We start from the raw sequence: 51,182 nt of genomic DNA, 5'->3' as shown, positions 1-51,182 counted from the left end.
AAGGGCAACCAGGACCAGCTCCAGCGAGCCGTCATCGACCGCGTCCTTGACCTGACCGAGCAAGAGTGTGGACACCAGGTGCAAGAACGCGCCCATGGGCGCATCCACCGCTGGCGCACCTGGGCGGGGCCGGTACAGGATCTGGATTTGGATCTGCCTCACGCTGTGGCGGTGGCGTGCGTGCGTCGCGACGTGCTGGACCTGGCCGGGCAGGCGTACAGCAAACAGATCGCTTTGATGGTCAGCAGCCGTCCCATGGACGCCGCCGCTTTCCACCGCCGTACCCGCTCCCACTGGCACGTGGAGAACCTGGAACATCACGTGCGGGACGTGTGCTGGGCCGAGGACGCCCACCAGGCCTGGATCGGGGCCGGGCCGCAGACCTTCGCCACGCTGAAGAATCTAGCGATGAGTCTGCTGCGCTTGCACGGGCACCGTCAGATCACGCGGACCACGCAGTGGATCAGCCGGGATCGCTCTCGGGCGCTGCCGTTCATCCTCACCTGAAATCACTCAGAGTGACCAGTGCCCTGACTTTGAAATCGCCCTGCCCGCCGCAGGGCGGGTGCGGGGCGGGCCGGTGGCGCAAGACCGCACATGCGGAAGGAAACGGGACACCGTCGTCAGGACACCCAACCCAGGTTGTGGTGACACCGTCACGGACCTTTCGTACAGAAACGCACGGAATGCTGATGTTCGCTTAAGACATCAGCAACGGTGGACGGAATAAGCGGGGAACACAACGACCAGACAGAACGGACAAGTTCGCTCCCGGCCGTAGTTGAAAGCGGTCGCCAAGAGGCTCCTATACGATGTTCCACTCGTCCTGGTGGACCCTCGGGAAAAGCGCACGGCCAAAGCCGCCACACCTGGTCGACGGCTGGTCGAGGTGGACACGGCCGATTGCGCGACCCTCTCTGCATCGCACCGACCTAGGCCATCCAGGTTCCGGCGAAGTCAGGTCCGCAGGAAACCGATCGGGCGGGTCCCGTCACGGATCAAGGCACGGTTAGCCATGGAGGTCTTGTCGAACACGCTTTCTCTGAGCAGGCAGATCTCGGTGTTGAGCAGGGCGGCGACCAGGTGCCGCGGCCTGCCCTGCGGTTGTGTGGGCACCGCGAACGCGGTTCTGCCGTCGAGGGAGGTGTGCCACCATCCGTGGGCGACGGCGACGGCGACGGCGACCGCGCCCCTGGGCGGCCCGTGCCACCAGCACACGGTCGAGCAGGCCGGTGTCCCAGAGGGCGAACACTGGGCGAAACGTCACTCCATCAAAACCGGTACCTCCAGGGCGCGCTTGTCCCGCTCAGAGCGAATATCGATGTAGGAGCGCTTTGATCCGGTCAGCGTGCTGTTGCAGTATCGAGGGGGCCAGCTCTCGCATTTTGCCGTCGAATCGCACGGAAGGGCCAGCGACCGTTAGGGCCACAGGTCGTCCCGGCCCCTTCACGACCGGCACGCTGCAGGCCCAGACTCCCGCGTCGATCTCGCCCTCGCTCGTCGCATGTCCCAGTCGGCGCACGTCCGTGAGGTCCACATCGAATCCCGTGACCGCGTGATCCCGACTCAAGTCCTGTAGCGAGGCGAGCACCATCTTCCCCGACGCCCCGACCCCCAGAGGCGCGGTGTGCCCGCGCTGGAACGTGAAGCGCATCGGTCGATCCGTCTCCTTGACTTCGACACAGACCACGCCCTCACCGAAGTGCTGCATGAGCATCACGGTCTCGTCGAAGGCGTCCGCCGCTTCGGCGAGGACCGGCTTGGCTATCTCTGCCAATGTGTTCGACAGTTGCGCGGCACGGGCGAGCGACATCACCTTCGCCGTCGGATGGTAGGTGCCGCCCGTGCCTTCCTCGATCAGCTGCATCTCCTTCAGCAATGCGACATGGCGGTAGGTCGTCGGGATCGGAGCGTCCACGAGCTCAGCCAGCTCGGCAACCGTCGCTGCGGTTCTTCGCTCCGAGAACGAGAAGAGGATCTGCAGAACCTTGCGGGCGCTGCCGGATCCGGGCGTCTTCTTCTCCACCGCAGCGTGCTTGGACGACTGGCTCGCCATCTTGACCCCTCCGCACTAGGTGCTATCGTGGTTTCTCGCAGAACGACATCATACTATCACATAGTGATAATCAGGCCAACTGGATGAAGTGAGGCGCGATGAAAATCGATTCCTTCTGCCATATTCTCCCGCCGAGGTACGCTGAGCGTTTCTTTGCGATCAATGACAGCGAGCCACTGAAAAATCTCCAGCAACGCACGCGCAACATTCCTTCGCTGTTCGACCTCGATCTCCGCTTCCGACAGATGGACGAGTTCGGTGAGTATCGGCAGATCATCAACGTCGCCGCACCTCCGCTCGAGGATATGGGGGGCGCGGCCTTCAACGCGGAGATGGCACGGTTGGGCAATGAGGCGTTGGCCGAACTGGTCGCCGACCACCCCGACCGGTTCATCGGCTTCTGCGCGGCAGTCTCACTCGATGACCCGCAGCGTGCTATCGAGGAAGCTGAATACGCTTTCACGCAGCTCGATGCGGTGGGCGTGCAGGTGTACTCACATGTCAATGGAAAGCCGCTCGACTTGCCCGAGTTCGATGCATTCTGGGCTAAAGTCGCAGAGTACGACAAGATTGTCCAAGTGCACCCCAACCGGACATCGGCTTGGCCGGACTACCCCACTGAGGCTCGTTCGAAGTACGAGATCTGGTGGGCTCTCGGCTGGGAGTACGACCTCTCCGTGTTCTGTGCACGCATCGTCTTCTCCGGCGTCCTCGAGCGCTGGCCGAACCTGAAGTTCCTCATCCACCACGGCGGCGCCATGATCCCCCACTTCGCGGGACGCGTTGGTGAGGGCTGGGACCAGCTGGGTGCGCGCACACCTGAGGCCCAGAAGGAGGACGTCACGGCACCGTATCCACTCACGAAGCGTCCGCTTGACTACTTCAAGATGTTCTACATAGACACCGCGACGTTCGGTGCCGCGGACCCATTGTTCACGTCGATCAGGTTCTTCGGCGTGGACCGCACTCTGTTCGCCTCCGACAGTCCCTACGATCCCGAGAAGGGCCCGGGCTTCATCCGCTCGACGATCAGTGCGCTGGAGAGCTTCGAGACGCTCACCGACGACGACAAGACCGCGATCTATCAGGGCAATCCAGTCAAGCTCTTCGGACTGACCCAGGAGGCCGAAGTCCAATGATTCACGCCCAAAAACTCTCGGCGACCCAGGTGGTGATCGCGGGAGCGGGACCGGTCGGGCTCACCCTCGCGATCGCGCTGGGTCGGCAGGGAATCGGCGTGAGACTCTTCGACAAACGCCCCGGTTTCGGCAAGCTCCCGAAGATGGAGCGCTGCAATGCCCGCACGATGGAGAACTTCCGCCGTCTAGGCATCGAGGACGAGATTCGCAACGCAGGTCTCGACAACGACATGCCGATGGACGTCTTCATCTGCCTTGAGGACTTGAACCGGCCGCCCCTGGTCAGGCACGAGTACGACTCAGTGAACCAGCTCCGGGCCCAATACCAGTCCACTCGCGACGGGAGCACCGCCGCCGTCCCGTACCAGCTCATTTCCCAGTACACGCTCGAGCCCTTGTTGAGGGATTTCGCCCATCAGCATTCTAACGTGAGTATCGAGTTCGATCGTGAACTCGTCGACTTCTCTCAGTACGAGGGCGGTGTCACCGTCACGCTCGAAGATGCCCGGGGTGCTCGATACGAGATTTCAGCCGACTACCTTGTCGGCTGCGACGGCGGCTCCAGTACGGTGCGTGATCTGCTCGGATTCACGCTCGAAGGCGAGTCCTTGCTGGCGATGAAGCAGGCCTTGTTCTATTCTGAGGATCTGCTTGACCGAATCCCGATGGGGAAGGGCCGACATTACCATATCGCTGACGATAAGAACTCTTTTCTTATCGTGCAAGACGACAAGCGGCACTTCTCGCTGCACGCTACGGTCGCTACCGACCAGGAGATGATTCCGCTATTCGAGAAGATTATCGGGTTCCCCGTCGACTACGAGACGCTCTACATCGGCGGGTGGCAACAGCGCCTTATGCTCGCCGACCGGTTCCGCGATCGCCGTGTGTTCATCGCTGGCGACGCGGCGCACCTCGTCATCCCAACCGGCGGGCTCGGCATGAACACGGGTGCGGGTGACGCCATCGACTTGTCGTGGAAGCTCGCCGCAGTGCTCCAGGGCTGGGGCGGGCTCGGACTACTCGACTCCTACGAGGCGGAACGGCGCCCCACGGGACGCCGAAACATCTCAGCGTCTCGCCGTGCCGCACAGGGTCGCCGTGCCTGGAGGAACATGTGGCGCCCAGAAATCGCCGACACTACAGCGCGGGGCGCCGCGGCTCGTGCCGCTCTCATCGAGGTCGCCGAGCGAAAGCAACGCTGGAGCAACGATCTCTACGGGATCGAGCTCGGCTACCGTTACCAGACCTCGCCGGTGCTCGCCTACGACGTGCAGCCCGAGTCAGAGGACCAGGAACTCGACTTCGAATACAAGCCCTCGACTGAGGTTGGCTGTCGGCTGCCGAACATCTGGCTCGCGTCCGACCACTCGATCCAAGACGAGATCGGTTGGGAGTACGCACTCATCGACACCACACGCGCCGGGGTCTCCAGTGCTCCCCTCTCCGAGGAGTTCCTGCGAATCGGCGCGCCGTTCCGCGCGCTGCGCCCAGATACCGACCAAGCAGCCAAAGTGTACGGCGAATGCCTGCTTCTCGTACGGCCCGATCTGCACATCGTGTGGCGGGGAGAAACTCTGCCTGAAGACGTCGACCTGCTGGCGCAACTCGTCACCGGCCGTGCGGCGCAATTCCACGCCCGCTAACCCGGAGCTGTCATTCCCGTCATCGGGATCGACTGTGCGAGAGCGAGCTAAGCGGAGACTGGCTTCCGCTCCACCAGTACTTGGGAACACCGGATCTTCGAAGTTCATGGGTGTGGGCCTCCCGTCTACTCCGGCACGTGGTTGCACAGCGTGACCGAAGGCTTTGGTTGGCCCGGTTCCGGAAACCGAAGGCGTTGCGGGCCTCGAGCTTGATCAGGCGGTTGTTGCCTTCGGAGGCGGCGTTGGTGATACCGGTGGCCAGACAGGCCTCGATCGGCCTCGGACGTTCCCTTAACAGCCAACACAACCGTTATGCGCTGGCAGAGCACACTCGGCAAGCACACGAGAGCAATCGTCCGAAAACCTCACCCCCGGGGTCAGCGCCCCGCCCTTCTGGGACAGCCACAGGAACGGCAGGTGCGCGTCCGGGTGCTGGGCGCGCTGGCGCAGGTGGCGGTCCAGGGCCTTGGCGGTGGCGTGCGTGAACTTCACGTGGCGGCTCTTGTCGCCCTTGCCTGTGACTAAGGCCCGCCGCTTGTCCAGGGAAACGTCGCTGAGCTTGAGACCGGCCAGCTCGGCCAGGCGTATGCCGGTATCCCGCAGGAGCTGGATGATGGCGCTGTCGCGCAACCTGCAGGCGTCACCCCGCTTGGCCGCGCACCGGTCCTGCCTGTTCGGGGCATCTTCAGGATGCGGTCGACCTCGCCCTCCTCGAACACCGGAACCGGCTCGGCCACCACCTTGGGCGGCTTGACCTTGCGCATCGGGTCGGTGATCTCTTCCTCGTCGGCCAGCCACTTGAAGAACTGCTGCAGGCAGCGGTACTGGTTGTTCACGTAGCTGGACGAGTACTCGCGGCGGTGCAGGCGCACCAGCCACGCGCGGACGTGTATTCGGCTGACCAGCTCCCAGTCCCGGACGGGCTCGAAGGTGACCATGTCAGCGCTGCTGTCAGCCGAGGTGTCGTAGCGCCGGTCGGTGTCCGTGGGCTGACCGTCGGCAAACAGGTGCTCGGCGGCGAACCAGGCGACGGACTCGCGGTACATCGCGACCGTGCGCTCGCTCTTCTTCTCCGAGCTCAGGTGCGCAGGCGTTGGACTTGATGTGGAGGTTCAGGGGTCCAGCGGCCATGTTGCGCGGCCCCCGACGAACACGCTGGGTACCCATAGGAGATAGCTCTCCAGGCGACGAAGCTACGTGGCAGCGATCTCGCCATGGGAGTGATACCAGGTCAGGCAAGAGAAGAGCCGACGAGGGGACTTGAACCCCTAACCTATCGCTTACAAGGCGATTGCTCTGCCAATTGAGCTACGTCGGCCGACAGACCGGGGCTGGGCCCCGGTGCGTCCAACCAGATGGTACCGGTTCTGGCGCCGGGTGGCCTACTCGGCCCGGGCGCCGCGGCGGCGAGCGACCTCGTATAGGGACACACCCGCGGCGACGGAGGCGTTCAGGGACTCCGCTCCACCGATCGGGATGCTGGCGACGACGTCGCAAGCCTCGCGGACCAGGCGGGACAGGCCCTTGCCCTCGGAACCCACCACGAGCACCAGCGGGCCGCTGGCCAGCTCGAGGTCGGGCAGCTGGGTGTCGCCGTCCGCGTCCAGACCGGCGACGAACAGCCCCGCCTTCTTGTAGGACTCCAGGGCGCGGGTCAGGTTGGTGGCCTGGGCGACGGGCAGCTTGGCCAGGGTTCCGGCGGAGGTCTTCCACGAGGCCATGGTCACGCTGGCGGCGCGGCGCTCGGGGATGAGCAGGCCGTGCGCGCCGAAGGCCGCGGCCGAACGCGCGATGGCACCCAGGTTGTGCGGGTCGGTGACCCCGTCCAGGGCCACGATCAGCGGCGGGGTGTCGGACTCCAGCGCCTGGTCCAGCAGTCCCTCGGCCGCCCAGTACTGGTACGGGCGGACCTGCAGCACGATGCCCTGGTGGGTGGCGCCGGGCAGCCCGTTGCTCTCACAGCGGCGGTCCAGGTCGGTGCGGTTCACCTCGACCACGTCCACGCCCTGGTGGCCGGCCAGCTTGGCGGCCTCGTTGACGCGGTCGTCGGGGTCGAGGCTGTTGGCCAGGAAGAGGCGGGTGGCGGGCATACCCGCCCGGAGCGCCTCGATGACCGGGTTGCGGCCGATCAGCAGGTCGGAGTTGTCCGGGCGGTCGGGCGAGCGGTCCTTGCGGGGGCTGTCCGAACCACCGGCCGGGCCAGCGGCCTGGGCGCGCTTATTGGCCTTGTGCTTCTGCTTGCCGTCGTACCAGTGCCGCTGCTCCGCGGGCAGGGTGCCGCTCTTGGGCTCGAGGGAACGCCGGTTCTTGCCGCCGCTGCCCTTGGTCGGGCCCTTCTTGTTCTTCTTCGCCGGCATGGTCGCCGCCTCCAGATACGTGTTGCGAGCATGCCGGAAGAACACTTCCGGCCGATGGGGTAGCCGCAACGCCGAGGGGCGGCGGCAACATCCCAGCCTAAGGCCGACGCGCTACCACACGCGTCGGCGCCGGGGCCGGGCCCGGTGTGTTCCCCGGACCCGGCCCCGAACCGAATACTCAGCCCTTGCGCAGGTCCCAGCGGGGGCCCTGCGGCGTGTCCTCCACGATCACGCCGGCCTCGGCCAGCTGGTCGCGGATGGCGTCGGCCGCTGCGTAGTCCTTGCGGCCGCGGGCGGCCTGGCGCTGCTCGAGGGCGACCGCCACCAGGGCGTCCACGACCTCGCTCAGGCCCTGGTCACCGCCGGACTCCCACTGCTCGCCCAACGGGTCCAGGCCGAGCACACCGAGCATGGTGCGCAGTTCCGCAGCGAGCTCCAGGGCCCGCTCCTTGGAACCGGAGGCCAGTGCGGTGTTGCCCTCGCGCACATGGCCGTGGACCACGGCGAGCCCCTGGGACACCCCGAGGTCGTCGTTGAGGGCCTCGGCGAACCCGTCGGGGACGTCGGCGGCCGGGTTGACGGTACCCAGCACCTCCGTCGCACGCGTGAGGAATCCCTCGATGCGCTGGTAGGCGGCGGCCGCTTCCTGGAGCGCGGCCTCGGAGTAGTCGATCGTGGACCGGTAGTGGGCCTGGCCGAGGTAGTAGCGCAGTTCCACCGGGCGGACCTTCTGGACCATCTGCGGGATGAGCAGCGAGTTGCCGATGGACTTGCTCATCTTCTCGCCGCCGACGGCCAGCATGCCGTTGTGCAGCCAGTACTGGGCGAAGCCGTCGCCGGCGGCACGCGACTGCGCCTGCTCGTTCTCGTGGTGCGGGAAGATCAGGTCGAGCCCGCCACCGTGGATGTCGAAGCTCGGCCCCATGTACTTGGTGGCCATGGCGGAGCACTCCAGGTGCCACCCGGGACGGCCCCGCCCCCACGGGGTGTCCCAGCTGGGCTCGCCCGCCTTGGTGCCCTTCCAGAGGGCGAAGTCGCGGGGGTCGCGCTTGTCCCGGTCGGGGTCGGAGTCGGCGGACTCCACCACCTGGTCCAAGCGCTGGTTGGAGAGCTCCCCGTAGGCGGGGTAGGAGCGCACGTCGAAGTAGACGTCGCCCGAACCGTCGTCGGCCGCGTAGGCATGACCGGCGTCGATGAGGCGCCGCATGAGCTCGATCATCTCCGGCACGTGGCCGGTGGCGCGCGGCTCCACCGTGGGCGGCAGGCAGCCCAGGGTGTCGTAGGCCCACGTGAAGGCGCGCTGGTTGCGCTCGCTCACCTGCCACCAAGGCACATCCTCGTCACAGGCGACGTTGATGATCTTGTCGTCGATGTCGGTGACATTGCGGCAGAAGGTGACCTCGTAGCCGAGGTGGGTCAGCCAGCGGCGCAGGATGTCGAAGTTGACCCCGGACCTGATGTGGCCGATGTGGGGTGGTGCCTGCACGGTGGCACCACACAGGTACAGGGAGGCACACCCCTCGCGTAGCGGAGTGAACTCTCGGACCTGTCGGGCACTGGTGTCATAGAAGCGCAGACTCACGTTGTCAAGCCTATCCGCTTTCCCCTCGCGCACGCGTCACAAACTACGAAGCACCGTGGTCCACTGGACCGGCCTCTGTGCGCTCTGGACTGCACTGAGGCCGCATATGGGATGGGCCGTATTGGATCGTGCGGATGTGAGATGACCAGGAATTTCGGAACGGCATCGGTTGGGGACGGCTCGTCACCCTCCGCTAATTCGACCAGAACATGACATATCCCCCGCAAGGCGACGCCTGGAAGCAACCGGAATCGGCCGGATTCTCGTGTTAGCGGCACCGGCTCGGCTACGCTGCGATGACGATGGCCCCTTTCAACAACGCCCCCGAAACAGGGACACGGGACGCTCGGACCACGGGTCGCGGCGCGGGAGCCGGTGCTCTCGTCGGTGGCGCCCTGTTCGTCAGCGTCATCGCCCTGTGCGCCCTTGTCATCGCCTACAACGGCATCTACGAATTCGCCGCCGTCGTGCACGACGACGGCAGTTTCCTCGCGCACGTCTTCCCGGTGACCTTCGCCCTGCTGGTCCTCATGGCCTTCTGGGTGAGCTACGTACTCCGGGCCGCGCCACCCAAGGAACGCCTGTGGGTGGACGTCGTCCTCATACCCCTCCTCATCCTCGCCGCGGCCGTGCCCATGGTGCTGAACAGCCTGGAGCTCATCGACCGCCTCGCCGAAACCAACGAGAGGCTCATCCAGGTCGTGGTGGCGGTCGCACCGCTGGCCGCCCTCCTGGTCGCGTTCCTGCTGTGGATCACGGTGCGCGCACACATACGCAAGCGCAACGCCGCCGCGCACCCGCGCCCCCGGCCCTCCGACGACCGCACCACGGTCCTGCGCAACCGCCCCGAGAGCCTGGCGGACGAGGCCCCCGCGGAGGAGGACACGGAGCCCGAGGAGCTCAAGACCCGCCTGATGCGGCTGGGCTCCGACCATACCGACCGTGACGACCGCCCGGAGGCGGAGCGGGAAGACGATGAGCCCGAGGAGGACACCCTCACCGAAGCACCACCGCTGCCCGCCCGCACGTCCACACTGCGCCGCGACCGCGCGGAGCAAGAGGCCAGGGACCGCGCCGAGCAGGAGTCCAGGGACCGGGCGGAACGGGCAGAAGCCGAGGCGAAGCTCGCGGAAGAGGAAGAGGAAGAGGAGACCCGCGGCGAGCCGCCGGTCGACCCCGAGGCCCCGACCGTGCCGGTGCCCGCAGCGGCGAGCACTGACACCGCCGCGAGCACTGACACCGGCACCGACAAGGACGAGGCCGCAGAGGAAGGGAAGGAAAGGGAGGGGAGCGAGGACCTCGACGAGCCGTCCGTACCCACACTCCCCCTTCCCAGGCGAGCCCGCTCCGGGGACAACCCGATCAAGCGCGCCGCCGCCGAAGTACCGGTGGTCCCCGCCGCCGTTCCGGACCCCGAGCCCGAGACCGAGCTTGAGACCGAGACCGAGCTTGAGACCGAGCGGATCGTCGTGATCCCCGAGCACCTGGCCGACGAGGGGTTCGAACACGACGGCCCGGTCGGCGACCCCAGCTCGGACGAGGCCGAGGCCCCGTTGCCACCCGTGGCGGCCGAGCCCGGACCGGATCCCAGCACCGTCGTGGCGGCCGAGCCGGAGCCCAGCACCGATCTCGAGTCCAGCGCTGTCACCGATCCCGACTCGCTTCCCGACGTCGAGGAGCTCCCGACGCTGGAGTCGGCGGACTCCGCACCCGAGCCCGAGGCCACGGAACCCGAATCGGAGCCGGTCGGGGCAGCCGAGTCCGAGACCGAGAGCACGGCGGAAGCCGCTGAGCCCGCGGTCACGGAACCCGCTCCGGATGCTGCCGACACCGCGCCCCTGTGGGAGCCCCCTGCCGACGACGGCGGGGCCTCACCCCTGGACGACTACGTGCCGCCGGTGTGGACCCCGCCCGACGAGGACGGCACCCCGGCCGAGCGCACCGAGTCCGATGAGCGCGCTGAGTCGGGCGGGTTCGCGGTGGCCGACGAGGCCGCGGAGTCCGACGAGTCGACGGAAAGCGCGGGAACGGTGCGGGGGCACCTCAGGAGCGCCTCCGAACCCACTCCCGCCCTCGACCACGACACCGGTCCCGAGGTGCGCGCCGCTTTCCGTCTAGGCTCGGTTCCCCCGGGTGCCGCGCGCCCCGAACCGGAGTCGGACCCGCTCCCCGAAGCCGAGGAGCTGCCCTCACAGGACACCGGCGCCGCGGCGGAGACCGCGGAAACCACGGAGACCGCTGAGACCGCTGAGAGCAAGAAGGCCCCCGAGCCGGAGGCTGCGGCCCCTGAACCGGAGGCCGAGCCCGTACCCGGGCCGAAGGCGCCGACCAAGCCCAAAGAGCCCATGAAGAAGCGTCCGATGATCCTCAAGCCCAAGCGGCCGCCCCTGCCGGACTTCGCCTCGGGCCCGCCCTCCCGCCGGGTCCGCAGTGAGCCGCTGCCGCCCGAGGAGCGCTGACCGCACTGCTCGGGGTTTCGGCCGAGGCCTGTGACACACGGTCCCGGACCGGATCCAGCCCACCCGCGGACCGACGGACCACCGGCAGTCAACGCGAGCGGCCCCGCACCAGATGAGGTGCGGGGCCGCTCGCGCGTGCTTCGTGCTCAGTCTTCGGGATCAGTCCCGGGGCGCGCAGAGCGCCGTGGCCACGGCCGCGATGCCCTCACCCCGGCCGGTGAGACCGAGGCCGTCGGTGGTGGTCGCCGAAACGCTTACCGGGGCCCCTAGGACCTCGGAGAGCGCCTTCTCCGCCTCGCCACGCCTCGGGGCGAACTTCGGTCGGTTGCTGATGATCTGGACGGACACATTGCCGATCTCGAAACCGGCCGCGTGCACGCGCGCGGCCGTCTCGATGAGGAGTGCGGCGCCCGAAGCGCCCTTCCACCGTGGATCGGAGGTGCCGAAGTTGGATCCGAGGTCGCCGAGCCCGCAGGCGGACAGCAGCGCGTCGCACGCGGCGTGAGCCGCGACGTCACCATCGGAATGGCCACTGACACCGTCTTCTCCCGGCCATTCCAAGCCGGCGAGAAAAAGTGTTCGTCCAGGAGAAAACGGGTGGACGTCGGTTCCGACGCCCACCCGAGGAATTTTCGTCATGAATTACGTGATTCCGCGACTATCAGTTCGTCAGAACCTCGTCGAGGAGGGCCTCGGCCTTGTCCTCGTTGGTCTTTTCTGCCAGTGCGAGTTCGCTGACGAGAATCTGGCGCGCCTTCGCGAGCATCCGCTTCTCGCCCGCCGACAGACCGCGCTCCTTGTCCCGGCGCCACAGGTCGCGAACCACCTCGGCGACCTTGTTGACGTCGCCGGAGGCCAACTTCTCCAGGTTCGCCTTGTAGCGCCTGGACCAGTTGGTGGGCTCTTCGGTGTGCGGTGCGCGAAGCACCTCGAAGACCTTGTCCAGGCCTTCCTGCCCCACCACGTCGCGAACGCCGACATCCTCGGCGTTCTCAGCCGGCACGCGCACCGTCAGATCGCCCTTGTCAACCCTCAGAACGAGGTAGGTTCTGTCCTCGCCCTTAATAGTGCGAGTCTCGATTGCTTCAATACGAGCAGCCCCATGATGGGGGTAGACAACAGTGTCGCCGACCTTGAAAGCCATGTGACAGGTACCCCTTCCGCTACCCCTAGGATACCATGAATCTGTGACTTAACGTACCTATTAGGTTTGCGAACACGCAGGTCAGGACAGCCTTTTTGGGGCTTGACAAAGTGTACCCGAGGAGTGGCGCGCACCTGGTCGAGGCGGACTCAAGGCGCCGCTACCCCCGCTGGCCAGCCGAAGCGCGTTCCCCTCCACCCCTGATTCGGGTAGGGTTCGCCCCCTCCTCGCCACCCTCCGCGAGGCCCCAAAGCGATTTAGGTCACGATTTCGGATCGCCTTGACCCGGACCTGACCCAACCATCCGGACCGGTCACTCATCCGGTGCGCGGACGTCACTCCTCGGGCACTCCCCGGGCAAGCTCGTCACCCGTCCAGTGCTGAGGTGTCACGCCTCCGGTTCGTAGTCCTCGCTCTTCTCACCGGTGACCATGTAGACCAGGTTGTCCGCGACGTGCACCGCGTGGTCCCCGAAGCGCTCGTAGAACCGGCCCACCAAGGTCACGTCCATCGTGGCCTCCACCCCGTGCTCCCACCCCGGGGCGAGGATCCGCTGCAGCAGCTTGCGCCGCAGGCGGTCCATCTTGTCGTCGTCCTTGTCCAGTTCCAGGGCAGTGTCGGCGTCCCGCTCGGTGATGACCTCGCCCGCCTTGGTGACCAGCAGTTCGGCCTCGTGCCCCATCTCCAGCACGATCGAGCGGACCGGCTTGGGGATCGCCGAGTCCGGGTGCCGACGGCGGGCGATCTTGGCGAGGTGGACGGCGTGGTCGCCCATCCGCTCCAGGTCGCCTCGCATGTAGAGGGACGTGATGATGGTCCGCAGGTCGGAGGCGACCGGCTGCTGCCGCGCCATCAGGCTGAAGGCGGCGTCCTCGATCTCCTGGTCGAGTCGGTTGATCTCCTCATCACCCGAGATCACCTCCTGTGCGGCGGTCAGGTCGCTGTCCAAGAGGGCCGTAGTGGCACGCGCGATGGCGTGCCTGGCGAGCCTCGTCATCTCGACGAGGCGTTCGCTCAGGCTGTCAAGGTCTTCGTGGTACGTATCGCGCATGGCGTCAATGCTCCCAGTCTGGGTTTGAAGACTCGGCCAAGAGTCGGTGAACGGTGAAAGAACCTCGGGTGTGTCGGATGCCCTGACCGGGTAAAGGCCGGGTCCGCACGTTTACGATCGAATCGTGCAAGGGGAACTTCTCGCCGCAGTAGTCGGCATCATCGGACTCGTCACGGGCGTCGTCATCGGCGTCGCCGTCGCCAGTCCGCTCTTCCGTAAGCGAACCGCCCGGGAGGTGCCGCCGGCACCACGGCACGACGGCAACACCCTTCCGCCCGGGATCGCCGAGGTCCTCTCGGCGCTTCCCTCCTCGGCGGTGGTCCTCGACTCCGGCGACCGGGTGCTGCGCGCGTCCTCCGCCGCCCGGGCCTTCGGCATCGTCCGCGGAGAGGAACTGGTCATCGGTGAACTCCTCGCTCTGGCCCGGAAGGTCCGCCGCGACGGGGTGATCCGCGAGACCGACATCGAGGTGGCCGTCCGCAAGTTCGGCCCCGACGCGACGTCTTTCGCGGTGCGGGTAGCCCCCTTGGGCGGCACCGGCCTGGTCCTGGTCCTCGCCGAGGACCAGACCGAGCACCGCCGGGTGGAGGCGGTCCGACGCGACTTCGTCGCCAACATCTCGCACGAACTCAAGACCCCGGTGGGCGCGCTGTCCCTGTTGGCGGAGACGGTACAGGACGCCAGCGACGACCCCGAGGCAGTGCGCCGCTTCACCCACCGCATGCAGACCGAGGCGACCCGGCTCACCGCGGTCATCCAAGACCTCATCACACTCTCCCGCATCCAAGGTGCCGAACCCATCGCGGAACCCGCCCCCGTGGACCTCGGCGCCATCGTCGAGGAGTCGATCGACACGGTGCGCATGCCCGCCGACGCCAAGGGGATCGAGCTGGTGGGCAGCGGCGCCGAAGGGCTGGTCGTGATGGGGGACGAGGCCATGCTCGGCACCGCCCTGCGCAACCTCATCGCCAACGCCGTCGCCTACAGTCCGAAGAACACGCGGGTGGCGGTGTCCGTTGGCGTCTCCCGGTCCAGCGTGGACGTCAGCGTCGCGGACCAGGGGATCGGCATCCCGCAGCAGGACCTGGAAAGGATCTTCGAGCGGTTCTACCGTGTGGACGCCGCTCGGAGCCGGGCCACCGGTGGTACCGGACTCGGCCTGGCCATCGTTAAGCACATCATGACCCACCACCGTGGAGACGTGACCGTGTGGAGCAAGGAGGGGTCCGGGTCGACGTTCACTCTGCGTCTGCCCAGACCCGACGACCGGGAGCTCGACGCTTCCCGGAACGACAACCACCAGGAGACGGCACAGTGACGCGTGTACTCGTAGTAGAGGACGAGGAGTCCTACAGCGACGCCCTGTCGTACATGCTGCGCAAGGAGGGCTTCGAGGTCGCGGTGGCCCCCACCGGGACCGTCGCTCTGGAGACCTTCGACCGGACCGGCGCCGACCTCGTACTGCTGGACCTGATGCTGCCGGGCCTGTCAGGTACCGAGGTGTGCCGGACGCTGCGGCAGAAGACCAATGTCCCCGTCATCATGCTGACCGCCAAGGACTCCGAGATCGACAAGGTCGTCGGTCTGGAGCTGGGTGCCGACGACTACGTCACCAAGCCGTTCTCCTCACGTGAACTGGTGGCGCGCATCCGCGCGGTGCTGCGCCGCCGGGGCGAGGACGAGGTGGTGCTGCCCGCCGCGCTGGAGGCCGGTCCCGTCCGGATGGACGTGGAGCGGCACGTGGTGACGGTGCGCAGCGACAGCGTGCAGCTGCCGCTGAAGGAGTTCGAGCTGCTGGAGGTGCTCCTGCGCAACGCCGGGCGGGTGCTCACCCGGATGCAGCTCATCGACCGGGTGTGGGGCGCCGACTACGTCGGTGACACCAAGACCCTCGACGTGCACGTCAAGCGGCTGCGCGCGAAGATCGAAGAGGACCCGAGCCACCCCAGGTACATCGTCACGGTGCGCGGTCTGGGCTACAAGTTCGAGCCCGTCACCGTCGAGGTGGACTGAGGGGCACGGGACCGTCACCTTCGGGTTCCCGCACCCGGTTCTCCCTTCGAGATCCGAATCCCGTGTCCCGGGTCGTGGCAGCGCCACCGCCCGGGACGCCGTCGTTCCCCCTGCTTACTCAGGCATCTCCGGTTCCCCAGCCCACCCCGCTTCCCCATGCCCCGGCCGGGTCCGGGCCCCGGCGTGCCGGTCCACCGCCCGAGCCAGCACCTCGCAGGCGCGCCGCAGCTCCCTGCGGCCCGCGGAGCCGTAGCCGATCACCAGCCCGTGCACACGCGGCGCCCCGTAGCTGGTGCGGGAGGTGTCCTCCACACGAACCCCCTCCTCGGCCGCGTCGGCGATGACGGCGGCCACCGCCGCCTCGGGCAGGGGCAGCAGCACATGGAGTCCGGCCGTGTCCCCGGTGAGCCGGTGCCCGAGGTACTCGACGAGCAGGGCCCTGCGGCGTGCGTACTCGAGGCGCATCCGGCGCAGGTGCCGGTCGAGGTCCCCCCGTTCGAGCAGGAGGGCGGTGGCGGTCTGGACGGGGCCGCTGGTGCGGTCGGACAGGTCGGCGCGGACTCGCGCCAGGCGGCTCAGCAGTGCGGGTTCCGCGACGATCCAGCCGATACCGAGGTCAGGGTCGAGGGTCTTGGAGAGCGTGCCAAGAAGGACGACCCGTTCGGGGTCGAGGCCGTACAGGGCGGGCAGGGGTGCGACGTCGTAGCGGAACTCGGCGTCGTAGTCGTCCTCCACCACCAGGGTGCCGGTCCGGCGGGCCCAGGCCAGGAGACGTTCGCGGCGGGGCAGCGGCAGGCGGCCGCCGAGCGGGTACTGGTGCGCGGGCGTGGTGTAGACGACGGACAGGTCGTCGGGCAGGCCTTCGAGGAGGATGCCGTCGTGGTCGACGGGGCAGGGAACGATCCCCGCTCCCCGTGCGGCCAGGATCGTCCGGGCCTTTCCGTAGCCGGGGTCCTCCACGCCGGCGCGGTGGCCGCCGCGGTGGTCCGCACCGAGTAGGGCGCCGACCAGGTCGAGGCCGTTGCCGGTGCCCCGGGTGACCAGGACGTTCTCGGGTCCGACCCGGACTCCGCGGGTGCGGCGCAGGTGCTCGGCGAGGAGGGCGCGCAGCCGGGGCAGGCCCCTCGGGTCGGGGTCGTCGGAAGGCGGGTGCTCGGCGGCGTGCCGCCAGGCCCGCCGGAGTGCGGCGCGGTCGTGGTCGTGGACCCAAGGTGCCCCGGGCAGGAGGTTGACCACGCCGTCGCGGCGGAGGTCCTCTCGGGAGGGCCGGTCGCGGACGGGTGCGGGGTCCCGTGTGCTCAACGGTCCGGGCTGTCCGGCCGACCGGTCCGGTAGGGGTTCGTGCTCGGCGACGAAAGTGCCGGAGCCGTGGCGGCCGTCGAGCCAGCCTTCGGCGTAGAGCTGCTGGTAGGCGTCGGTGACGACGGTGCGGCTCACCCCGAGCTGGGTTGCGAGGGCGCGGCTGGCGGGAAGGCGCTCGCCGGCGCGGAGCGTGCCGGAGGCCATGGCCCCGCGCAGCGCGTCGGACAGCTGGGTGGTGAGCGGGGTCGGGTCGGAGCGGTCCAGGCGGACCGGGGGTTCGGCGAGGCGTCGGGTCAAAGTGGTCTTTCACTTCCTGCCACAAGTGGCCATGGTCCAGGTATCCACTTCTCCCTACGGTAGACGCATGCTCTCCACCACCGAACGCACGCGGCTCAAGCGTGCCAAGCACAAGGCCAGGACCGACCGGGCCGAGCTGTACGAGCTCCTCGACGAGGGGCTGGTCTGCCACATGGGCCTGGTCGTGGAAGGGGCGCCCAGGGTGATGCCCACCGGGTACGGACGGATCGGTGACACCCTCTACCTGCACGGGTCGACCGGAGCGCGGTCGCTGCGGGAGGACGGCGAGGTGTGTGTGACGGTCACGCTGCTGGACGGGATCGTCCTGGCGCGGTCGGGCATGCACCACTCGATGAACCACCGGTCCGCGATGGTCTTCGGAACCCCGCGCCTGGTCACGGACGAGGCCGAGCGTACGGCCGGGCTGCGGGCGATCACCGAGCAGCTCGCCCCGGGCCAGTGGGACGTGGTCCGGCCGCCGGACACCAAGGAGATGGCGGCCACCCGCGTGCTCGCGCTGTCCCTGGAGGAGGCTTCGGTGAAGGTCCGCACGGGACCTCCGAAAGACGACGAGGAGGACCACGCCACCCCCATCTGGGCGGGGGTGCAGCCGGTCCGCCAGGTGTTCGACCCGCCGGTCACCGACCCGTCCCTGGTCCACGACCTCCCCGCCCCCGAGCACGTCCTCAAGCGGGTCACCAGCCAGTAGGAACCGATCCCGGAAGGCCCGTCGGCTCAGGCCTCGACGATGACGGTGAAGGGGCCCTCGTTGGTGAGGCCGACGGACATCTGCGCCCCGAACACGCCCGTGGCCACCTCAGCGCCCTGTTCGCGCAGTTCCTTGACGACCGCGTCCACCAGGGGTTCGGCGACCGGGCCGGGCGCCGCCGCCTGCCAGGTGGGGCGGCGGCCCTTGCGGGCGTCCCCGTAGAGGGTGAACTGGCTGACCACCAGGAGTGGGGCGTCGATGTCGGAGCACGACTTCTCGTCCTCCAGGATCCGCAGCGTCCACAGCTTCTTGGCGACCTTGCGGGCCTCGGCCTCGGTGTCGGTGTGGGTCGCGCCCACGAGGGCCATCAGCCCCGGCCGGGTGATCTCGCCGACCACTTCACCGTCCACCGTCACCGACGCCTGTGACACCCGCTGAACGACCGCGCGCATGGGCTCACTCCCCCTTCGTCTCCTGTGGTTCTATCGTTTCAGCTGGTTGAGCAGGCGCAGGCGGCGGGTGTTGGTGATCAGGCCGGTGAGCGTGACCACGAACGTGCTGATGGAGTCCGCGAAGTCCTCGATCCGCCACTCCCGCGGGCCGGTGTACCAGTGCAGGCCGTCGCCGTCGAGCTCTTCGGGGCTGAGGTCGGCGATCGCGGCGGCGGCCAGGATGTTGGCCCAGCGGTCCACGTCGTCGAAGATCACCGCGTAGGGCAGGTAGCGCGAGTACAGCTCCACCCGCTGCCCGGGCGGTGCGCTCTGGGCGCGCTGGCTGAGCAGGTAGTCGCGGAAACCCATGGTGTGCGCGAACACGGAGCTGCCGAGCTTGGTCTTGGCGGGCATGTACTGGGCGCCAGCGGTGACGGCGGCCCCGGCGATGATCACCGCGAGACCGGTGAAGGCGGCCGTGGTGTACACGGCGAGGACACCGGTCAGGGCCACGCCGGCCGCGGTGAGCACCATGCCCGCGGTGGTCCAGACCCCGCGCTCCCGGTTGGGCGAGCGGGAGAACCACTTGAGGCGGACCATGTCGCGGTACAGCTCTTCGCGGACCCGGTCGAGCCGGGCCGGGAAGTCCTCGGAGTGCCCGGCGGAGCCGAGTTCGGAGAGGCGTACGGTGCGCCGCTCACCGAAGAGGGCGTCCAGAAGAAGCCACTCCGAGGGGAGCAGGGACTCCCCCGGCGGGCCGTCGAGGCGCACCAGCCGCCAGTCCACCGACGTGAAGTGCTCGTGCGGGAGTTCCTCCACCCGGATGTAACCGCGCACGGCCAGGTCCAGGACGCTTCCGGTGAGGTCGGCGATGTCCACGCGTTCGTCGACCAGGGTTCCGATCTGGCCGGGGTGGACGTCGTCGGGCGGGGCGAAGCGCACGCGTCCGTGCTCACCCGCCTCCAGGGGTGCGTGGTCACCCTCAGCGGCCTCCTTGCGCAGCGCCCGCTCGTCGCGGCCGCGGATCCGGATCAGCGCCACCAGGCCGCCCACCAGGACCACCAGCAGGAGCCCGAACACGCTCGAGGTGGCCGGGGTGATCTCGAAGGCCGAGGTAAGCGACCAGCGGCGGTTCAGGATCGGTTCGCCCTCCGCGGTGCCCGGGGGGTAGTTGACGACGATGTCCAGGCGGTCGTCAGGCCCCATGTCGGCCTGGAGGAAGTGGGCTACGGCCGCGTCGCCGCCCATGTCCGAGGCGGTGCAGTACATGGCGCTGCGGGGCTCCCCGGCCAGGCAGGAGAGCGCCTCGGGCGGCAGGGGCGCCTCGACGGTGACGTCGGTGGTCTCGACGGGGTGGCTGTAGGCGCCCACGGCCCGCCACTCCAGCTGGACCCCTTGGGCGACCTCACTGACGGTGCCGCTGACCCGGTAGGAGAGTTCCACCCCGCGGGTGCCCTCCGTGGGGATGTGGACGAGCAGGACCCCGTTGACCTCCTCGGTCTCGACCTCGAGGCCTGCGCCGTCGGAGTCCTCCGCCGATACCCCGGTGATCTCGAACTCGCGGTCGTGGTCGGTGTCGTAGAGCATCCTCGCGGTCAGGGCCCGGGTGAAGGTCTCCGGGGCCGCCCCCTCGAAGCGGAGGCTCTCCTCACCGTGCAGAACGCCCAACTGGTCGAGTTCGAGGCCGATGTCGTTGGTGATGAGCGGATCCGAGGCCGCGGCTTGGGCGATGACCGCCGGTTCGTCCCCCGGTACTGTGGTTGCCGGCGCGGATGCCGTCGCCGCGTGCGCCTCCCCTCGTGGCCACGCCACGACTGCCGCCGCGACCAGCGAGGAGAACACGACCAGGGCCGTCGCGAGAGCAACGGCCGGGCGCCAGGAGCCGACCCACCACATGACGCGAGATCCTATCCGGTCCTCCCCCGGGCCGTGTCCACCAGGCACCCGCAAAGGCGCCGTGTACCGGCGTTCCGTGAGCGATGACACCCTTCTTCCCGGCGGGGGTGCGGCTTCGTGGTGAAGGGTCGGCGACCGGGGACGGGCCCGGAGTCGTGGGCTGAACAGCCCGGCTTACTCCAGCGGATGGGCCTGGCCGTGTCCCTGTGCCTGGGCACGGGGCTGGCGGCGGTCGGGTTCACCGGTTTCCTGGCGGTCACCTCGCTGCTGCCGAAGGCCGAGCCCGCGTGGGGCGAGCCGCTCGGCGCGGACGCCACCGAGCTGATGTCCGACGGCACGGGAGCCTCCCCCGCGGACTCCGATGCGGTCGAGGACCCGCTCGGCGAGAACCCGCTGTACACGGTCGGTGAACTGGGCGAGGTGACCTGTACCCCGCCGGACATGGACCACGAGGACCCGGAGTCGGTGGAGGCGTTCGTGCACGCGATCGCCGACTGCCTGGACGAGGCCTGGGCGGAGCACTTCGATGCTGCGGGGATCCCGTTCTCCTCTCCCAACCGCGTGTACTGGAACAACGAAGGCAACAGCCCGTGCGGGCCCTTCCCCACCGAGGGCACCGCGGCGTTCTACTGCGAGGCCAACGAGGGGCTGTACCTGGGGGTGGAGGACGTCGTGGCGGCATCCGCCGGCAGTGAGAAACCCGAGGCGTACACGTTCCTGCTCAGCCACGAGTACGGCCACCACGTGCAGGGGCAGTCGCGGATCCTCGCCGAGTTCCACGCCCTGCGCGCCGACGCCGACGACGAGACCTCGGACGAGCTGACCCGCCGCAACGAGCTCCAGGCCGACTGCCTGGGCGGGGTGTTCGTGGGTGCCTCAGAAGAGTCCCTCGGTTACGGCGAATCCGAGCATGAGAATATCCTCGACGACGTCGGGCGCCGCTCCGACCATGTGGGGACGAACACCCACGGGTCAGTGGCGAACGGTCGCCTGTGGACCGCGCACGGCGTGGACCGTGTGGACCCGGCCGCCTGCAACACCTGGAAAGCCGACGAGGAGCTGGTGCGGTGAGCGCAGACCTAGGCTTCGGTGGTCCTGACGATCCCTCACGCCTGGCGCACGCGCGCCGGACCCACCGGGCCAACCGTCGGGTGTTCAGCGCGGTGTGCGGCCTCCTGGTGGCCCTGCTGGCGCTGTCCCTGCTGTCCTGGACCACCGTCAGCGAAGAGGGATCCGGCACGGACCCCGCCTCCGAGCGCTCCGGAGCCGGGAGCCCCAGCGACGAAAAGCCCGGACAGGAGTCGTCCGTCGCGGACGCCCCCACCGGACAGCTGAACTCACCGGGCACAGTGCCCGACCGGCCCAGCGGACAGGCCGCCCTGGTCTCGAATCCGCTGTACGAGACCGGCAGGCTGAGCCCGCTGCCGTGCCCCGTTCCCGAGCTGGACGTGGACGAGCCGGCTTCCATGGAAGCGTTCCTGAACGCCGTCGCCGACTGCTTGGACGGCGCTTGGCAGACGCAGTTCGACCGGGCCGGGATCCCCTTCGAACCGCCGGACCGGGAGTTCTGGGACGAACCGGGGGTCAGCCCCTGCCGCCCGTACCCCTCCCCCGCCGGCGCGTTCTACTGCCGGGCGAGCGAAACCATCTACATCGGTAACTCCGATGTGGTGGACAAGTGGAACGGCGCCACGGAGAGCGTGGTCTACGCATCGCTGCTGGCCCACGAGTACGGCCACCACGTACAGGGGGAATCGGGCCTGCTGGAGTACTACCACGAGCAGCGGCAGCTGGAGGACGACCACGCGGGCCGCAACACGTGGACCCGGCAGAGCGAACTCCAGGCCAACTGCCTGGCGGGGGCCTTCCTGGGGGCGATCCAGGTCAGCTATCCGCTGTCCGACAGCGACCTGACCGCCCTGCTCGACGACGCTTCCGCGACGGCCGACCGCGAGGGCGCCCCCGACGAGGAGCGCACCCACGGGTCCTCGGAGAACAGTGAGTCGTGGACGCAGACCGGGTGGGACGAGCAGTCTCCGGGCGCCTGCAACACCTGGGACCTCGACGACGAGAGTCTGATCGAGTAGATCGGGGCCGTAGTAAACAGTGGCCCGGGGCCGCGGTTCCGAGAGGCACGGGGCCGCAGTCGGCCAGCGCCGCCACAGCCACCGGAGTTGTCCACAGGTTGGGGACGGGCGGTGTTTCGCCAGCACTCCGCGTGGCAGGATGCTGACATGCCGGACACAGCTGAACCCCCCGGCTCGCACGAGCCCACCAGCCACGCCCCCGCTCCCCGGACCCTCTCCGGCCCAGCGCCCGCGGAACCCCCTCCCTCCCAGGACCTCAACTGCGTCGAGCTCCGCGTGCACGGGGTCAGCGGCGGTCAGGCGGAGGAGCTCCTGGACGCGGAACCCGCCATGCGCGTGGGCGGTGACCGGATGGCGGGCTTCTTCCGGTGGCGCCGGGAACCCGACACCAAGACCGTCCCCGGGGTACGCAGGGAGATCTTCGCCTGGGGCAACCTGACCTCGGGGAGCGCTTCGCGGGCCTTCTGGCTGCTGTTGCTGCCGTTCATGATGATCAACGTGGCGTACTGGATGCGCCCGGGCCGGATGGACCCGGAGCAGACGGGGATCCGCCGTGCGGCGAACATCGGTTACGGGGCCGGGGTACGGCTGCTGGCCCTGTCGCTGACCATGCTCATCACCCTGGCCGCCGCCGGCGTGGGGATGGACCTGGTCGCGTGGCAGTGCGGCGGCCAGGGTGAGGAGTGCGTCCAGGCCCGCCCGTGGCTGGCGTTCCTGGCCTCCACGTCCTCCCCGCTGTCCGTACCGGGCTGGGGGCTGCTGGTGGGCGCGGCGGTACCGGCCGCCGTCGTCGTGGTGCTCTGGCGGTTGTCCCGGCGTACCGCCGCCGACTACGAGGTGTCGACCGAGACGGTCCCGCCGGAGTACTCCGAGGACGCCCCGCTGAGCCACCCCGACTTCTGGCGCAACAGCGAGATCATGGCGCGGCTGCGGTCGGCCCACATCGCGATCGCCCTCGGCACGATCGCGGCGCTGATGGTGCTGCCGCCGCTCCTGTACGACCTCGCCCGACGGGACGGCCCGCTCACCGGGTTCGGGCTCTGGATGCCCGGCACGGTCCTGGCCGTCCTGCTCGGGACGGTGGCGCTGGCCAGTACCGCCAGCGTCCTGGTCCCGGGGATGGACCCGCGGTGGAACGCCCGGGCGGACCGGTTCTGCCGCATCCTGCGCGACACCACGCTGGTCCTGGTCGCCGCCGTGGCCGTGTACACGGTGTGGCCGCGCCCCGAGTGGGTGGCCGAAGGGCGGCTGCCCGGTAGCGGCACCATGCTGAACACGCTCTTCGCCACCCAAGGCGCGCTCGTGCTGCTCCTGCTGGTGTCCGCGCTGGTCCTGTTCGCGGTCGACCGCCCGCATACCCGGACCCCGATGCGAGGGCTCGCGGGGCCGTCGACGGCAGCCCTCGGAACCCTCCTGGGCGGTGGATTCTCGGCTGCGCTCGTCTACCAGGGATCGCTGTGGCTGAGCGGCTGCGGCTCGATGAACGCCCCCGAGGCGGACTGCCTGGACCTGTCCCCGCCCACCGCCTACTCCTGGCTGCAGCTGGCCTTCACCTTCGAGGCGGTGATCGTGCTGGTCGTGGCGGGGATCCTGGCGGTGGGCCTGCGCGGCCGGGTACGGGACCAGCTGCCCGAGGTGACCTCGCTGTACGAGCGCAGCGTGCGCGACCGCCGTACGTGGGCCATCGCCAGGGCCAGGGCGGTCGGGCAGCTGACCGAGGTGCTGCCCGCGATCCTGGCCGCGCTGCTCCTCCCGGTGGTGCCGCTCGTGGGGCTCGCCCTGTACTCCATCTTCACCGGCAACCTGGTGGCCGGTCCGGCGGACGCTCCCGCCGCGGTGGCGAGCGAGGTACGCGGGCTGGCGCAGGAGACCCTGACCGCGATGGTCGGTATCGGTTCGATCCTCGGCGGGGCCGCCCTGGCCGGTCTGGCCTGGATCGGGCGCAGCGCCTACCGCGACCGGCCGACCCGCCAGGCCGTCGGTGCGGTCTGGGACGTGGGCACGTTCTGGCCCAGGGTCGCGCACCCGCTGGCGCCGCCCTCCTACGCCGAGCGGGCGGTCCCCCAGCTGACCGCCCGGGTGGCCCGGATGGCCCGTGAGGGCACCGGCGTGGTGCTCTCGGGGCACTCCCAGGGCTCGGTCCTGGCCGCGGCGACGGTGTGGCAGCTGCCGGAGGAGAGCCTGGACCGGGTCTCCCTGGTCACCCACGGGTCTCCGCTGGACCGGCTGTACGCCCGCTACTTCCCGGCCTACTTCGGCCCGGCGTCCTTCGCGGACCTCGCGGGCCGGGTGCACTCCTGGCGCAACCTGTGGCGGGTCACCGACGCCATCGCCGGGCCCGTCCGCCGCCTGGGGCCCGAGGGCCGCGGAGAGGAGTACGTCGAGCAGGCCGGTCCGGTACCCGACCCGCGTTCCTACGACGCGCCACCGGGGGAGGCGAGGCGTCCGGAGATCCTCGGCCACTCGTACTACACCAGCGATCCCGCCTACGCGGAGTCGCTCTGGAGCGTGCTCCCACCGGACGCCACGTCGCTGGGCGGGAAGGGAGACCCGAACACCCGTCGGCCAAGCGGACCTCCGTAAGGGTTCGGGCGGCCCGACCCGCAGGCCGCCGACGAGGGGGCTGGCCGCCCGCGGAGGCGGGGGGTTGGGTTCGGGCCGCCCACTTTCCCGCCGATCCAACGTCGTTTATTATGACTGACCAGTCAGTCATAATAAGATCGGAGACACCGTGACAACCGCGCCGTCCCTCACTCCCCCGTCCACCGGTCCTCTCGCCCGCGCTTGGCGGTGGACCACTGCGGGCTTAGTGGGCCCGGACCCCTCCCCCTGGGAGGTCACCGCAACCCTGGCCAGCGCGCTGGTCGGCACCCTCATCGCCGTCGGAGCCTGCCTGAGCGCCGGGCTGCCCTGGACCGCGACCGCGGTGGTCGGCCTCGTCGCCTTCGACTTCTTCGGCGGCGCCGCCGCGACAGCCACCGCTGCCAGCAAACGCCGGTACCACGGACCGGGCCGTACGCTCCGCCACCGCCTGCTGTTCGTGGCCGCCCACGTCCAGCCGTTCGTGCTGGCCCTGTTCGTTCCCGGCCTGGGCTGGTGGACGGCGGCCGCCCTCTACCTTCTGGCCCTGACCGGGGCGGTCGCCGTCGGCCTCACCCCGAGCACGCTGCGGGCTCCCGTGGCGCTCGGCGCCACCGTGACCGGCTCGGCCGCCGCGCTCGTTCTGCTCCCCGTTCCCGGGGCGCTGGTGTGGTTGGCCCCGGTCATGCTCGTCAAGCTGCTGATCGGCCATATGCTCCCCGGAGCGGAACAGCGGACTGCGGGGGAGGCGGACCATGGCACCGAAGAGGATCGACAGGTCGGCGCGGCGTGAGGACATCCTGTCCGCCGCCGTGCGCGTGTTCGCCCGGCAGGGGTTCGCCGCGAGCCGGATCGAGGACGTCGCCGCCGAGGCGGGCGTCGCCAAGGGCAGCGTCTACCTCTCCTTCGACAGCCGGGAGGCGGTGCTGAGCGGGGCGTTCGAACGGCTCGCCGCGCGCTCGGCCACCGTGCTGGAGCGGGCACGGGCGGAGGAGGAGCCCGCCCTGGAGCGGCTCGGCAGGCTGGTCCGGTCGGCCGTGGCGATGCTCGCCGACGAGCCCGACCTCACCCGGGTCATGGTCGACCTGTGGGCGGCGGGCCGCCACACGGACGTCAGGACACCGCTGGACATGGCCTCGGTCTACCGCGAGTACCGGGCCGCCGTGGCCGAACTGCTCAGGCGGGCCGCCGAGGAGGGAGACCTGCGCCCCGGGGTCGGAGAGCCCGAGGCCACGGTGGTGGTCGGCGCGATCGAGGGCTGCCTCGTCCAGTGGCTGATGGACCCCGCCGTCCGGCTGGCCGAACTCGCCGACCCGCTCGTCGACGTGTGCCTGTCCGGGCTACGCTCCGACGCGGCCGCACCTCACGGACGGGACCTCCGTCAGGGCCCGTAGGGACCGTTGTTCTGGTTTCCGCTGATGCCCTTGATGGCGGGCCGGACGTCCAGCAGGAAGATGAGCGTGGCGACCAGGCTCAGGATGACGAACATGCCCTGCCCGGAGAACACCGCCAGGAGTGAGACCGCCGAAGCGACGCCGGTGAGGATCAACCACAGCTGCTTGGTCTGCTTGTCCATCACCACGAAGGCCTGCTCCGGGGTGCGCAGGGCCTCGATGAACGCGTACAGGCTCGCCACGAACGTGACCAGATAGATGAGCTGCCAGATCAATCCCATGAAGCCTCAACACTCCCGTGCTACGCGCGTTCGAACGGGGGTTCCGCCCGCTCTCCACGGTAAACGGACAGGACATGCCAATCGTGCCCGGAGGAGGCTGGTCTCACAGTGCTGGCCCGTGGCCGCGGCGTGTCCGAGGGTGTGAGCGGGCGATCGTGTACGCGGATTCGCAGGTCAGAGCGGAATGTGCCAGAGGCAGGTGACGGTAGCCAGGAGGAACGCCGAACTACCCATGATGACTGCACCCGCGTGGTACGGGAGTTCGTCATCGGGGCGCAGGAGGCGGTTGACCCTGCGCATCACGGCGGGCTCGGCCTGACGGACAGCGGCCATGGCGCCGGCGGGCACCGGGGCGGGGCCCGCGGCCCCGAAGCGCAGCAGGGCCATCGCGAGTTCACGGGAGGTGCTCTTGCGGCGGGCCTGGTCGTCGGCGCACATCTCGATGAGTAGCGCGACGCTCTCGTAGTAGGTCCGTACCAGCCGCACGCGCGGGAAGGCCCGCTTCAGCGAGGAGAACGGCAGCAGCACCAGGTCGTGGCGCTGTCGCAGGTGCGCGTGCTCGTGGGCGAGCACGGCGGCCAGTTCACGGTTGTCGAGCATCTCCAGCGCACCGGCGCTGATGACCACCTGGGAGCGCAGTACCCCGGGCAGGCAGTACGCCGCTGCCGCGGGATGGTCCACCACGCGGGCGCCCGGGACGTCGGGGTGGTCGCTGGCCACGAGCTCGAGGAGGTCGTGGTGGCGGCGCCGCACCCGGACCACCTGGACGAAGGAGGCGACCAGACCGGAGAAGAGCACCAGGGTCAGGACCAGGGCGAGGGCGACGGCGGCCAGATGGCTTATGCCTTCGATCCCCTGCGAGAACTCGGCGAGGATGAACTCGCCGGTGACCAGGTCGGTGGCGGCCGCCATCAGTCCGCCCGCGGCTCCGAGCTCGTAGGAGGAAAGGCCGTAGGCCACCAGTGCGCCGATGGTCGAAACACCCCAGGCCAGGCCGAGGGCCTGCCATGCGATGACGGCCGTGTACGGGCCGCGGGAGGGCCACTTCGCCCGATGGAGGGCTTCCATTGCGACGAGGCAGCTGACCGCGACGAGTGTGAGGAGGGCGGCACTGACCATACGGACTAGTTCCTTGGCTGCTCGGTTTCTGCGAGTGCGCGCCGGAGCGCTTCAGCCTCCTGGCCGTCCATGGACTGGACGAAGGCGGCCAGGGCCGCGTCACGGTCCACCGTCTGCCCGAGTGCGTCGAACATCATCTCGGAAACGTAGCTTTCCCGGCTCGCTGCCGGGCTGTACCGCCACGCACGACCCTCACGTACCCGGTCGACGACCTTCTTCTTGGCGAGCCGGTCGAGCACGGTCATGACGGTCGTGTGTGCCAGGTCCCGCTCGGCGAGTGCTTTGCCGACCTCGCGAACCGTCATGGGTTCGTTGCGTGCCCACAGTACATCCATCACCGCGCGTTCGAGTTCGCCAAGCCGATTCATGTACGTAAGTCTACGACGGTCGGTAGTACCCCCTCTCCCACCCCCGGGTTAAGTCTGGATTGCCGGTAAGCAAGGGTGTTCAGACCCCGGGGCAAGGGTCCGGTTCGCGGGTGTTCCAACGAACCGTGTCAAGCCGGAGTGATGCATGTCCCGCGCCCCGGGTAGGGGGCCGGTGACACCTGTGCCGGTGACGCCTTTGGAGAGGACCATGACTGTCCTGATGCGGATCCACCTGTCTCGGGGGGACATCACCGAACAGCACGTGGACGCGGTCGTCAACGCGGCCAACAGCTCACTGCTGGGCGGCGGAGGGGTCGACGGCGCCATCCACCGCAAGGGCGGCGAGGCGATCCTGGCGGAGTGCCGGGAACTGCGCGCCTCGCGCTACGGCGACGGCCTGCCCGCGGGCCAGGCGGTGGCGACGACGGCGGGAGAGCTGCCCGCCCGCTGGGTGATCCACACCGTGGGCCCGGTGTACAGCGAGTCAGAGGACCGCTCGGGGGTACTGGCCTCCTGCTTCACCGAGTCGCTCCGGGTCGCGAGCGAGCTGGGTGCGACTTCGGTGGCCTTCCCCGCGATCTCCACCGGTGTGTACCGGTGGCCGCTGGAGGACGCCGCGCGCATCGCCGCCGAGGCCCTGCGCACCGCGGAGACCAAAGTGCCGCTGGTGGAGCTTGTGCTGTTCGACGAGACCGCGCTGTACGCGTTCCGGAGGGCTTTCGACAGCGCCTGACCGGAGTCCCGGCCAGCGGTCCGGCCCGGTGCGCGAGCCCCGGCTGTCACCGGGATCCAGCGCGTCGTACTCTCCGGTGTATGGGACATCGGCATCCGAGCAAGCTCAAGAATCCAGAGGTGAGTCACGCGCGCGCCCGTTGGCTGCTGCGCGCGGAACTCGCCGGGTGTGACGCCTGCCGTGCCGAAGGCGACAAGGACGCCCTGGCCGACCTCGCGTCGGAGGGTGTTTTCGACTCACTGATCACTGGCTTCGTCCTGTCCCGCGTACAGCAGTGGCACTCCCCCAGCAGGCCCTCCCAGTACCCCGCGACCGTGTACCGCATCGCCCCCATCGATGAACGAGACTTCTGGCAGGCCCCGACCCAGCACTGCATGCGCGTGTGCACGGTGACGGGAGCCGAGGGCGACAGCGTGGACACCGTCCCCGCACTCCGGGAACTGCGCTTGATGTCGACCGTGGACCGCACACTCGTCCTGGACGACATCATCGACGGGCTCGCCGAGACGGAAGGATGACTCTTGAGGCCCGTTTCCCCACTCCCCCGCCCCACCCCCGCTATGTCCCCCAAGCACGACAAACCCATCGTCGGCCAGTGCGAGAGGTGCGGCGAGTACCTCAACGCCGGGATCCGCACCTGCCCCAACTGCGGTCACTACAACGCCTGACCGGACCGAACCGTCTCGCATTCAGCCGGACCGGCTCTGCAAGGACCGGCCCTGACCGTCCCGGCCCCGGATCGACCGCATCAGCGGCCGGGGTCGGCGATCGGCGGCGGATAGCCCCCGACACCCTCGCCGGGCCCCTCCAGCCACGGCGTGTGGGCCCGTGCCCCGGACAGGTCGGCGAGTTCGGGCACGTACCGCCGCACGTACTCGCCTCCGGGGTCGAAGCGGCGGGCCTGCCGCGACGGGTTGAAGGCCCGGTTGGGGCGGGTGTCGTTCCCGGTCCCGGCGACCCACTGCCAGTTGCCGTAGTCGTTGGCCACGTCGCCGTCGGTAAGGTGCGCGTCGAAGTGCGCCGCGCCCTCCCTCCAGTGCACGAGCAGTGTCTTGGTGAGGAAGGCCGCGGTGATCATCCGCGTGCGGTTGTGCATGAAGCCCTCGCGGAGGAGCTGCCGCATGCCCGCGTCCACCACGGGCACCCCGGTACGGCCCTCCTTCCAGGCGGTGAGGGCGTCCCGGTCGTCGCGCCACTCCCGGTCCCGGGGGCGGTAGTCGCGGGTGTTGATCTCCGGGAAGGCCGCGGTCACCTGGTGGTGGAAGTCGCGCCAGGCGAGCTGCCGGACGTACGCGGAGCCGCCCGGGAGGCTCCCCGCGGCCCGGGCCAGCTCCAGCGGCGACAGGCAGCCGAAACGCAGGTCGGCTGAGAGCCCCGACGTGGCGGCGCCGGGGAGGTCGTCGTGTCGTTCGGCGTAGTCGGCGAGGCCCAGGTCGAGCCAGTTGCGCAGGCGCTCGCGTGCGCGAGTCCACCCGCCGCGCACGCGCTCCGGGGAAAGGGCTCCCACGCCGCCCTCGGGTGCGGTCAGCGGCCCGGGATCGATCCCTGCCGGCAGGGCCACCCGCCCCGGTTCGGGCAGTACCTCGCGCCACTCCGCCGCTTCCCAGGCCCGCCAGTAGGGCGTGAACACCTTGTAGTGGTCACCGCTGACAGGTGTGACCGCCCCCGGCTGGACGACGGTCAGCCCGGCGTGGGTCCGCACGCCCAACCCGGTGGCGCACAGCTTCTTCAGCCGCCGCGCCGCGAACCCGCTGACGCCCGAGCTCAAGTGGACCGTTTCGGCCCCGGTCTCCCCGGCCAGGGCACGGACCTGGGTAGCGGTGTCACCCCGGCGCAGGACCAGGTCGCCGCCGCGTTCGCGGAGCCCGGACCGGAGGTCGGCGAGGGCTTCGGCGAGGTAGGCGAGGCGGTTGCGGGCCGCGCGGCGGAGCAGGGCGGGTTCGAGGACGAACAGGGGCACTACGGGACCGGGGCCCTCCAGGGCAGCGGTGAGTGCGGGGTGGTCGTGCAGGCGCAGGTCCTGGGTGAACAGGACTATGGAGGGGGCGGCCAACATCGCTCCTTCGCTAAGGGTCGCTTGCACACTACAGCCCGTTATCCCTGGTGGTTACCTTGACCGACGCTGGGTACGGCCCGGTTATGAACCCGTCTCCGAGCCCAGTCGTCCGCCCCGTTGTCGGGGTCTCCAGTTGCCTCCTCGGCGCACCCGTCCGCTACAACGGGGGCCACTCGCGCCACAGGTTCCTCACCGACGAACTCGACCGGCACGTGGACTGGCTACCGGTCTGCCCGGAAGCCGAGATCGGACTCGGCGTGCCCCGGCCGACCCTACGGCTCCAGGACTCCGAGGGCTCCGACCGGGTGATCTCCAGCAAGGACGGCGCGGACCACTCCGACGACCTCGCCAACGTCGCCGACCGGCACCTCGCCGAACTGCGCCGCCTGGACGGCTACGTGCTCAAGAACAAGTCTCCGAGCTGCGGCCTGTTCTCCCTACCGGTGTTCGACGACCACGGCGACCGGTTGCGCGGCACCGGCCGCGGCGCCTTCGCCGCCCGGCTCACCGCCCTGCTTCCGTACCTTCCCGTGGAGGAGCAGGGCCGCCTGTCCGACTCGGTGCTGCGCGAGCACTTCGTGGAGCGGGTCTTCGCACACGCCCGGCTGCGCGCCCTGCTGGACTCGGCGTGGCGCCCGCGGGACCTGGTGGACTTCCACACCCGGCACAAACTCCAGCTCATGGCGCATTCGCCCGACGGCTACCGGGAGACCGGCCGGATCGTGGCCCGGGTCGGGGCCAGCGATACCGAGGAGGTGGCGGCCGCCTACACGGAGGCCTTCCAGCGCACTCTCGCGCTCAAGGCGAGCCGGGGGAGAAACGCCAACGTGCTCCAGCACACCTTCGGGATGATCAGCCCGCTGCTGGACGACACCCGCAGGCACGGCCTCCTGGCCGAGATCGAGGACTACCGGGAAGGGCAGGCCCCGCTCAGCCTCCCGGTGGCCCTGCTGCGCCACCACTGCGCGGCGGAGAACGTGGAGTGGGCAACCAACCAGACCTTCCTGCACCCCTATCCGGATCCGCTGCGGCTGCGGCACCCCGTGGCGGTCTGACCGCAACGACGATGCCCGGGAGCACCGAATCCCGAGATCCCGGGGCCCCGAGGCCCCGGGAGCCCGACCACCCGGGCGCCGGGCACGTCGTAGCTTCTTCCACACACAGCGAACACGTTCAACTACAGTAGGTAATTACAGTCCGCTCGCCCAGAGCAGCTCCGGTTACCCCCGACCCTCGAGGTTCCGACGTGTTCGCCTCCTTCTCCCGCCGCGCCACCGTGCTCCTCGCTTCCTGTGCCGTGGCCCTGATCGCCGCCTCGCTGGCCACCGCACCCCAGGACACACTGGTGGAACGGTTCGGCCACCACCTCTCCCCTCCGGAGCCCGAGCTGGCCACCGGGCACGCCCACTTCCCGCCGGACGCCGAATCAACACCGGCACCGATCCCCCATCCCGGCCAAGTCGCCGTCTGCGACGAGCCCGGCAGCGACGAGGTCGTCCACCTGCCGGAGCCCGGAGCCCACGAGGAGGGCCGCCCGCTGTGGATTCGGCGCCCGCCCGGCCCCGACAGCGCCGACCTGCCCGTCCTGTACCTGCTGCACGGCTCCGCCTCCACCCACCGCACCCTCATGGACGCGGACCTGGGAGAGATGTTGGACCGGCAGATGTGCCGGTCGGGGGTCGAGTTCGTCATCGCCGCCCCGCACGGGCAGGGTCCCGGCGGTTCCACCACGGAGTGGGGCGACGCCCACGACGGAAGCTTCGCCTTGGAGAGTTTCGTCACCGAAACGGTCGTGGCCGCGGTGGAGGGCCACCACCCGCGCCCCGCGTCGCTGCGGGCGATCGGCGGCTTCTCGATGGGTGGTTACGGCGCCGCCGCACTGGCCCTGCGCCACCCCGACCTCTACTCCCAAGCCGTCAGTTGGGCGGGCTACTTCCGCGTGGACGACCCCCACGGGGTCTTCGGGGAGGACACCGCGCCCCACTCCCCCGACCGCCTTCTGGAGCCGGAGGAGGTGCGCGATCTCAGCTTCATGCTGGTCGAGGGGCGCGAGGACCACACCCCGCTCCAGGAGGGCAGCATCCACGGCGAGGCCGAACGGTTCTCCGCACTGCTCACCGACCGCGGTATGACGGTCACCACCCTCAGCCCGCGCGGCGGCCACGATCTGGCCACCTGGACGCGCACCTTCCCGGAGACGGTGGACTTCCTCGTGTCAGGATGGGCTACTACACCCTGACCCCGAACGGGTCAATCCCCGCCCCCTCGGACGGTCCGGTAGGGAACAGTGTGTACCTTCGTCGCTGTTGACGACTACGGCTTGCACACACGACCTGGAGGGACCACCGGTGTCCGGACCCGTACCGTTGGGCGAACAGGCGGCGGTCCCCTCGAGGATCGCGACCGTCAGCCTGCACACTTCCCCCCTCGACCAACCCGGCACCGGTGACGCCGGCGGGATGAACGTGTACGTGGTCGAAGTGGCCCGCCGCATGGCGGAGCGCGGAGTGGCCGTGGACGTGTTCACCCGGGCCACCAGCCCCGACCTCCCTCCGGTGGTCGAGCTCGCGCCGGGCGTGAACGTTCGGCACGTCCCCGCGGGGCCCTACGGGCACCTGGACAAGAACACCCTCGACGAACACCTGTGCCCGTTCATCTTCGGGATGCTGCGCGCCGAGGCACAGGGCGAACCGGGCCACTACGACCTCGTGCACGGCCACTACTGGCTGTCCGGCAAGGCCGGGGTGGTGGCCGCCCGCCGCTGGGGCGTACCGATGGTCCAGACCATGCACACGATGGCCCGGGTCAAGAACGCCGCCCTCGCCGGAGGGGACGCACCCGAACCGGAGGCCCGGGTCAAGGGAGAGGACCAGCTGGTCCGGCAGGCCGACCGGCTCATCGCCAACACCCCGGACGAGGCGCGCCAGCTCACCGACTTCTACGACGCCCGGAGCGACCAGATCAGCACGATCCCGCCAGGGGTCGACCTGGAGACCTTCACCCCCGGGTCCCGTGCCGAGGCCCTGGAGCGGATCGGCCTGCCCCGCGACGCCGAGCTGCTGCTGTTCGTCGGCCGGGTCCAGCGGCTGAAGGCCCCGGACGTGCTCATCCGCGCCGCGGCCGAACTCCTCGAACGCGACCCCTCGCTCCGCTCACGTCTGGTGATCGGTGTCGTCGGCGGCCTGTCCGGCGGCGGGAAGCGGGAACCGCGGCTGCTCACGGACCTCGCGCGCTCGTTGGGCGTGGCCGACGTGATGCGCCTCGAACCGCCACAGGACCGGAGCCGCCTCGCCGACTACTACCGGGCCGCAACCGTGACCGTGGTGCCGTCCTACTCCGAATCCTTCGGGCTGGTGGCCGTGGAATCCCAGGCCTGCGGCACCCCGGTGCTGGCCGCGCGCGTGGGCGGGCTGACCACTGCGGTCTCCGGGGGCGTCTCCGGGGTCCTGGTGGACGGACACGACCCGAGCCGCTACGCGGCGGAACTGCACCGGCTGATCGCGGAACCCGCCTGGCGTGCCAAGCTGGCCGAAGCCGCGCCCCAGCACGCGGCCACCCTGGGGTGGTCGCGGACCGTGGACGAGCTGTTGGCCGTGTACCGGGGCGCCATCACCCCCCGAGAGCTGCAGTTGGCCGCCTGCCGATGACGGCGGCCCGAAGAGAGGCGAGAGGCGAGAACGTGGCGACGGAGACGGAGACGGAGACGGTGCGCGAGAGCGCGATCAGGGCGATCGACCAGGCCCTGGCGGAGAGCGGGCTGGAGGTCGAGCGCCCGCGCACGGGTTCGTTCCTGGTCACGATCCCCGGTACCGCCAAGCTCAAGACCCTGGTGTGGTTGGAGGCCGGTCCGCACAGCCTCACCCTCACCTCGTTCTTCTGCCGCCAGCCGGACGAGAACCACGCCGCCTTCTACCAGTGGCTGACCCGGTGCAGCGCCGACATGTACGGGATGGCCTTCACCTCGGACGAGGTCGGCGACGTGTACCTCCGAGGGAGGCTGCCGTTGGGCGGCGTCACACCCGATGAGGTGGACCGCCTGCTCGGCTGCGTGCTCACCTACTCCGACGAGAACTTCAACACCGCTCTGGAACTGGGATTCGTCTCGGCCATCCGCAAGGAGTGGAAGTGGCGGGTCGACCGCGGTCACGACACCCGGAACCTGAAGGCCTTCGCCCATCTGACCGAGCCGGGGAACGACCAGTAGGGCGGGCTGGCTAGGCTTGTCCCCATGGGAACTCTGGTACTGCTGCGACACGGTGAGAGCGTCTGGAACGCGAAGGGTCTGTTCACCGGCTGGGTGGACGTGGACCTGTCCGCGCAGGGCGAGGAAGAGGCACGCCGCGGTGGCGAGCTGCTGAAGGCTGCCGGGGTGACCCCGGACATCCTGCACACCTCGCTGCTCAAGCGCGCGATCCGCACCGCGAACCTCGCGCTGGAGACCGCCGACCTGCACTGGCTGCCGGTCGAGCGCTCCTGGCGCCTCAACGAGCGCCACTACGGCGCCCTGCAGGGCAAGGACAAGGCGCAGACCCGCGAGGAGTACGGCGAGGACCAGTTCATGGTCTGGCGCCGCTCCTACGACACGCCCCCGCCGCCCATCGCCGACGACGACCCCTACTCCCAGGCCGGGGAGGCGCGCTACAGCCTGCTCCCGCCCGAGCTGGCGCCGCGCACCGAGTGCCTCAAGGACGTCCTGGACCGCGCCCTGCCGTACTGGTACGACAGCATCGTCCCGGACCTGGCCGCGGGCAAGACCGTGCTGGTGGCCGCACACGGCAACTCCCTCCGTGCACTGGTCAAGCACCTGGACGGGATCGGCGACGCCGACATCGCCGGCCTGAACATCCCCACCGGCATCCCGCTGGTCTACGAGCTGGACGACCAGTTCAAGCCCACCAAGCCGGGCGGCACCTACCTCGACCCGGAGGCCGCCAAGTCCGCCATTGAGGCCGTCGCCAACCAAGGCAAGAAGTAACCCGGCACCTGTCCCGCGCCCGTACCGCCTCGGCGGTGCGGGCACCGTCGTTCCCGGGGTCGGCGCGGGAGGGGCCCGGTCGTGGACGGCCCGCTCTTTCCGGGGTCGAACAGGGTCAGTAGACCAGGGCCTGGGCGCCCTCTCGGAGGGTCTCCTCGACGAAGGTCGCCGCGCCCGCGATGCGCACGCCCTCGATCAGGTCGTCTTGGGTAAGGTCCCGGCGGGCGGCGCACTGGGTGCAGACCGTCACGCGGCCCGCGGCGAGCACCCCGGCCAGGAGGTCCTGGAGCGGCGCCGCGTGCGGGAGTTCGAACGCCTCCGCCCGGCCGGGCAGTGCGAACCACGAGGACTCCCCGGTCAGCCAGAGTGAGACGTCGGCCCCGCTGGCCACCGCTGCCGCCGCGACCGTGAAGGCCTGGTTGCACCGCTCGGGGGAGTCATCACCGGCGGTGACTTTGATCACCAGGGAACGAGACATGCCCGTCACCCTACTGAGAGCGCGATGGCGGTGGCGACAGCGCCCGCGATGAAGCAGAGGCCGAAGGCTGCGGACAGTACGATCGCCTCGGTCCGGCGGGGCGAGGTCCGGACCGGCCTCTCCCGGATCCCGTGCTCGATACTGAGCGAGCCGTCCTTAGGCGCGGCCAGCACCACGCGGCCGTCCCGGACCTCGAGCTGGCCGGTGACGCGCACCCGGGCACCGGACCGGATGATCCACTCGCGGTACTCGAACTCGATGGTCTCGCCGCGGAAGACGCCCGAGATCCTGCCTCGCACGCGGGGCAGGAGATCGTCCGCCGCGGCCGCGACCCCCGGCTGCGGACGGCCGACCACGCGCTTGAGGCACAGCTCCGCGTCACGGGGCTCGCTGTCCGCCGGGTCCACGTAGATGCGCTCGGCCGCACCGGTCCGCCCTTCGGCCACCAGGCCGAAGAGCTCGTCGGAGGCGTAGTCGGCGATCGAGTCGCAGGCGCGCTCGCTGACCGCGCCGTCGGACCGGTCGCGTGCGAGGGGACGGTAGTGGCGCAGGACCTCGTGGCCGTGCCACACGCACTCGGAACCGGCCAGTCCGGACTCGACGGGCCCGCCGGGACCGGGGGCGGCCGCACCGGTGAGCGTCACGCGCTGGCCCGCACGGGCGGCGAGGGCGCTGGGCCTGAGCTGGGCCAAACCGCGCTGCCGGAGCCAGCGGCGCATTCCGATGACGGTCAGCGGCAGGAGCACTGCCGCGATGGCGAGCAGCGCCACACCGATCACCAAAAGCACAGGCAGCCCCTTTGAAAGCGTGTCCGAGGTCAGCGACGGCGGTGGGCCCCGAACCCCGTGCCCACACCGCGTCTTACGGAGACAATCTTTACCAGTTCTCCGGGAAAGCGGGGCCAATTGGGCATGTCCAGACCACGGACCCAAGGTGGCACCGGACAGGCACGCCGCGAGTCGTCACCGCCACCCCCTCGTCGCCGTTAGTCTCGGGAGCTATGGACGCTGAGGTACACCCCGATCTGGAGAAACTGTCGTTCCTGTTCGGGCGCTGGGAGGGCGTCGGCGTCGCCGGATACGCCGACGAGGAAGAGCTCCAGTTCGGGCAGGAGGTCGAGTTCACCGTCAGGGACGGTATGCCCTATCTGGACTTCCGGAGCAGGGCCTGGCGGATGAAGGCCGACGGCACGCTCGGTGAGCTCATCACGGAGGAGTCCGGCTACTGGCGGGCCCTGTCCAAGGATGACACCGCCCAGTACGCCAAGGACAACGCCGACAACATCATCCACCTGGAAGTGCTGATCGCCCACAACGAGGGCTTCATCGAGTCCTACCTGGGCAACGTCTTCGCGAACCGGGTGGAGATGGCCACCAACGCGGTGATGCACACCATCACCGGGCTGGAGGTACAGGCCTCGCACCGCCTCTACGGGCTGTTCGGCGACGAGCGGGACACCCTGGGCTACGCCTGGGACCTGGCCGCGCGCGGACACGACCTGCGCTCGTACATGTCCGCTCAGCTGAAGCGGACCGGCGGAGCCGACAAGAAGTAGGCCGCGGAAAGGGCCGCGACAAGGCAAGAACGAACCCCGGGCTGTCTCCCGCGTCTGCGGGGCCGGTCGGACAAATTCCGGCAGCCCGGGGTCCGGGTGTCCGTCTGGGATTCGCGCGAACGACGTCGAGCGAATGCTCAGCGTCGTCCTAGCGGACGGCCACCTCGCCAGTCCTAGAATGAATCATTTCTTGGACCACCTCCTTTCCTGCGTGCCAACGAAGGTACGTCCCGTGGTCGGCGCGGGGCAAGTGTTTTTCTGTGACCTATATCCCCAGGTCACTACCGTGTCTTCGGAGTCTTGAGCGGGCCGGATAGCCTCTGCTGTATGACTTCGCCGCTGCTGACCACACCCGGTGCCGTGAGCGCCGACCGCCCCGACTCCGCCGTCGCCGCGCACTACGGCGACCCCGCACACGAGGCGCGCGCGATCGAACGCTCGAGCGCCTGGGTCGACCGGAGCAACCGGGACGTGGTCCGCGTGAGCGGCCCCGACCGCCTCGGCTGGTTGAACGACATCACCAGCCAGCTGACCCTCGACCTCGCCCCCGGTACCGCCACCGAGGCGCTCATCATGGACACCCGCGGCCACCTGCGCCACCACCTGTCCCTGGTGGACGACGGTGCGGCGACGTGGATCCACACCGAGCCGGGCGGGGGCCCCGGGCTGGCGGAGTTCTTGGACTCCATGGTGTTCATGCTGCGTTTGGAGGTCGAGGACCTCTCCGACGCCTTCTCGGTGCTGACCGTGCTCGGCCCGGATCGGGAGAAGGTGGTCGGCGCGGTCGAAGGTGTACTCACCCGGGCCACCGCCGACGAGACCGACCTGTTCGTGCCCTCAGCCGACCTTGTGGCCACCGCGCAGCAGCTCACCGAGGCCGGGGCCCGAGCGGCGGGCATGTGGCCCTACGAGGCGCACAGGATCGCCGAGCACCGCGCCCGCCCGGGCCTGGACTCCGATGACCGCGCCATCCCGCACGAGATGGACTGGATCGGCTCCGCCGTGCACTTGGAAAAGGGTTGCTACCCGGGGCAGGAGACGGTGGCGCGGGTGCACAACGTGGGCCGTCCTCCGCGCCGCCTGGTGATGCTGCACCTGGACGGCACCGCTGAGCGGCTGCCGGAGCGCGGGAGCGAGATCCAGCTGGACGGCCGCAAGGTCGGCAGGGTGGGGACTTCCGCACGCCACCACGAACTGGGCCCGATCGCTCTCGGATTGGTGAAGCGCAACGCTCCCACCGACGCCGACCTGGTGGTCGACGGCATCGCCGCCCGGCAGGAGGTCGTCGTGGACCCGGACACCGGCGCCAACGCGAACCTCGACGACTTCCGCCGCAAGCCCCGGTAGCTCCGACCCTCTCGGCAGTGCCGCCGGTGCGGCGGCCCCGGCCGCACCGGTGACTCAGCCGGGGCGGAGGTCGCTCTGTCCGGCGACCAGGACGTGGGCGAACTCGGTGCCGTTGGGTGCCAGGAACATGATGTGCGTGGTCACCGTCGCGCCCGGGTTGAGCTCACCCCAGAAGTAGTCCCAGGCAACGGTGGCCTCGGCCTCGATGTCGTTGGCGTATTCCAGCCCCTCGGTGGTGGTGCCGACGGTCCCGTAACTGTCGAAGATCGCCGGGGAGGACCCCTCGTTGGTGACGTTGAGCCGGTAGATGTGGTACTCCCAGCCGTCGGGTGCCGCGGCGAAGGAGCCCGCCCCGTTGGTGATGGTGTCGTCCGTGTAGGCGACCTCGACCACCACGTTGAAGACCCCGACGGACGTCGTGTTCCCGTTGTAGGACGAGGGCGGGGCGGAGTCGGCGAGCTCGGCCCCTGCTGCCTCCTCCGCCGCCGGATCCCTGGGCTCCGGCGCGGTTTCGGCGGTGGGCTCCGGGACTGGTGCGGGCTCGGTTCCGGGTTCGGGCTCCGGTGCGGGCTCGGTTCCGGGTTCCGGCGCGGCCTCCGGTTCGACGGCGGGGCCCTGTTCGGGCTCGGGTGCCGGGTCCTCCTGGCCCAGCACCACCCGCACCTCCGGCGTGGGCACCCCGCCCAGCGTCACCAGACCGGCCGTGCACCCCGCCGCCGCCACGAGCACCGCCACGGGGATGGCGAGGGTCCGCGCGAGCGCGATGGAACGGCTCTGGAACCGTTGGCGGGGATCACTGGCACTCATACTTATGTGACGCACGTCACTTTCGCGGCATTCCGCGATTGTGGCCTCTTTGCCCGCCACCGCCCGTCGCCTCACCCAAGCTCCGCTGCCTCACCCGGGCTCCGCGGCGGGGCAGGGACGAGAACACAACGGGAGCCCGGCAGGCGGACCCACCGGGCTCCCGAAACGGCTACCGGGAGCGTGCCCCGGATGCCCGTCAGCGCAGGGCGGCGGCCATGCGCTCGTCGTGCAGCCGCTCGCCCCAGGACGGGGGCAGCGGGTTCAGCTGACCCACGCGCCAGCGCAGCAGCAGGTCGGCCAGCTGCGGGTTACGCGGCAGGGCCGGGCCGTGCAGGTAGGTACCCAGCACCTGCCCCTGGTAGGCGCCCTCGGTGCGGTCATCGTTGCCGATGCCCTTCACCGTGGTCGACAGCGGACGGGCCTGGCCACCGATAGCGGTCCGGCCCTGGTGGTTCTCGAAACCGGTGATCCGGCCGACGCCCAGCGCCGGGTCGACCTCGGCCACGATCTCACCCACGGCACGGGTCTGGCCGCGGCCGCTGCGGATGTCGAGGATGCCCACACCCGGGAGAGGGTTGGACTCGTCGTCGCCGTAGCTCTCGCCGATGATCTGGTAACCCGCGCAGACCGCGAACACGCACGCGCCCCGGCCGACGGCCCGGCCCAGTCCGCCGTCGGCGCGGAGCCGGTCGGCCGCCAGGATCTGCGGCCGGTCCTCGCCGCCGCCGAGCAGGTAGATGTCCCCCTGCTCGGGCACCGGGTCGCTGGAGTGGACGTGCACGATCTCGGTGGAGATGCCGCGGAGTTCGGCCCGGCGCTTGAGGATGAGGAGGTTGCCCTGGTCCCCGTAGGTGCTGAGCAGGTCGGGGTAGATCCACACGATCCGCAGGGCGCTGCTGTTGTCCGTCATGTGTGTCTCCCCTACTGGACGCGGCCGTACGCCGTGCGGATCTGCTGGAAGGCTGTGTAGTTGGCGATGACGTCGACCTTGGTGATGTCGGGCTGCTCGGCCTTGAGCCGGTTCAGCACCTCGTCCACCCGGTCGGCGACCTCGAAGGACACCCCGTCGGTCTCCAGGCGCAGCGCCAGGTCGGTACGGCGCTCACCCATGACGAACACCCGCCGGTCCTTCAGGACCGTGTAGTCCACGTCCCACAGCCAGGAGGTGTCCTTGCCGTCGGGGATCTGCGCGTTGACCGCGAGGATCACCGGGACCCGGGGCGGGCTGAGGACCGCGAAGGACTCCAGCCACCCGGCGGGGTTCTTGGAGAGGAGCAGCCGGACCTCGACCCCCATGGTGACCACCGAGGTGTAGCGCCCGGCCACTGAGGTGACCTCGCGCAGCCGCTCCAGGGTGCGCTCGGGGTGGATTCCGTAGCCCGCGGCGGTCGCGGCGGCGATCGCGGCGTTGGCGCGGTTCGCGTCACCGGGCAGGTTCATCCGGAGCTTGAGCTGCTGCCCGTCGGGGGCGGTCAGGGTGTCGCTGTCGTTGTCCACCGACCACGTGGCCCGGGGCCGGGCGAGACCGCACTCCGGGCACTCCCAGTACGGGTCCTCCTCGCGCTTGAGGTGGCCGCCGCACTCGGGGCAGCACCAGGAGTCCTCCTTCCACCGCTGACCGGCCGAAACCCAGGTCGCGTTGGGGGCACCGAGGCCGGCCCAGGCCACGAGCGGGTCGTCGGCGTTGGCGATGACATGGGTGTTGGTCTGCGCGAGGGCGGTGCGCCACTTCTTCGCGAGCAGGTTGATCTCGGAGGCGCGGTCCATCTGGTCGCGGCTCAGGTTCATCAGGACCACGAAGGCGGGGTTGGTGGACTGGAGGACCTGCGGAAGGTACTTCTCGTCCACCTCCAGCACACCGTTGACGGCCGCCTTGTTGTTGGCCAGGGCCGTGATGTGCCCGGTGGGCATGTTGGCGCCGTACTCGTTGGTGGCCACGTCGCCGAACTCGCGCAGCGCCTGCGCGATGAGCCGGGTCGTCGTGGTCTTGCCGTTGGTCGCGCTCACCAGGGCCAGGCGGCGGCCTTGGGCGAGTTTGCCGAGCAGGTCCGGTTCCACCTTGAGGGCGACCCGTCCACCGATGACGGAGCCGTCTCCGCGTCCGGTGGCCCTGGACAGGCCTGCTGCACTCCTGCCCAGTACCGAGGCCAGTTGGGCGCGCAAGGGAAGCTCGCTCATCTACTCTCCACCATCGCTAGATCACCCGCACGCTCGCGCTTCGGCGGCGGGCGATGTGTCGGGCCAAGCCTATTGTCCACCGGTGCTCAGACCCGCCAGTCCAATCGTTCGGGTGGCGGCCCGAGGTTGGGTGGGACCTTCTCCGGGTCGGGGCTGTCGTCGGCTCCGGCCGGCTCCAGAGCGTCCGCGGCGTCGGCCCTTCCCGGCGCCCCTGGCGAGTCGGACGGACCGGAGCCCCCGGGCGGCGCGAACCGCGGCCTGGTGTCTCCGGAGCGCCGGTCGGATCGTCGGTCGCCCGTGGCGGAGTCGGACCCGCCATCATGCCCAACGCCCCCGCCGTTACCGGTGTTCCGGGCGTCCTCGGCGGTGGCCAGTGTGGCTGTGGACAGGGTGAGGATACCCGGGTTGGTGTCGGCGATGACCGGACCTTCGGGGCTCAGGACGAGGGCCGCCGTGGAGGGAAGCTCGCGCAACGACTCCGCGTCCAGCCCGCTGGCCCGGGTAGCCGGGTCATCCTCCTCGTCGGCCCGAACCGGGGTGTCGATCTCGGCGGCCTGGGCGGTGGCACGCCCCCAGGCCGTGGCGGATCTCACATGCCGCACGAGGTCGAGAGGGGTGATCGCGGCGGCCGCGTTGCGGATCATCGCCCCGGACTCGGTATGCGGGGAGGGGAAGAAGAGGTCGTCCCCACTCCCGTCGTCCACCTCCTCGTCGGACTCGGTGACGGAACCGCCCACCGCTTCTCCGATCACCTCCGTGAGCCGGTGCAGCGCCAGGCGCTCCGGGTCCCGGCCGTCGTCATCCGGTGCCTCAGCGACCATCCGCGCGAGCTCCTCCGGCCTACCGCGCTGGCGCATCACCACCGACAGGCAGGAGGGGTCGTCGAAGTGCTCCAAGGCCGCGGGCACCGCGTCGCGGAACATGAGGACCACTTCGACCCCGCCGTCAGCGGCCGCGTTCAGGACCTGGTCCACCTCTTCGGCCGGAAGCGTCTCCGCCCCGCAGACCACGACGGTGCGGATCCGTTTCGGGCGCGCCTTCGAGCGCCGTCCCGCAGCCCCGCTCGGCTCGGGCGCGCGGGTCTCCAGCAACTCGCTGAGTGCCGCCACCGCGTAGGTCCCGTAGACCCGGGCCGCGGTCTCGCCCGAAGCCCGGTCCGTGGAGATGATCTTGACCTGTGCGTAAGCGCCGTCGTCCGCGCGGGTTCCGACCGACTCGAAAGGGCTGAGCCGTCTTTCCAGCGCCCAGGCGCGTTCGCGCACGCCCGGGTCGTCGGCGCAGCGCTCGCGGACCCGGGAACGCTCCGCCGAAGAGAGCAGGGCCAGGGCGGGGTCGTCCTCGGCAGCATCGTCCTCCGGAGTCACCAAGGCGCGCAGGCCCCCGATGAGCTGGTCTATGCCGACACCCGGGCCGAGCACCTCCAGCAGCCGCAACAGGAGGGTCTCGTCGGCGTCCACGTCCTCGACCTGTCCGGAGGCGGCGGCCACCGCGGAGAGGATGCGGGCCCGCTGTCCGGCGTCCAGGTTGGTGCCCAGGGTCATCCTGGGCAGGTCAGCCGGGAGGACCCACTGGCGTGGCTCCACCGCACAGCGCCGGGAGAGGTGGACCAGCTCCCGGGCGACCGCGTGGCCGGTGAGATCGACGACGGTGAGGTCCCCGCCCTCACGCAACCGGGAAATCCCGATCGTGGTGAGGAGGGCGGACCAGCCGGTGTCGGTACCGCCCACCACGAGCACCGCCGAAGTTCCCGAGGGCACGGTCAGCCCGTACCAGCGCGGCTGGGCCTCGTAGGCGCGCGCCGCAGCCTGCCATTCGGTGTGTCGGCGCGCGTGCTCGCGCTGCTGCTCGTGCAGGGCCCGTTCCCGTTCGGCCCTCTCCTCGGTCAGCCGTTCCTCGGCCTCCTCGAGCCGCCGCGCGATCACCTGCCGACTCTGCACGAGCGCGAAGGCGACCGGTGCCGCGATAGCCATGCAGGCGAACACGCCGCCCAGGGCGAGGCTGCCCGGCAGGATCCGCATGCCCCACAGCAGCGGGAAGAGCAAGGCGAGGAGCCCGAGTCCGCCCAGGGCGAAGTAGAGCGGCCGGTTGTTCTGCGCCTCGCTGTCGCGCTGCCCGGCGATCCAGTCCTCGCTCAGGTTCTCCGTGTCCCCGGGGGCGGGGCGGCGCGGAGCGGGTCCCGGCGGTGGCAGCAGGACCTTGTGCCGCCATCCGAGGTACGTGCGCCCCGCCTCACCTCGGGGTGTGCTGGCCGCGGTCGCCGATGACCGTGGTGTGGGCACCGTCCGAACACCTCCTGACCGGCGGGAGAGAGGGACCCGCCGGGGAATCGTTCACGCGGGGCTCCGGCCGCGGGGCCGGAGTTCGGGCACTGGGCTGCCAGCACCCGGCGTGCTTGCCACAGACCAGCCGTGGGCCGGGGCGAACACGGGGGTGTCCGCCCGCTCCGGACGACGTGGCCGTGATCATCAGTGAAGCAGGGTCGCCCACCGCTTTCCAGCCCCAATCGCCCACCTGTGGACAACCCGCTCCCGTGTCCCGGCCGGGGCTCCCGGAGGCCTCCGGCCCCGCTCCCGGAGGTTTCCCGCCCGAACATCGGGCATGGTGAGGAGGGACAGAGGCATAAAACGGACTAGTCGCTCCAAGGAGTGAGCCCCCCATCTCGGCCCATCCGATCCTCTTCGGGCTGTTCCTTACAGTCGCGGCGCTGCTCCTGGCCGCGATGGTCGTCACCGCGGTGCTGGGTGCCCGTTGGAACCGGCAGCGGGGACGACCGGGCTTCATGCACCGCGCCCTGCCCACCGACGCTCCGACCTCCGCGGAGATGAGCAGTGTCAAGCCCTACCTCCGCTCCGGAGAGACGGCGCCCGACCCCGAACTGGCGCGCCTGACCGTCTCCGCCGCACGTGAGCTGCTGAGGCGCTGGGACAACCCCTGGCAGACCGTGGGGCTCTGCCTCGTCCTGGGCATCGCCATCCTCAACCTGCTCCAAGTGGCGCTGAACCTCGGCAACTGGCTCCCGGCGGGGTTCGCGATCGCCGCGCTCGCCCTTGGCATCCACCTGCCACTCCAACGGCGCCGCGACCTGTTCCGCGCCCGCCGAGCGATCGAGGCCAACGGTGACCTCGCCGCCGAAGCACCGGAGGCCCCGGCCCCGCCTCCGCCCAGGGAACGCTGAGCCGACCGCCCGGCCGGGATCGGGTTCCGGCCCACAGTTCAGCGCCGCACGAAGTTCCACGAAACCACCCGGAGGTGAACCGCCGTGACAACGACGCAACTCCTCCTCACGGCCCTCACTGCCTTCATGGCCGCCGGTCTGACCGCACTGGTGCTCTGCGCCTTCATGGCCCGGAGCTGGCGCATACGCCACGGGAAGCCATCCCTGCCCTGGTGGAACACCGAGCCGGAGCTGTCGGGCTTCGGCGGCCCGTTCTCCGCGGTGCGTTGGCAGGCGCTGCGGCTGGTGCGCAAGGGGCGCACGGCCGAGGACCCCAAGGTCGCCTACGTGGCGCGTCTCCAGGCCAGGCAGAGGATCCGCCAGTGGGAGAACCCGTGGTGGAACGCCATGATCCTCATGGCGCTGGTGCTCCAGATCCCCAATCTGGCCAACATCGCCACGGGGTCCGAGTCCACGGCGCACACGTTCTTCTGGGGTCTCTCCCTCGTCTTCTTCGTCGTGCTCCTGGTTCTCGCCCCCTTCCAGTTCATCCGCGGTCTCCGCAACGCCAGACAGGCGTGGGACCTCAACGAGAACCGGGCCGCTGCCTACGAGACCGAGCTCGAACGGGAGAAGGCCCACGCCAGAGCCGCCCACCGCGAGGGCCCGGCCCCGCAGTCACAAGAAGCCGACGCCCTCCACACACGGCCGGGTGAGCCCTCATGACGCCGATGCACTACCTCTGGGTGGGGCTGGTTCTCGCGTTCGTACCGGCCCTGATCATCTGCGGGGTCATGGGGCGGCGCTGGCGTCTCCGCCACGGGAAACCACCCGCCCTGACCGGCTTCCATCCGGAGCTGTACACGATCGGTGCCCCCGTCTCCCACCCGGTCAGGAAGGAGGCGGCCCGCCTGGCCCGGCAAGGCAGACAGGCGGACGATCCGGAGATCGCCCATGTCGCCTGTCTGCTGGCGCGGCAGACGATCCGCCAGACCGAGAACCCCTGGTACCGGACGGTCCTGCCCCTACTGTTCCTTTTCCAGGTCCCCAACCTGGTCAATGTGTCCGTCCAGGCCGAGACGCCTTTCATGACTGCGGTGTTCGCCCTCGGCGCGGTGGTGTTGGCTGCGGGTTCCGTGTTGGAGCCCGCGACGAAGACGCGCGCACTGGCCCGCGCACGGACGGCCCTGGAACTCAATCAAGAGCTGGCCGACGCCTACGCTCCCGCTGGCGCTCCCCAGGGCGGTGAGGGGCCGTGACGCCGACGAACATCCTGCTTCTCACCTTCCTGGGTGTCGTGGTGGCCGCGGCCGCCTTCTTCGCGGTCATGAGCCGACGCTGGCGTCTTCGCAACGGGCGGCCACCGTGGTCGGCTCTGATCGGCGAGCCCGAGCTGAGCGGTTTCGGCGGCCCCTTCTCACCGGTCCGACGGGAGGCGAACCGGATGGTCAGCCGAGGTACCGCGGCGGAGAGCGCCGAGGCCGCCTACGTCGCGCGGCTGATCGCCCGGCAGCGGATCCGCCAGTTCGAGAACCCCTGGTCCCAGGCCCTGTGGGCGCTGATTCTGCTCATACAGCTCCCCGGGGCGGCGAACGCGTTCCTGGACACCGACGCACTGTCGAGGATGCTCCTCTACGGCGCCGCCATCGCCGTCATGCTTCTCGTGTTCACGGTCGGCCCCTTCCACATCAGGCGCACCCTCCGCCGAGCCAGGCGGGCGCTGGAAGCCAACGAGCACCGGGCAGCCGCATACGAGGCCGAACGCGAAGGGGAGGAGGCCCGCGCCAGGGCCGAGCACGAACGCGCGGAGGCTGCGGCCGTGGCCGCGTACGAAGAGGACCTGTCCACGCGGTCGGCGGAAGCCGCGGCCGGAAAGCGGGGTGAAGTGCCGTGACGCCATTGGGCATCCTCCTCGCCGTGTGCTTCGGGGCCTCGGCGGCCGGTGTGGTCACCTGCGCCGTCATGGGCCGACGGTGGCGGATCCGGCGCGGAAAACCGGCCGCCATGTGGGCTCTCGATCCCGAACTCCACGGGGTCGACTCCCCCTTCTCCGAATCGGTCCGCAAGGAGGCCGCCCGCCTGGCCCACAGGGGCGAGGCCGCGGACCGGCCGGAGACCGCCTATGCCACGCGCCTGTGCGCGAAGCGGGCCGTTCGACAGAACGAGAACCCCTGGTACCGGGCGATCCTGCCGCTCCTGTTCGTGTACCAGGCCCCCTACTTCGCTGTGCAGGCAGTGCTCGCCGACACAACCGGGATGACGCTCGTGCTCGCCTCGTGCGCGGCACTGTTGGCCGCGGGGGTCGTTTTCCTCCCCGTCCAACAGGTGCGCCTGCTGGGCCGGGCGATCCGGGCCTGGGAACTCAACCAGGACCTGGCCAGGGCATACCCGGCCACTGCCAAGGGCGCGGGAACGGACTCGACCGAAAGGCCGAGGTGAATCCCGTGAACCACCCGACGCTCTACTCGTCCCTGCTGATCGTGGTCCTGTTCGGATTGGCCGCGTGCGTCTTCCTGCACGTCAAAGCCCACCGCTGGAACCGCGCCCGGGGGCGCCCCGGTTACTGGAGCTGGGCACCCACAGGGGAGACCACGGGCCACGAGGAGCGCCGCCGTGTCCGGCACCTGGTCAGGTCGGGTGAGACCGCACCGGACGCGGCGACGGCCCATCTCACCGTGCGCGTCGCCCAGGACCTGCGCCTCCGCTGGGAGAACCCGTGGGCGTGGAAGGCGCAGACCCTGGTCTTCGCAATAGTCGCCCTCAACACGGTGAACCTGATACTGAACAGACCGGGCACCCCGTGGATGGTGCTCATCGCGGCACTCGGGGCCGCGGCCGCCCTGACCGCGGTCGTCCCGTACCAGCGGCGCCGCGACCTGCGCAGGGTTGGGAAGGCGGTCCGGGCCAACGAGGACCTCGCCGCGGAAGCGCCCGAGGAACCGCCCGAGCGCGCCCCGGAGTGGGGTGATCAGTGGCGCAAACCCTACTGACCCCTGCCCGCAGCACCCTCGGAGGTGAACCGCCGTGACGGTACTCGTCTATGCGCTCGCTGCACTGAGCGGTGTCCTCTTGCTCGTCGCCGTTTTCTGCCTGGTGATGAACTTCCGCTGGAAGAACCGGAACGACCCGATCTGGAATCCGCTCCTCGACCCGGAACCGGACATGGCCAGCCCTCCCCTGTCACAGGCGAGACGGGAAGCGGTCCGGCTGATCCGCGACGGCGCGGCCGCGGGCAACCCGGAGACCGCTCACGTCGTGTGTCGGCTGTCCAGGAACATACTCCTCCAGCTCTCCAACCCCTGGGAGACCACCGGGTGGGTGGCGATGCTCCTCGGCCAGGGGATCGCGCTCGGCCTCACCCTCCGAACCCTGGTCGAACACCCGCTGGCGATCGTTCTAGGCGGGACCCTGTGCGTACTCCTGGCCGGGATGGTCACCGTGTGGATACCACTCGCACGCAGGAGGGCCCGGTCCCGGGCCGAGCGCGCCCTGACCCTGAACCGGGAACTGGCCGCCCCCTACACGGTCGGGAAGGAGTGACGGCCCCGCGAGACCTACTCGCCCCAACCACGGCAACTCCGGAGGTGAACCGCAGTGATCGTCTTGTACGCCACGCTCTTGGGGCTGGCCTTCGTCCTCTTCGCGGCCGGGTTCTTCTGCTTGGTGATGGGCTTCCGCTGGAAACGCCGGCACGGGGAACCCACGGTCGAGGTCATCGACCCGGAGCTGACCCGCTTCGGCAACCCCTTCTCACCCGTGCGCAGGGAGGCCGACCGGGTGCTCCGCGAGGGTGTGGCGGCCGAGCGGTCCGACGTCGCCTACGCGGCGTGCCGCTTGGCGAACAGATCACTCAAGGAGCAGCACAACGTCTGGTTCCGGTACGCCCTGCCCCTCATCCTCCTCGCTCAGCTGCCCAACATGGTGGCCCAGTCCGTCAACCTGTTCGACGAGGTCGCCGCCCTCTCCCTGACGTTCGGCGGGCTGGTCGCCGGGATGGCGCTCGTCGTCATCGGGATGCTCGTCAGCCAGAAGCGCGCTCGCAGGCGCGCCCGGCGGACCCTGGAGCTCAACCGGGACCTGGCCGACGTCTTCGAGGCCGAGCACGGGACAGCGGACGGCCTGGCACCCGGAACGCCCTGAGAGCCTGGTGACAAAGGGGGTTTGGTTACCCTCCCCTTGGTGTGTGCCGCTTTCCGCGTGGGTGGGAGTCCACGTGGGTGGGAGTCCGCGTGGGTGGGAGTCCGCGTGGGTGGGAGTCCGCGTGGGTGGGAGTCCGCGTGGGTGGGAGTCCGCGTGGGTGGGAGTCCGCGTGGGTGGGAGTCCGCGTGGGTGGGAGTCCGCGTGGGCTGGGGTTCCCTGCGGGTGCGAGGTTGCCCCGTTTCCTGCCGCTTGATGGTGGCCGTCTCCGCTGCGCGCGTCAAGGTCGTCGCCATCGAGCGCTTCGCGCATCATTGGCGCTCCACCTTGACCCGCTTCGCTACGACGGCGGGTGGGCGGCTATCAGGAAACGGGGGACGTGTGGTCGGGGCCCCAAGGGGCCCTTCGGGCCCCGAGCCTTCGGCCCGAAGGGCCGGGCTTCGCCCGGTCCGGCCGTGGCCGGCCGGATCCCTTCCCATCCGTCTGGTTGTGTCGGTCAGCGCGTCGCAATCCAGTGACCGGTGGGCGACGAAGGACCCGAACAGGCCGGGCGCATGGCGAAGCGCGTCCCACCGGACTTCCGGTCAGGCTCAGGCCCCCTTTCCAACGATGATCTTGCCCCTGTCTCAACCCTCGACGGCCGAGGGTGGAGCTGGGGGCAAGATCATCGGGGATCAACCGGTTTCGGACGCAACGGATACCCCTACCAGGCCGGTTCCGGACACCGGGGCCGCCCCCCGGGGGGCGGCCGCTACCCCCGGTGGAGGCACCCGGGACACCGACCCCCCGCCCAGAAGCACCCGGGGCCGGTGAGCCCCCTCCCTGGAGGCAATCTCGGCGCCCACAATGCCTCCAACAGGGGGGCTCACCACGCCCCGCCCCGCACCCGGCCGGGCCACCGGCACCACCCCACCCCGACCGACCCAACACCGAGCCGCCAGACCGGGGGGACGCGCCCAGCCACCCAGGCACCTGTTCGGGCCCTTCGTCGCCCACCGGCCACTGGATTGCGACGCGCCTGCCGACACAACCAGACCCACGGGCAGGAACCCGGCCGGCCACGGCCGGACCGGGCCGCAGGCCCGGGGCAGTACCCGGCCGAAGGCCGGTCCCGTAGCCACCCCGACCACACGCCCCCCGTTTCCTGACTGCCGCCCACCCGCCGTCGCAGCGAAGCGGGTCAAGGTGGAGCGCCGCTCGCGCGCGAAGCGCTCGACGGCGACGACCTTGACGCGCGCAGCGGAGACGGCCACCATCAAGCGGCAGGAAACGGGGAAACCACCCGCACCCAACAACAAACCCCCAGCCCACGCGGACTCCCCCACCCGCAGGGAACCCCACGGCCACGCAGGACCGAACCCCACCCACGCGAACTCTCCCACCCACGCGGAAAGCGGCACCCACGCGGCAAGCGGCACACCCCAAGGGCTGGGCAACCAAACCCCCTTTGTTACCACGCCCTGAGAAACAGCGCGGCGCCGGTACCGGACGGATCTCTCCGTCGGCACCGGCGCCGTGCGCTCGGTGTCCGTTCGGCCCCGGCGGGGCAGGGCCCGGGCCGCGGCCCCTAGGACCTAGGCCTGGACCTGGACGTCGATGACCTTGCCGACCTCGGCCTGGACCGGGTACTCACCGGTGAAGCCCTTGGAGGCCAGCACGCGTACCTTCCACGACCCGTCGGCCGCGAAGAAGCGGAAGGTGCCCTCGTCTCCGGTGGCGACCTCCCCGACGAAGTCGTCGGACTCGTTCAGCAGCCGGGCGTAGGCGCCGCGCAGGGGCTGACCGTCACGGGTCACCGTGCCCTGGATGACGGCCTGGTCTCCCGCGTCGACATCGGCCAGGGCGACGCCG

At 69.9% G+C, this 51,182-nt stretch carries 53 protein-coding genes and 1 tRNA gene (1 of these 54 running past the window's edge); 29 read left to right on the top strand and 25 right to left on the bottom strand.

The features are described from left to right. Nucleotides 1-147: 147 nt before the first annotated feature. Nucleotides 148-507, top strand: a complete 360-nt coding sequence (locus ACYVDG_RS18690; RefSeq protein WP_460754304.1) for a hypothetical protein — start codon at nucleotides 148-150, stop codon at nucleotides 505-507. Nucleotides 508-957: 450 nt separating this feature from the next. Here ACYVDG_RS18690 and ACYVDG_RS18685 read toward each other — a convergent pair whose 3' ends face one another. Together ACYVDG_RS18685 and ACYVDG_RS18680 are read right to left on the bottom strand one after the other, a co-directional pair. Beyond that, nucleotides 958-1,218 (bottom strand): hypothetical protein, encoded by a 261-nt coding sequence (locus tag ACYVDG_RS18685; protein WP_460754301.1) that lies wholly within the window; start codon nucleotides 1,216-1,218, stop codon nucleotides 958-960. An 88-nt stretch (nucleotides 1,219-1,306) separates the two neighbouring features. After that, the gene (locus tag ACYVDG_RS18680; RefSeq protein WP_460754298.1) at nucleotides 1,307-2,056 is read right to left on the bottom strand and encodes an IclR family transcriptional regulator; all 750 of its coding nucleotides are present in this window, start codon (nucleotides 2,054-2,056) and stop codon (nucleotides 1,307-1,309) included. A gap of 98 nt (nucleotides 2,057-2,154) precedes the next feature. Here ACYVDG_RS18680 and ACYVDG_RS18675 point away from each other — a divergent pair, with 98 nt between their 5' ends. Together ACYVDG_RS18675 and ACYVDG_RS18670 are read left to right on the top strand one after the other, a co-directional pair. Further along, nucleotides 2,155-3,195 carry an amidohydrolase family protein gene (locus tag ACYVDG_RS18675; RefSeq protein ID WP_460754294.1) on the top strand — a complete coding sequence of 347 codons (1,041 nt, stop codon included), beginning with the start codon at nucleotides 2,155-2,157 and terminating at the stop codon, nucleotides 3,193-3,195. Further along, nucleotides 3,192-4,841 carry an FAD-dependent monooxygenase gene (locus ACYVDG_RS18670; protein ID WP_460754290.1) on the top strand — a complete coding sequence of 550 codons (1,650 nt, stop codon included), beginning with the start codon at nucleotides 3,192-3,194 and terminating at the stop codon, nucleotides 4,839-4,841. Before ACYVDG_RS18675 ends, ACYVDG_RS18670 begins: the two co-directional genes overlap by 4 nt. 19 nt (nucleotides 4,842-4,860) lie before the next feature. Here the strand turns inward: ACYVDG_RS18670 and ACYVDG_RS18665 are convergent, their stop codons facing one another. From ACYVDG_RS18665 to cysS, 6 genes are all read right to left on the bottom strand, one after another. Then, nucleotides 4,861-5,148: a transposase gene (locus tag ACYVDG_RS18665; RefSeq protein ID WP_460754286.1), complete on the bottom strand. Its 288-nt coding sequence runs from the start codon at nucleotides 5,146-5,148 to the stop codon at nucleotides 4,861-4,863. After that, nucleotides 5,133-5,471, bottom strand: a complete 339-nt coding sequence (locus ACYVDG_RS18660; RefSeq protein WP_460754282.1) for a site-specific integrase — start codon at nucleotides 5,469-5,471, stop codon at nucleotides 5,133-5,135. The genes ACYVDG_RS18665 and ACYVDG_RS18660 overlap by 16 nt, the downstream gene beginning before the upstream one ends. Further along, nucleotides 5,363-5,887 carry a hypothetical protein gene (locus ACYVDG_RS18655; protein ID WP_460754279.1) on the bottom strand — a complete coding sequence of 175 codons (525 nt, stop codon included), beginning with the start codon at nucleotides 5,885-5,887 and terminating at the stop codon, nucleotides 5,363-5,365. Before ACYVDG_RS18655 ends, ACYVDG_RS18660 begins: the two co-directional genes overlap by 109 nt. Nucleotides 5,888-6,086: 199 nt before the next feature. After that, nucleotides 6,087-6,159 (bottom strand) — tRNA-Thr (locus ACYVDG_RS18650). 64 nt (nucleotides 6,160-6,223) lie between these two features. Continuing rightward, entirely contained in the window at nucleotides 6,224-7,198 is a 975-nt protein-coding gene (gene rlmB, locus ACYVDG_RS18645) for a 23S rRNA (guanosine(2251)-2'-O)-methyltransferase RlmB (RefSeq protein WP_460754275.1), read from the bottom strand. A 178-nt stretch (nucleotides 7,199-7,376) separates the two neighbouring features. After that, on the bottom strand, nucleotides 7,377-8,780 hold the full coding sequence (gene cysS, locus ACYVDG_RS18640) for a cysteine--tRNA ligase (RefSeq protein WP_460754272.1): 1,404 nt from the start codon (nucleotides 8,778-8,780) through the stop codon (nucleotides 7,377-7,379). A gap of 302 nt (nucleotides 8,781-9,082) precedes the next feature. Here cysS and ACYVDG_RS18635 point away from each other — a divergent pair, with 302 nt between their 5' ends. After that, nucleotides 9,083-11,239, top strand: coding sequence for a DUF2637 domain-containing protein (locus ACYVDG_RS18635; RefSeq protein WP_460754269.1), 2,157 nt, complete (start codon nucleotides 9,083-9,085; stop codon nucleotides 11,237-11,239). A 159-nt stretch (nucleotides 11,240-11,398) separates the two neighbouring features. Here ACYVDG_RS18635 and ispF read toward each other — a convergent pair whose 3' ends face one another. The 3 genes from ispF to phoU all read right to left on the bottom strand — a co-directional run bounded on the left by ispF (nucleotide 11,399) and on the right by phoU (nucleotide 13,434). Then, entirely contained in the window at nucleotides 11,399-11,878 is a 480-nt protein-coding gene (gene ispF / locus ACYVDG_RS18630) for a 2-C-methyl-D-erythritol 2,4-cyclodiphosphate synthase (RefSeq protein ID WP_460754265.1), read from the bottom strand. 22 nt (nucleotides 11,879-11,900) lie between these two features. Next, nucleotides 11,901-12,383 carry a CarD family transcriptional regulator gene (locus tag ACYVDG_RS18625; RefSeq protein ID WP_026122741.1) on the bottom strand — a complete coding sequence of 161 codons (483 nt, stop codon included), beginning with the start codon at nucleotides 12,381-12,383 and terminating at the stop codon, nucleotides 11,901-11,903. 388 nt (nucleotides 12,384-12,771) lie between these two features. Then, nucleotides 12,772-13,434: a phosphate signaling complex protein PhoU gene (phoU, locus tag ACYVDG_RS18620; protein WP_460754262.1), complete on the bottom strand. Its 663-nt coding sequence runs from the start codon at nucleotides 13,432-13,434 to the stop codon at nucleotides 12,772-12,774. A 124-nt stretch (nucleotides 13,435-13,558) separates the two neighbouring features. Between phoU and ACYVDG_RS18615 the strand changes: the two genes are divergently transcribed. Both ACYVDG_RS18615 and ACYVDG_RS18610 read left to right on the top strand, forming a co-directional pair. Continuing rightward, on the top strand, nucleotides 13,559-14,752 hold the full coding sequence (locus ACYVDG_RS18615) for a sensor histidine kinase (protein WP_460754259.1): 1,194 nt from the start codon (nucleotides 13,559-13,561) through the stop codon (nucleotides 14,750-14,752). Continuing rightward, nucleotides 14,749-15,447 carry a response regulator gene (locus tag ACYVDG_RS18610; protein WP_460754256.1) on the top strand — a complete coding sequence of 233 codons (699 nt, stop codon included), beginning with the start codon at nucleotides 14,749-14,751 and terminating at the stop codon, nucleotides 15,445-15,447. The genes ACYVDG_RS18615 and ACYVDG_RS18610 overlap by 4 nt, the downstream gene beginning before the upstream one ends. Nucleotides 15,448-15,561: 114 nt before the next feature. Here ACYVDG_RS18610 and pdxR read toward each other — a convergent pair whose 3' ends face one another. Next, nucleotides 15,562-17,046: a MocR-like pyridoxine biosynthesis transcription factor PdxR gene (gene pdxR, locus ACYVDG_RS18605; protein ID WP_460754251.1), complete on the bottom strand. Its 1,485-nt coding sequence runs from the start codon at nucleotides 17,044-17,046 to the stop codon at nucleotides 15,562-15,564. A 67-nt stretch (nucleotides 17,047-17,113) separates the two neighbouring features. On the opposite strand from pdxR, the gene ACYVDG_RS18600 reads away from it, so the two are divergent. Then, nucleotides 17,114-17,755, top strand: a complete 642-nt coding sequence (locus ACYVDG_RS18600) for a pyridoxamine 5'-phosphate oxidase family protein (protein ID WP_460754245.1) — start codon at nucleotides 17,114-17,116, stop codon at nucleotides 17,753-17,755. Between the two features lie 26 nt (nucleotides 17,756-17,781). Here ACYVDG_RS18600 and dtd read toward each other — a convergent pair whose 3' ends face one another. After that, the gene (gene dtd / locus ACYVDG_RS18595; RefSeq protein WP_460754241.1) at nucleotides 17,782-18,207 is read right to left on the bottom strand and encodes a D-aminoacyl-tRNA deacylase; all 426 of its coding nucleotides are present in this window, start codon (nucleotides 18,205-18,207) and stop codon (nucleotides 17,782-17,784) included. 30 nt (nucleotides 18,208-18,237) lie between these two features. Beyond that, nucleotides 18,238-20,082: a DUF2207 family protein gene (locus tag ACYVDG_RS18590; protein WP_460754238.1), complete on the bottom strand. Its 1,845-nt coding sequence runs from the start codon at nucleotides 20,080-20,082 to the stop codon at nucleotides 18,238-18,240. Between the two features lie 186 nt (nucleotides 20,083-20,268). Here ACYVDG_RS18590 and ACYVDG_RS18585 point away from each other — a divergent pair, with 186 nt between their 5' ends. The 5 genes from ACYVDG_RS18585 to ACYVDG_RS18565 all read left to right on the top strand — a co-directional run bounded on the left by ACYVDG_RS18585 (nucleotide 20,269) and on the right by ACYVDG_RS18565 (nucleotide 26,143). Continuing rightward, nucleotides 20,269-21,153: a neutral zinc metallopeptidase gene (locus tag ACYVDG_RS18585; RefSeq protein ID WP_460754233.1), complete on the top strand. Its 885-nt coding sequence runs from the start codon at nucleotides 20,269-20,271 to the stop codon at nucleotides 21,151-21,153. Further along, the gene (locus tag ACYVDG_RS18580) at nucleotides 21,150-22,169 is read left to right on the top strand and encodes a neutral zinc metallopeptidase (RefSeq protein WP_460754227.1); all 1,020 of its coding nucleotides are present in this window, start codon (nucleotides 21,150-21,152) and stop codon (nucleotides 22,167-22,169) included. Before ACYVDG_RS18585 ends, ACYVDG_RS18580 begins: the two co-directional genes overlap by 4 nt. A 147-nt stretch (nucleotides 22,170-22,316) precedes the next feature. Continuing rightward, nucleotides 22,317-24,752, top strand: coding sequence for a hypothetical protein (locus ACYVDG_RS18575; protein ID WP_460754223.1), 2,436 nt, complete (start codon nucleotides 22,317-22,319; stop codon nucleotides 24,750-24,752). Nucleotides 24,753-24,978: 226 nt separating this feature from the next. After that, the gene (locus ACYVDG_RS18570; protein ID WP_460754219.1) at nucleotides 24,979-25,542 is read left to right on the top strand and encodes a hypothetical protein; all 564 of its coding nucleotides are present in this window, start codon (nucleotides 24,979-24,981) and stop codon (nucleotides 25,540-25,542) included. Next, nucleotides 25,505-26,143, top strand: coding sequence for a TetR family transcriptional regulator (locus tag ACYVDG_RS18565; RefSeq protein WP_460754215.1), 639 nt, complete (start codon nucleotides 25,505-25,507; stop codon nucleotides 26,141-26,143). Before ACYVDG_RS18570 ends, ACYVDG_RS18565 begins: the two co-directional genes overlap by 38 nt. Here the strand turns inward: ACYVDG_RS18565 and ACYVDG_RS18560 are convergent. The 3 genes from ACYVDG_RS18560 to ACYVDG_RS18550 all read right to left on the bottom strand — a co-directional run bounded on the left by ACYVDG_RS18560 (nucleotide 26,131) and on the right by ACYVDG_RS18550 (nucleotide 27,911). After that, nucleotides 26,131-26,424 (bottom strand): DUF2516 family protein, encoded by a 294-nt coding sequence (locus ACYVDG_RS18560; RefSeq protein WP_460754211.1) that lies wholly within the window; start codon nucleotides 26,422-26,424, stop codon nucleotides 26,131-26,133. The genes ACYVDG_RS18565 and ACYVDG_RS18560 overlap by 13 nt on opposite strands. 174 nt (nucleotides 26,425-26,598) lie before the next feature. Next, complete coding sequence (locus ACYVDG_RS18555) at nucleotides 26,599-27,543, bottom strand: M56 family metallopeptidase (protein WP_460754206.1); 945 nt, start codon at nucleotides 27,541-27,543, stop codon at nucleotides 26,599-26,601. A 5-nt stretch (nucleotides 27,544-27,548) separates the two neighbouring features. Continuing rightward, nucleotides 27,549-27,911: a BlaI/MecI/CopY family transcriptional regulator gene (locus ACYVDG_RS18550; RefSeq protein ID WP_460754203.1), complete on the bottom strand. Its 363-nt coding sequence runs from the start codon at nucleotides 27,909-27,911 to the stop codon at nucleotides 27,549-27,551. Between the two features lie 220 nt (nucleotides 27,912-28,131). Between ACYVDG_RS18550 and ACYVDG_RS18545 the strand changes: the two genes are divergently transcribed. Together ACYVDG_RS18545 and ACYVDG_RS18540 are read left to right on the top strand one after the other, a co-directional pair. Further along, nucleotides 28,132-28,644 carry an O-acetyl-ADP-ribose deacetylase gene (locus ACYVDG_RS18545; RefSeq protein ID WP_460754311.1) on the top strand — a complete coding sequence of 171 codons (513 nt, stop codon included), beginning with the start codon at nucleotides 28,132-28,134 and terminating at the stop codon, nucleotides 28,642-28,644. An 80-nt stretch (nucleotides 28,645-28,724) separates the two neighbouring features. After that, nucleotides 28,725-29,162: a hypothetical protein gene (locus ACYVDG_RS18540; RefSeq protein WP_460754198.1), complete on the top strand. Its 438-nt coding sequence runs from the start codon at nucleotides 28,725-28,727 to the stop codon at nucleotides 29,160-29,162. A 230-nt stretch (nucleotides 29,163-29,392) separates the two neighbouring features. Here the strand turns inward: ACYVDG_RS18540 and ACYVDG_RS18535 are convergent, their stop codons facing one another. Continuing rightward, nucleotides 29,393-30,700 (bottom strand): cryptochrome/photolyase family protein, encoded by a 1,308-nt coding sequence (locus tag ACYVDG_RS18535; RefSeq protein WP_460754194.1) that lies wholly within the window; start codon nucleotides 30,698-30,700, stop codon nucleotides 29,393-29,395. 83 nt (nucleotides 30,701-30,783) lie between these two features. Here ACYVDG_RS18535 and ACYVDG_RS18530 point away from each other — a divergent pair, with 83 nt between their 5' ends. The 5 genes from ACYVDG_RS18530 (at nucleotide 30,784) to ACYVDG_RS18510 (ending at nucleotide 35,675) form a co-directional block, all read left to right on the top strand. Then, nucleotides 30,784-31,755 carry a YbgA family protein gene (locus ACYVDG_RS18530; protein ID WP_460754191.1) on the top strand — a complete coding sequence of 324 codons (972 nt, stop codon included), beginning with the start codon at nucleotides 30,784-30,786 and terminating at the stop codon, nucleotides 31,753-31,755. A gap of 191 nt (nucleotides 31,756-31,946) precedes the next feature. Further along, nucleotides 31,947-32,939: an alpha/beta hydrolase gene (locus ACYVDG_RS18525; protein ID WP_460754188.1), complete on the top strand. Its 993-nt coding sequence runs from the start codon at nucleotides 31,947-31,949 to the stop codon at nucleotides 32,937-32,939. Between the two features lie 109 nt (nucleotides 32,940-33,048). Further along, the gene (gene mshA, locus ACYVDG_RS18520; protein ID WP_460754184.1) at nucleotides 33,049-34,347 is read left to right on the top strand and encodes a D-inositol-3-phosphate glycosyltransferase; all 1,299 of its coding nucleotides are present in this window, start codon (nucleotides 33,049-33,051) and stop codon (nucleotides 34,345-34,347) included. Beyond that, entirely contained in the window at nucleotides 34,344-34,904 is a 561-nt protein-coding gene (locus ACYVDG_RS18515) for a YbjN domain-containing protein (protein WP_460754181.1), read from the top strand. Before mshA ends, ACYVDG_RS18515 begins: the two co-directional genes overlap by 4 nt. Nucleotides 34,905-34,928: 24 nt before the next feature. Then, on the top strand, nucleotides 34,929-35,675 hold the full coding sequence (locus tag ACYVDG_RS18510; protein WP_460754178.1) for a phosphoglyceromutase: 747 nt from the start codon (nucleotides 34,929-34,931) through the stop codon (nucleotides 35,673-35,675). A gap of 115 nt (nucleotides 35,676-35,790) precedes the next feature. On the opposite strand, the gene ACYVDG_RS18505 is transcribed toward ACYVDG_RS18510, so the two are convergent. Together ACYVDG_RS18505 and ACYVDG_RS18500 are read right to left on the bottom strand one after the other, a co-directional pair. Beyond that, nucleotides 35,791-36,153, bottom strand: a complete 363-nt coding sequence (locus tag ACYVDG_RS18505) for a DsrE family protein (protein ID WP_460754173.1) — start codon at nucleotides 36,151-36,153, stop codon at nucleotides 35,791-35,793. Nucleotides 36,154-36,158: 5 nt separating this feature from the next. After that, entirely contained in the window at nucleotides 36,159-36,941 is a 783-nt protein-coding gene (locus ACYVDG_RS18500; protein WP_460754170.1) for a GIDE domain-containing protein, read from the bottom strand. Nucleotides 36,942-37,153: 212 nt separating this feature from the next. On the opposite strand from ACYVDG_RS18500, the gene ACYVDG_RS18495 reads away from it, so the two are divergent. Continuing rightward, entirely contained in the window at nucleotides 37,154-37,708 is a 555-nt protein-coding gene (locus tag ACYVDG_RS18495; RefSeq protein WP_460754168.1) for a nitrobindin family protein, read from the top strand. A gap of 327 nt (nucleotides 37,709-38,035) precedes the next feature. Then, on the top strand, nucleotides 38,036-39,055 hold the full coding sequence (ygfZ, locus tag ACYVDG_RS18490; protein ID WP_460754165.1) for a CAF17-like 4Fe-4S cluster assembly/insertion protein YgfZ: 1,020 nt from the start codon (nucleotides 38,036-38,038) through the stop codon (nucleotides 39,053-39,055). Nucleotides 39,056-39,109: 54 nt separating this feature from the next. Here the strand turns inward: ygfZ and ACYVDG_RS18485 are convergent, their stop codons facing one another. From ACYVDG_RS18485 to ACYVDG_RS18470, 4 genes are all read right to left on the bottom strand, one after another. After that, a complete protein-coding gene (locus tag ACYVDG_RS18485; protein WP_460754162.1) occupies nucleotides 39,110-39,862 on the bottom strand; it encodes a DUF4352 domain-containing protein in 753 nt (250 codons plus the stop codon). Nucleotides 39,863-40,058: 196 nt separating this feature from the next. Then, nucleotides 40,059-40,772: a type 1 glutamine amidotransferase gene (locus ACYVDG_RS18480; RefSeq protein ID WP_460754159.1), complete on the bottom strand. Its 714-nt coding sequence runs from the start codon at nucleotides 40,770-40,772 to the stop codon at nucleotides 40,059-40,061. Nucleotides 40,773-40,783: 11 nt separating this feature from the next. Then, entirely contained in the window at nucleotides 40,784-42,040 is a 1,257-nt protein-coding gene (locus ACYVDG_RS18475; protein ID WP_460754156.1) for a MurT ligase domain-containing protein, read from the bottom strand. Between the two features lie 86 nt (nucleotides 42,041-42,126). Beyond that, nucleotides 42,127-44,319: a hypothetical protein gene (locus ACYVDG_RS18470; RefSeq protein ID WP_460754153.1), complete on the bottom strand. Its 2,193-nt coding sequence runs from the start codon at nucleotides 44,317-44,319 to the stop codon at nucleotides 42,127-42,129. A gap of 440 nt (nucleotides 44,320-44,759) precedes the next feature. On the opposite strand from ACYVDG_RS18470, the gene ACYVDG_RS18465 reads away from it, so the two are divergent. The 8 genes from ACYVDG_RS18465 (at nucleotide 44,760) to ACYVDG_RS18430 (ending at nucleotide 49,334) form a co-directional block, all read left to right on the top strand. Continuing rightward, nucleotides 44,760-45,215 (top strand): hypothetical protein, encoded by a 456-nt coding sequence (locus tag ACYVDG_RS18465; protein WP_460754151.1) that lies wholly within the window; start codon nucleotides 44,760-44,762, stop codon nucleotides 45,213-45,215. A gap of 84 nt (nucleotides 45,216-45,299) precedes the next feature. Continuing rightward, nucleotides 45,300-45,920 (top strand): hypothetical protein, encoded by a 621-nt coding sequence (locus tag ACYVDG_RS18460; protein ID WP_460754148.1) that lies wholly within the window; start codon nucleotides 45,300-45,302, stop codon nucleotides 45,918-45,920. Next, on the top strand, nucleotides 45,917-46,453 hold the full coding sequence (locus tag ACYVDG_RS18455; RefSeq protein ID WP_460754145.1) for a hypothetical protein: 537 nt from the start codon (nucleotides 45,917-45,919) through the stop codon (nucleotides 46,451-46,453). Before ACYVDG_RS18460 ends, ACYVDG_RS18455 begins: the two co-directional genes overlap by 4 nt. Continuing rightward, nucleotides 46,450-47,088, top strand: a complete 639-nt coding sequence (locus ACYVDG_RS18450) for a hypothetical protein (RefSeq protein WP_460754139.1) — start codon at nucleotides 46,450-46,452, stop codon at nucleotides 47,086-47,088. Before ACYVDG_RS18455 ends, ACYVDG_RS18450 begins: the two co-directional genes overlap by 4 nt. Continuing rightward, nucleotides 47,085-47,633 (top strand): hypothetical protein, encoded by a 549-nt coding sequence (locus ACYVDG_RS18445; RefSeq protein ID WP_460754136.1) that lies wholly within the window; start codon nucleotides 47,085-47,087, stop codon nucleotides 47,631-47,633. The genes ACYVDG_RS18450 and ACYVDG_RS18445 overlap by 4 nt, the downstream gene beginning before the upstream one ends. Before the next feature lie 5 nt (nucleotides 47,634-47,638). Next, nucleotides 47,639-48,184 (top strand): hypothetical protein, encoded by a 546-nt coding sequence (locus ACYVDG_RS18440; protein ID WP_460754133.1) that lies wholly within the window; start codon nucleotides 47,639-47,641, stop codon nucleotides 48,182-48,184. A 34-nt stretch (nucleotides 48,185-48,218) separates the two neighbouring features. Beyond that, nucleotides 48,219-48,734: a hypothetical protein gene (locus ACYVDG_RS18435; protein WP_460754130.1), complete on the top strand. Its 516-nt coding sequence runs from the start codon at nucleotides 48,219-48,221 to the stop codon at nucleotides 48,732-48,734. A gap of 54 nt (nucleotides 48,735-48,788) precedes the next feature. Continuing rightward, the gene (locus tag ACYVDG_RS18430; protein ID WP_460754127.1) at nucleotides 48,789-49,334 is read left to right on the top strand and encodes a hypothetical protein; all 546 of its coding nucleotides are present in this window, start codon (nucleotides 48,789-48,791) and stop codon (nucleotides 49,332-49,334) included. A 1,571-nt stretch (nucleotides 49,335-50,905) separates the two neighbouring features. Here the strand turns inward: ACYVDG_RS18430 and ACYVDG_RS18425 are convergent. Continuing rightward, nucleotides 50,906-51,182: the 3' portion of a DUF1416 domain-containing protein gene (locus tag ACYVDG_RS18425; protein ID WP_460754125.1), read on the bottom strand. 29 nt of this gene lie beyond the right edge of the window; 277 of the gene's 306 nt are visible here — the last part of the coding sequence; its start codon lies off the right edge, out of view; the stop codon is at nucleotides 50,906-50,908.

This window comes from Nocardiopsis oceani, from assembly GCF_054777395.1.
Note: the sequence above shows the minus strand (reverse complement) of the source record. Positions and strands in the feature narration are given on the sequence as shown.

Excerpts from the sequence above, each read along its gene's own strand:
- ACYVDG_RS18680 (WP_460754298.1), bottom strand. The coding sequence starts at position 2,056 with ATGGCGAGCCAGTCGTCCAAGCACGCTGCGGTGGAGAAGAAGACGCCC.
- ACYVDG_RS18675 (WP_460754294.1), top strand. The coding sequence starts at position 2,155 with ATGAAAATCGATTCCTTCTGCCATATTCTCCCGCCGAGGTACGCTGAG.
- ACYVDG_RS18670 (WP_460754290.1), top strand. The coding sequence starts at position 3,192 with ATGATTCACGCCCAAAAACTCTCGGCGACCCAGGTGGTGATCGCGGGA.
- ACYVDG_RS18655 (WP_460754279.1), bottom strand. The coding sequence starts at position 5,887 with ATGTACCGCGAGTCCGTCGCCTGGTTCGCCGCCGAGCACCTGTTTGCC.
- rlmB (WP_460754275.1), bottom strand. The coding sequence starts at position 7,198 with ATGCCGGCGAAGAAGAACAAGAAGGGCCCGACCAAGGGCAGCGGCGGC.
- ACYVDG_RS18635 (WP_460754269.1), top strand. The coding sequence starts at position 9,083 with ATGGCCCCTTTCAACAACGCCCCCGAAACAGGGACACGGGACGCTCGG.
- ispF (WP_460754265.1), bottom strand. The coding sequence starts at position 11,878 with ATGACGAAAATTCCTCGGGTGGGCGTCGGAACCGACGTCCACCCGTTT.
- ACYVDG_RS18625 (WP_026122741.1), bottom strand. The coding sequence starts at position 12,383 with ATGGCTTTCAAGGTCGGCGACACTGTTGTCTACCCCCATCATGGGGCT.
- phoU (WP_460754262.1), bottom strand. The coding sequence starts at position 13,434 with ATGCGCGATACGTACCACGAAGACCTTGACAGCCTGAGCGAACGCCTC.
- ACYVDG_RS18600 (WP_460754245.1), top strand. The coding sequence starts at position 17,114 with ATGCTCTCCACCACCGAACGCACGCGGCTCAAGCGTGCCAAGCACAAG.
- dtd (WP_460754241.1), bottom strand. The coding sequence starts at position 18,207 with ATGCGCGCGGTCGTTCAGCGGGTGTCACAGGCGTCGGTGACGGTGGAC.
- ACYVDG_RS18590 (WP_460754238.1), bottom strand. The coding sequence starts at position 20,082 with ATGTGGTGGGTCGGCTCCTGGCGCCCGGCCGTTGCTCTCGCGACGGCC.
- ACYVDG_RS18585 (WP_460754233.1), top strand. The coding sequence starts at position 20,269 with ATGGGCCTGGCCGTGTCCCTGTGCCTGGGCACGGGGCTGGCGGCGGTC.
- ACYVDG_RS18575 (WP_460754223.1), top strand. The coding sequence starts at position 22,317 with ATGCCGGACACAGCTGAACCCCCCGGCTCGCACGAGCCCACCAGCCAC.
- ACYVDG_RS18565 (WP_460754215.1), top strand. The coding sequence starts at position 25,505 with ATGGCACCGAAGAGGATCGACAGGTCGGCGCGGCGTGAGGACATCCTG.
- ACYVDG_RS18560 (WP_460754211.1), bottom strand. The coding sequence starts at position 26,424 with ATGGGATTGATCTGGCAGCTCATCTATCTGGTCACGTTCGTGGCGAGC.
- ACYVDG_RS18555 (WP_460754206.1), bottom strand. The coding sequence starts at position 27,543 with ATGGTCAGTGCCGCCCTCCTCACACTCGTCGCGGTCAGCTGCCTCGTC.
- ACYVDG_RS18550 (WP_460754203.1), bottom strand. The coding sequence starts at position 27,911 with ATGAATCGGCTTGGCGAACTCGAACGCGCGGTGATGGATGTACTGTGG.
- ACYVDG_RS18545 (WP_460754311.1), top strand. The coding sequence starts at position 28,132 with ATGCGGATCCACCTGTCTCGGGGGGACATCACCGAACAGCACGTGGAC.
- ACYVDG_RS18540 (WP_460754198.1), top strand. The coding sequence starts at position 28,725 with ATGGGACATCGGCATCCGAGCAAGCTCAAGAATCCAGAGGTGAGTCAC.
- ACYVDG_RS18535 (WP_460754194.1), bottom strand. The coding sequence starts at position 30,700 with ATGTTGGCCGCCCCCTCCATAGTCCTGTTCACCCAGGACCTGCGCCTG.
- ACYVDG_RS18530 (WP_460754191.1), top strand. The coding sequence starts at position 30,784 with ATGAACCCGTCTCCGAGCCCAGTCGTCCGCCCCGTTGTCGGGGTCTCC.
- ACYVDG_RS18515 (WP_460754181.1), top strand. The coding sequence starts at position 34,344 with ATGACGGCGGCCCGAAGAGAGGCGAGAGGCGAGAACGTGGCGACGGAG.
- ACYVDG_RS18510 (WP_460754178.1), top strand. The coding sequence starts at position 34,929 with ATGGGAACTCTGGTACTGCTGCGACACGGTGAGAGCGTCTGGAACGCG.
- ACYVDG_RS18505 (WP_460754173.1), bottom strand. The coding sequence starts at position 36,153 with ATGTCTCGTTCCCTGGTGATCAAAGTCACCGCCGGTGATGACTCCCCC.
- ACYVDG_RS18495 (WP_460754168.1), top strand. The coding sequence starts at position 37,154 with ATGGACGCTGAGGTACACCCCGATCTGGAGAAACTGTCGTTCCTGTTC.
- ygfZ (WP_460754165.1), top strand. The coding sequence starts at position 38,036 with ATGACTTCGCCGCTGCTGACCACACCCGGTGCCGTGAGCGCCGACCGC.
- ACYVDG_RS18485 (WP_460754162.1), bottom strand. The coding sequence starts at position 39,862 with ATGAGTGCCAGTGATCCCCGCCAACGGTTCCAGAGCCGTTCCATCGCG.
- ACYVDG_RS18480 (WP_460754159.1), bottom strand. The coding sequence starts at position 40,772 with ATGACGGACAACAGCAGCGCCCTGCGGATCGTGTGGATCTACCCCGAC.
- ACYVDG_RS18475 (WP_460754156.1), bottom strand. The coding sequence starts at position 42,040 with ATGAGCGAGCTTCCCTTGCGCGCCCAACTGGCCTCGGTACTGGGCAGG.
- ACYVDG_RS18465 (WP_460754151.1), top strand. The coding sequence starts at position 44,760 with ATGGTCGTCACCGCGGTGCTGGGTGCCCGTTGGAACCGGCAGCGGGGA.
- ACYVDG_RS18455 (WP_460754145.1), top strand. The coding sequence starts at position 45,917 with ATGACGCCGATGCACTACCTCTGGGTGGGGCTGGTTCTCGCGTTCGTA.